General features: G+C 66.1%; 53 protein-coding genes (2 of these 53 running past the window's edge). 28 read left to right on the top strand and 25 right to left on the bottom strand.

Going from position 1 to position 57,261, the window contains the following annotated elements:
* From AC1DIO_RS04745 to AC1DIO_RS04710, 8 genes are all read right to left on the bottom strand, one after another.
* A protein-coding gene (locus AC1DIO_RS04745) for a branched-chain amino acid ABC transporter permease (protein ID WP_476853173.1) crosses the window boundary here: on the bottom strand, positions 1–246 show its 5' portion. The gene continues 633 nt to the left of window position 1, outside the view; 246 of the gene's 879 nt are visible here — the first part of the coding sequence; the start codon lies at positions 244–246; its stop codon lies off the left edge, out of view.
* Positions 239–1,087, bottom strand: a complete 849-nt coding sequence (locus tag AC1DIO_RS04740) for an ABC transporter ATP-binding protein (protein WP_476853172.1) — start codon at positions 1,085–1,087, stop codon at positions 239–241. The genes AC1DIO_RS04745 and AC1DIO_RS04740 overlap by 8 nt, the downstream gene beginning before the upstream one ends.
* The gene (locus AC1DIO_RS04735; protein WP_441488577.1) at positions 1,084–2,049 is read right to left on the bottom strand and encodes a branched-chain amino acid ABC transporter permease; all 966 of its coding nucleotides are present in this window, start codon (positions 2,047–2,049) and stop codon (positions 1,084–1,086) included. The genes AC1DIO_RS04740 and AC1DIO_RS04735 overlap by 4 nt, the downstream gene beginning before the upstream one ends.
* A complete protein-coding gene (locus AC1DIO_RS04730) occupies positions 2,018–2,764 on the bottom strand; it encodes an ABC transporter ATP-binding protein (protein WP_441488576.1) in 747 nt (248 codons plus the stop codon). Before AC1DIO_RS04730 ends, AC1DIO_RS04735 begins: the two co-directional genes overlap by 32 nt.
* Positions 2,761–3,900, bottom strand: coding sequence for an ABC transporter substrate-binding protein (locus tag AC1DIO_RS04725; RefSeq protein WP_441504670.1), 1,140 nt, complete (start codon positions 3,898–3,900; stop codon positions 2,761–2,763). The genes AC1DIO_RS04730 and AC1DIO_RS04725 overlap by 4 nt, the downstream gene beginning before the upstream one ends.
* A 107-nt stretch (positions 3,901–4,007) precedes the next feature.
* Positions 4,008–5,558 (bottom strand): hydantoinase B/oxoprolinase family protein, encoded by a 1,551-nt coding sequence (locus tag AC1DIO_RS04720; RefSeq protein ID WP_476853171.1) that lies wholly within the window; start codon positions 5,556–5,558, stop codon positions 4,008–4,010.
* A gap of 6 nt (positions 5,559–5,564) precedes the next feature.
* Positions 5,565–7,628: a hydantoinase/oxoprolinase family protein gene (locus AC1DIO_RS04715; RefSeq protein WP_441504668.1), complete on the bottom strand. Its 2,064-nt coding sequence runs from the start codon at positions 7,626–7,628 to the stop codon at positions 5,565–5,567.
* A gap of 4 nt (positions 7,629–7,632) precedes the next feature.
* On the bottom strand, positions 7,633–8,427 hold the full coding sequence (locus tag AC1DIO_RS04710) for an IclR family transcriptional regulator (protein WP_441504667.1): 795 nt from the start codon (positions 8,425–8,427) through the stop codon (positions 7,633–7,635).
* 493 nt (positions 8,428–8,920) lie between these two features.
* On the opposite strand from AC1DIO_RS04710, the gene AC1DIO_RS04705 reads away from it, so the two are divergent.
* From AC1DIO_RS04705 to hpaR, 9 genes are all read left to right on the top strand, one after another.
* Positions 8,921–9,790, top strand: coding sequence for a fumarylacetoacetate hydrolase family protein (locus AC1DIO_RS04705; protein ID WP_441504666.1), 870 nt, complete (start codon positions 8,921–8,923; stop codon positions 9,788–9,790).
* 3 nt (positions 9,791–9,793) lie between these two features.
* On the top strand, positions 9,794–10,597 hold the full coding sequence (gene hpaH / locus AC1DIO_RS04700; protein WP_441488570.1) for a 2-oxo-hept-4-ene-1,7-dioate hydratase: 804 nt from the start codon (positions 9,794–9,796) through the stop codon (positions 10,595–10,597).
* Positions 10,598–10,983: 386 nt separating this feature from the next.
* Positions 10,984–12,021, top strand: coding sequence for an amino acid ABC transporter substrate-binding protein (locus AC1DIO_RS04695; RefSeq protein WP_441488569.1), 1,038 nt, complete (start codon positions 10,984–10,986; stop codon positions 12,019–12,021).
* Between the two features lie 65 nt (positions 12,022–12,086).
* Complete coding sequence (locus AC1DIO_RS04690) at positions 12,087–13,271, top strand: amino acid ABC transporter permease (RefSeq protein WP_441488568.1); 1,185 nt, start codon at positions 12,087–12,089, stop codon at positions 13,269–13,271.
* Positions 13,268–14,380 carry an amino acid ABC transporter permease gene (locus AC1DIO_RS04685; protein WP_441488567.1) on the top strand — a complete coding sequence of 371 codons (1,113 nt, stop codon included), beginning with the start codon at positions 13,268–13,270 and terminating at the stop codon, positions 14,378–14,380. Before AC1DIO_RS04690 ends, AC1DIO_RS04685 begins: the two co-directional genes overlap by 4 nt.
* Positions 14,381–14,400: 20 nt before the next feature.
* Positions 14,401–15,138 (top strand): amino acid ABC transporter ATP-binding protein, encoded by a 738-nt coding sequence (locus AC1DIO_RS04680; RefSeq protein ID WP_441488566.1) that lies wholly within the window; start codon positions 14,401–14,403, stop codon positions 15,136–15,138.
* Between the two features lie 48 nt (positions 15,139–15,186).
* A complete protein-coding gene (locus AC1DIO_RS04675; protein WP_476853170.1) occupies positions 15,187–16,347 on the top strand; it encodes a pyridoxal-phosphate-dependent aminotransferase family protein in 1,161 nt (386 codons plus the stop codon).
* 20 nt (positions 16,348–16,367) lie between these two features.
* Positions 16,368–16,781: a 5-carboxymethyl-2-hydroxymuconate Delta-isomerase gene (locus AC1DIO_RS04670; RefSeq protein WP_441488564.1), complete on the top strand. Its 414-nt coding sequence runs from the start codon at positions 16,368–16,370 to the stop codon at positions 16,779–16,781.
* Positions 16,782–16,845: 64 nt separating this feature from the next.
* Complete coding sequence (gene hpaR, locus AC1DIO_RS04665; RefSeq protein WP_476853169.1) at positions 16,846–17,385, top strand: homoprotocatechuate degradation operon regulator HpaR; 540 nt, start codon at positions 16,846–16,848, stop codon at positions 17,383–17,385.
* Positions 17,386–17,426: 41 nt separating this feature from the next.
* Here hpaR and AC1DIO_RS04660 read toward each other — a convergent pair whose 3' ends face one another.
* The 3 genes from AC1DIO_RS04660 to pdxR all read right to left on the bottom strand — a co-directional run bounded on the left by AC1DIO_RS04660 (position 17,427) and on the right by pdxR (position 20,775).
* Positions 17,427–18,338: an aminoglycoside phosphotransferase family protein gene (locus AC1DIO_RS04660; protein ID WP_476853168.1), complete on the bottom strand. Its 912-nt coding sequence runs from the start codon at positions 18,336–18,338 to the stop codon at positions 17,427–17,429.
* Positions 18,339–18,428: 90 nt separating this feature from the next.
* Entirely contained in the window at positions 18,429–19,223 is a 795-nt protein-coding gene (locus AC1DIO_RS04655) for a 2-keto-4-pentenoate hydratase (RefSeq protein WP_441504664.1), read from the bottom strand.
* A gap of 70 nt (positions 19,224–19,293) precedes the next feature.
* Positions 19,294–20,775 (bottom strand): MocR-like pyridoxine biosynthesis transcription factor PdxR, encoded by a 1,482-nt coding sequence (gene pdxR / locus AC1DIO_RS04650; RefSeq protein ID WP_441504663.1) that lies wholly within the window; start codon positions 20,773–20,775, stop codon positions 19,294–19,296.
* A 222-nt stretch (positions 20,776–20,997) separates the two neighbouring features.
* Between pdxR and AC1DIO_RS04645 the strand changes: the two genes are divergently transcribed.
* From AC1DIO_RS04645 to AC1DIO_RS04620, 6 genes are all read left to right on the top strand, one after another.
* Positions 20,998–21,774: an ABC transporter ATP-binding protein gene (locus AC1DIO_RS04645; RefSeq protein WP_441504662.1), complete on the top strand. Its 777-nt coding sequence runs from the start codon at positions 20,998–21,000 to the stop codon at positions 21,772–21,774.
* The gene (locus AC1DIO_RS04640) at positions 21,771–22,583 is read left to right on the top strand and encodes a transporter substrate-binding domain-containing protein (RefSeq protein WP_476853167.1); all 813 of its coding nucleotides are present in this window, start codon (positions 21,771–21,773) and stop codon (positions 22,581–22,583) included. Before AC1DIO_RS04645 ends, AC1DIO_RS04640 begins: the two co-directional genes overlap by 4 nt.
* A gap of 88 nt (positions 22,584–22,671) precedes the next feature.
* Positions 22,672–23,370, top strand: a complete 699-nt coding sequence (locus tag AC1DIO_RS04635) for an ABC transporter permease (RefSeq protein ID WP_476853166.1) — start codon at positions 22,672–22,674, stop codon at positions 23,368–23,370.
* Between the two features lie 2 nt (positions 23,371–23,372).
* Positions 23,373–24,101, top strand: coding sequence for an ABC transporter permease (locus tag AC1DIO_RS04630; protein ID WP_441504659.1), 729 nt, complete (start codon positions 23,373–23,375; stop codon positions 24,099–24,101).
* Positions 24,091–24,894: an inositol monophosphatase family protein gene (locus AC1DIO_RS04625; RefSeq protein ID WP_441504658.1), complete on the top strand. Its 804-nt coding sequence runs from the start codon at positions 24,091–24,093 to the stop codon at positions 24,892–24,894. The genes AC1DIO_RS04630 and AC1DIO_RS04625 overlap by 11 nt, the downstream gene beginning before the upstream one ends.
* 96 nt (positions 24,895–24,990) lie before the next feature.
* Entirely contained in the window at positions 24,991–25,836 is an 846-nt protein-coding gene (locus tag AC1DIO_RS04620) for an inositol monophosphatase family protein (protein ID WP_441504657.1), read from the top strand.
* Positions 25,837–25,859: 23 nt separating this feature from the next.
* Here AC1DIO_RS04620 and AC1DIO_RS04615 read toward each other — a convergent pair whose 3' ends face one another.
* The 3 genes from AC1DIO_RS04615 to AC1DIO_RS04605 all read right to left on the bottom strand — a co-directional run bounded on the left by AC1DIO_RS04615 (position 25,860) and on the right by AC1DIO_RS04605 (position 30,714).
* Positions 25,860–26,648 carry a hypothetical protein gene (locus AC1DIO_RS04615; RefSeq protein ID WP_476853165.1) on the bottom strand — a complete coding sequence of 263 codons (789 nt, stop codon included), beginning with the start codon at positions 26,646–26,648 and terminating at the stop codon, positions 25,860–25,862.
* Between the two features lie 167 nt (positions 26,649–26,815).
* Positions 26,816–27,946, bottom strand: coding sequence for a linear amide C-N hydrolase (locus AC1DIO_RS04610; RefSeq protein WP_476853164.1), 1,131 nt, complete (start codon positions 27,944–27,946; stop codon positions 26,816–26,818).
* Between the two features lie 38 nt (positions 27,947–27,984).
* Entirely contained in the window at positions 27,985–30,714 is a 2,730-nt protein-coding gene (locus tag AC1DIO_RS04605) for an autotransporter family protein (RefSeq protein WP_441504654.1), read from the bottom strand.
* Between the two features lie 343 nt (positions 30,715–31,057).
* Between AC1DIO_RS04605 and AC1DIO_RS04600 the strand changes: the two genes are divergently transcribed.
* Positions 31,058–32,128: a helix-turn-helix domain-containing protein gene (locus AC1DIO_RS04600; RefSeq protein ID WP_441504653.1), complete on the top strand. Its 1,071-nt coding sequence runs from the start codon at positions 31,058–31,060 to the stop codon at positions 32,126–32,128.
* 4 nt (positions 32,129–32,132) lie between these two features.
* Here the strand turns inward: AC1DIO_RS04600 and AC1DIO_RS04595 are convergent, their stop codons facing one another.
* Both AC1DIO_RS04595 and AC1DIO_RS04590 read right to left on the bottom strand, forming a co-directional pair.
* On the bottom strand, positions 32,133–34,484 hold the full coding sequence (locus AC1DIO_RS04595; protein ID WP_476853163.1) for a xanthine dehydrogenase family protein molybdopterin-binding subunit: 2,352 nt from the start codon (positions 34,482–34,484) through the stop codon (positions 32,133–32,135).
* A 318-nt stretch (positions 34,485–34,802) separates the two neighbouring features.
* Positions 34,803–36,389 carry an ABC transporter substrate-binding protein gene (locus tag AC1DIO_RS04590; protein WP_476853162.1) on the bottom strand — a complete coding sequence of 529 codons (1,587 nt, stop codon included), beginning with the start codon at positions 36,387–36,389 and terminating at the stop codon, positions 34,803–34,805.
* Between the two features lie 169 nt (positions 36,390–36,558).
* Here AC1DIO_RS04590 and AC1DIO_RS04585 point away from each other — a divergent pair, with 169 nt between their 5' ends.
* The 3 genes from AC1DIO_RS04585 to AC1DIO_RS04575 are packed head-to-tail and all read left to right on the top strand — an operon-like array spanning position 36,559 to position 38,883.
* Positions 36,559–36,726 (top strand): hypothetical protein, encoded by a 168-nt coding sequence (locus AC1DIO_RS04585; protein ID WP_441504650.1) that lies wholly within the window; start codon positions 36,559–36,561, stop codon positions 36,724–36,726.
* Complete coding sequence (locus tag AC1DIO_RS04580; RefSeq protein ID WP_441504649.1) at positions 36,723–37,649, top strand: DUF1989 domain-containing protein; 927 nt, start codon at positions 36,723–36,725, stop codon at positions 37,647–37,649. Before AC1DIO_RS04585 ends, AC1DIO_RS04580 begins: the two co-directional genes overlap by 4 nt.
* Before the next feature lies 1 nt (position 37,650).
* On the top strand, positions 37,651–38,883 hold the full coding sequence (locus tag AC1DIO_RS04575) for an amidohydrolase family protein (protein ID WP_476853161.1): 1,233 nt from the start codon (positions 37,651–37,653) through the stop codon (positions 38,881–38,883).
* A gap of 89 nt (positions 38,884–38,972) precedes the next feature.
* On the opposite strand, the gene AC1DIO_RS04570 is transcribed toward AC1DIO_RS04575, so the two are convergent.
* Genes AC1DIO_RS04570 through AC1DIO_RS04540 form a run of 7 tightly spaced genes read right to left on the bottom strand, consistent with a single transcriptional unit; the run spans position 38,973 to position 47,383 of the window.
* The gene (locus AC1DIO_RS04570; protein ID WP_441504647.1) at positions 38,973–40,538 is read right to left on the bottom strand and encodes an amidohydrolase family protein; all 1,566 of its coding nucleotides are present in this window, start codon (positions 40,536–40,538) and stop codon (positions 38,973–38,975) included.
* A gap of 5 nt (positions 40,539–40,543) precedes the next feature.
* A complete protein-coding gene (locus tag AC1DIO_RS04565) occupies positions 40,544–41,659 on the bottom strand; it encodes an ABC transporter ATP-binding protein (RefSeq protein WP_441504646.1) in 1,116 nt (371 codons plus the stop codon).
* 3 nt (positions 41,660–41,662) lie between these two features.
* On the bottom strand, positions 41,663–43,132 hold the full coding sequence (locus AC1DIO_RS04560; RefSeq protein WP_476853160.1) for an amidohydrolase family protein: 1,470 nt from the start codon (positions 43,130–43,132) through the stop codon (positions 41,663–41,665).
* Positions 43,132–43,965: an ABC transporter permease gene (locus tag AC1DIO_RS04555; protein WP_476853159.1), complete on the bottom strand. Its 834-nt coding sequence runs from the start codon at positions 43,963–43,965 to the stop codon at positions 43,132–43,134. The genes AC1DIO_RS04560 and AC1DIO_RS04555 overlap by 1 nt, the downstream gene beginning before the upstream one ends.
* 1 nt (position 43,966) lies before the next feature.
* A complete protein-coding gene (locus tag AC1DIO_RS04550; RefSeq protein WP_441504643.1) occupies positions 43,967–45,223 on the bottom strand; it encodes an ABC transporter permease in 1,257 nt (418 codons plus the stop codon).
* Between the two features lie 5 nt (positions 45,224–45,228).
* A complete protein-coding gene (locus AC1DIO_RS04545) occupies positions 45,229–46,290 on the bottom strand; it encodes an ABC transporter substrate-binding protein (protein WP_441488544.1) in 1,062 nt (353 codons plus the stop codon).
* 31 nt (positions 46,291–46,321) lie between these two features.
* Positions 46,322–47,383, bottom strand: a complete 1,062-nt coding sequence (locus AC1DIO_RS04540) for an ABC transporter substrate-binding protein (protein WP_441504642.1) — start codon at positions 47,381–47,383, stop codon at positions 46,322–46,324.
* A gap of 205 nt (positions 47,384–47,588) precedes the next feature.
* Between AC1DIO_RS04540 and AC1DIO_RS04535 the strand changes: the two genes are divergently transcribed.
* Positions 47,589–48,281: a FadR/GntR family transcriptional regulator gene (locus AC1DIO_RS04535; RefSeq protein ID WP_441504641.1), complete on the top strand. Its 693-nt coding sequence runs from the start codon at positions 47,589–47,591 to the stop codon at positions 48,279–48,281.
* A 20-nt stretch (positions 48,282–48,301) separates the two neighbouring features.
* Positions 48,302–49,711: an amidohydrolase family protein gene (locus AC1DIO_RS04530; protein ID WP_476853158.1), complete on the top strand. Its 1,410-nt coding sequence runs from the start codon at positions 48,302–48,304 to the stop codon at positions 49,709–49,711.
* Between the two features lie 276 nt (positions 49,712–49,987).
* Here the strand turns inward: AC1DIO_RS04530 and AC1DIO_RS04525 are convergent, their stop codons facing one another.
* Positions 49,988–50,176 carry a hypothetical protein gene (locus tag AC1DIO_RS04525; RefSeq protein WP_441504639.1) on the bottom strand — a complete coding sequence of 63 codons (189 nt, stop codon included), beginning with the start codon at positions 50,174–50,176 and terminating at the stop codon, positions 49,988–49,990.
* Positions 50,177–50,302: 126 nt separating this feature from the next.
* Between AC1DIO_RS04525 and AC1DIO_RS04520 the strand changes: the two genes are divergently transcribed.
* The 6 genes from AC1DIO_RS04520 (at position 50,303) to AC1DIO_RS04495 (ending at position 55,992) form a co-directional block, all read left to right on the top strand.
* Positions 50,303–50,644, top strand: coding sequence for a hypothetical protein (locus AC1DIO_RS04520; protein ID WP_441504638.1), 342 nt, complete (start codon positions 50,303–50,305; stop codon positions 50,642–50,644).
* 243 nt (positions 50,645–50,887) lie between these two features.
* Positions 50,888–52,393, top strand: a complete 1,506-nt coding sequence (locus AC1DIO_RS04515; RefSeq protein ID WP_441504637.1) for a phosphorylase family protein — start codon at positions 50,888–50,890, stop codon at positions 52,391–52,393.
* A 449-nt stretch (positions 52,394–52,842) separates the two neighbouring features.
* Positions 52,843–53,490, top strand: coding sequence for a BON domain-containing protein (locus AC1DIO_RS04510; protein WP_441504636.1), 648 nt, complete (start codon positions 52,843–52,845; stop codon positions 53,488–53,490).
* A 437-nt stretch (positions 53,491–53,927) separates the two neighbouring features.
* The gene (locus AC1DIO_RS04505) at positions 53,928–54,467 is read left to right on the top strand and encodes an Hsp20/alpha crystallin family protein (RefSeq protein ID WP_441504635.1); all 540 of its coding nucleotides are present in this window, start codon (positions 53,928–53,930) and stop codon (positions 54,465–54,467) included.
* A 247-nt stretch (positions 54,468–54,714) separates the two neighbouring features.
* Positions 54,715–55,152: a universal stress protein gene (locus AC1DIO_RS04500; protein WP_441504634.1), complete on the top strand. Its 438-nt coding sequence runs from the start codon at positions 54,715–54,717 to the stop codon at positions 55,150–55,152.
* Positions 55,153–55,329: 177 nt separating this feature from the next.
* Positions 55,330–55,992 carry a phosphoribosyltransferase gene (locus tag AC1DIO_RS04495; protein ID WP_441504633.1) on the top strand — a complete coding sequence of 221 codons (663 nt, stop codon included), beginning with the start codon at positions 55,330–55,332 and terminating at the stop codon, positions 55,990–55,992.
* Positions 55,993–56,238: 246 nt separating this feature from the next.
* On the opposite strand, the gene AC1DIO_RS04490 is transcribed toward AC1DIO_RS04495, so the two are convergent.
* Entirely contained in the window at positions 56,239–56,565 is a 327-nt protein-coding gene (locus tag AC1DIO_RS04490; RefSeq protein WP_441504632.1) for a hypothetical protein, read from the bottom strand.
* A 168-nt stretch (positions 56,566–56,733) separates the two neighbouring features.
* Here AC1DIO_RS04490 and AC1DIO_RS04485 point away from each other — a divergent pair, with 168 nt between their 5' ends.
* On the top strand, positions 56,734–57,261 hold the start of the coding sequence (locus tag AC1DIO_RS04485; RefSeq protein ID WP_476769720.1) for a heavy metal translocating P-type ATPase. 1,488 nt of this gene lie beyond the right edge of the window; only the first 528 of its 2,016 coding nucleotides appear in the window; it begins with the start codon at positions 56,734–56,736; its stop codon lies beyond the right edge, outside the window.

Below are 57,261 nucleotides of genomic sequence, written 5' to 3'. Positions count from 1 at the left end.
GATCGCCACGCCGAGCACGGCGACGGCTGCGATCGCGATCAGGGCGGCGACCGGCAGCGGCACGCCGTTACGGGCGAACAGCACCTGGGTAATCATGCCGCCGAGCATCACGAAGGCGCCTTGCGCGAAATTCACGATGCCGCTGGCGTTGTAGATCACGCAGAAGCCGATGCCGATCAGGCCGTAGACGCAGCCGATGCCGAGCCCGCTGACGAGCACTTGCGGGATATAGGACAAGTCAGCCATGGGCCGCCTCCTGCGTGCCGGGCGTGTCGGTGGAAGACTTGTTCAGGGAAGACTTGTCCGAGGAGGACTTGTTCGAGAAAGACTTGCCGGTGCCGAGATAGGCCGCGATCACGGCCGGGTCGGCGCGGACCTCGGCCGGCGTGCCCTCTGCGATCTTGCGGCCGAAATCCACCACGACGACGCGGTCGGCGGTATTCATCACCAGCGTCATGTCGTGTTCGATCAGGAGCACGCTGGTGCCTTCGTCGGCGATGCGCCGGATGGTGCGCGAGAGCACGGCTGATTCCTCGGTATTCAGGCCGGCCGCCGGCTCGTCGAGCAGGATGAGCCGTGGCCCCGCCGCCATGGCGCGCGCCAGTTCAAGCATGCGCTGGCGGCCATAGGGCAGGCCCGATGCCGGTTCGTCGGCCATCCCTGCGAGACCGGCGAAGGCGAGGAGGTCGCGCGCCCGGGCTTCGACGGCTGCCTCCTCGCGGCGGGCAGAGGCCGGCCGCAGCAATGCCGAGAACAGGCCGGCCTTGCCCTGCAGGTGACACCCGACCTTGACGTTATCGAGCACGCTCAGATCCTCGAACAGCTTGACGAGCTGGAAGGTCCGCACCAGTCCCGCAGTGGCGATCTCCGCGGGCGGCCGGCCGGTGATGTCCTTGCCCTCGAAGACGATCCGGCCTGCGCTCGGCGGCAGGAAGCCGGAGATCAGGTTGAACAGCGTCGTCTTGCCGGYGCCATTGGGGCCGATCACGGCGGTGACGCCCTCGGCAGGGACCTCGAACGAGACATCGTCGACTGCGACGAGGCCGCCGAAGCGGCGCGTCACGCCGTCCAGGCGAAGCCGGCTCACGAGCGCCCCCGCGGGGCAAAGAGGCCGGCGAGGCCGCGCGGCGCATAGATCAGCAGCAGGATCAGCGCCGCGCCATAGGCGAGGTCCTGATAGTCCTTGAAGGCGCGAAAAGTCTCCGGCAGCAGGCTGACGATCAGCGCCCCGACCAAAGGTCCGGCGACCGTGCCGATGCCGCCGACATAGAGCATGGTGAAGGTGACGATGACCATGTGCAGCCCGAAGACCTCGGGGCTGACGAAGCCGACGACATGCACGAAGAGCGAGCCCGCGAGCGCGGCAAAACCGGCCGAGAGCAGGAAGGCCGCGAGTTTGTAGCGCGCGACGTCGATGCCGAGCGCCGTCGCCGCCTCCTCGCTGCCGGCGACAGCCGAGAGCGCTCGGCCGAAACGCGAGCGGCGGATGCGCGCTGCCGCAAAGGCGCAAGCCGCGACAACCAGCGAGAGCAGGATGAGCTGGCCGCGGTCGGAGGTGATCTCATAGGGACCGATCCCGAAGGGCGGGATGCCGGAGATGCCCATATAGCCCTGCGTCACCGACTGCCATTCGACGGTGATCTCGTAGGTGATCAGGCCGATGGCCAGCGTACCCATCGCGAGGTAATGGCCCTTCAGCCTGAGCGCGGGATAGCCGACGATCGCGGCGGCAATCACGGCCGCGACGATGCCGAGCACCATGGCGGGCAGGGGGCTCCAGCCATGGGTGGCGGTCAGCACGGCGGAGATATAGCCGCCGATCGCGGCGAAGGCGTTCTGCCCGAAGGAAACCTGCGCGGCGAAGCCCATGAACAGGTTCAGCCCGGTCACGAAGACCGCGTAGATCAGCGCAAAGGCGACGACCGTTGCGGCATAGCCGCCCACGATCATGGCATAGCCGACGACGAGCCCGGCGAAGAGCCAGGGCAGCAGGCCCACCAGCCTGAGCGGGCGCCGTTCAGGCGAAGTAATGCTGAGCGAGTTCGTCATGGGAGGTGATGTCACGCGGATCGAGTTCGGCGACGATGCGCCCGAGCGAAAGCAGGTAGACGCGGTTGGCAAGTTCGAGCGCGAGCGGCGCCTTCTGCTCGACCAGCACGATCGCCAGGCCTTCGCGGTTCAGGAGGCCGAGCGTCTCCAGGATTTCCTCGGTGACGCGCGGCGCGAGGCCGAGCGAGGGCTCGTCGAGCAGCAGCAGCTTCGGCCCGGCCATCAGCGCACGGCCAAGGGCGAGCATCTGCTGCTCGCCGCCGGACATGGAGCCTGCGGCCTGTCCGAGCCGTTCCTTCAGGCGCGGGAACAGGGTCAGCACGCGCTCGCGCCGGCGGTTGAATTCGGCCTTGTCCCGCAAGCGATAGGCGCCGAGTTCGAGATTGTCGGCAACGGACATCGGGGCGAAGAGACCGCGCCCCTCCGGCACCAGCACGATGCCGCGCGAAGCGACCGCGACTGCATCGTGCCGCGACAGCGCCTGGCCCCGGAAACGGACCTCGCCGCTATTGGCGGAGAGCCCCATGATCGCGCGCAGCAGCGTCGACTTGCCGGCCCCGTTGGGGCCGAGCACGGCGACGAGTTCGCCCTCGCCGATGTGCAGATCGACCCCGTGCAGCGCCTCGACATGGCCATAGCGCGCCGAGAGGCCGGTCGCGGCCAGGATCGGCGGAGCAGCGCTCGCTTCTATCTTGGTCGCGACCGCGAGGCTCATTGCACCACCTTGACCTTGCCGGCTTCGATGGTGGCCAGCACAAAGGGGTTCTCGGTGATGCCCTGATGCAGGTCCGGCCGGAAATTGTAGATGCCGGTCGTGCCCTGGAAGCCGGTCAACTCCTCATAGGCGGCGCGAACCTTCTCGCCCTCGAAGGACTTCGCCTTCTCGATCGCGGCGACCGTCAGCATGACGCCGTCCCAGCCGCGCGAGGCCCAGTTCGGGTCGCGATCCCTGTATTTTTCGCGCCAGGGCTCGAGGAAGGCCTTGATGCCGGTCTTGAGGGTGCCCTCGGGCAGCGCCTCATAGACCTGCGACGGCGAGGCGACGAAGAAGAACTTGTCGCCCAGCACCTCGGAGACCGGACCGAACACGGCCAGGTCCTCGAGGCTCGTCAGCAGCAGCATGTCGGCGCCGAGCTGCTTGATGTTCTTGGCCGCGGTCAGCGTCGTGCCGCCGAGCCCGATCTTCAGGATCGCTTCGGCGCCCGCCGAACGCGCCTTGCTGATCTGGACGCTGAGATCAGGGTCGTCCTGCTTGTACTGATCGACAGAGACGACCTCGAGGCCGTACTTGGCCGCGTTGCGCTCGGCCACGCCCTTCTGGAGATTGGCGTAGGGGGTCGGGTCATGCAGCACCGCGATCTTTCGGATCTGCGTCTTTTCCTTGAGGTATTCCAGGCGCTTGTCGACCTCGAAGCCGGCCGGCGGCAGGGTGGTGAAGGCCCAGGGCAGGTGCTCGGCCTGCTGCGGCAGGATCGAGCACAGCATCATCGGCACCTTGGCGCGCAAGAGCAGGCCGGCGGCCGCGAAATTGCCGGCCGAGACGCAGCCGCTGACGAAGACGTCGACCTTGTCCGAGCTCAGCATCTTCCGATAGACGGTCACCGCCTCCTGCGGCTCGGATCGGTTGTCCTCGACGACAACCTGGATCTTGCGGCCCATGACGCCGCCCTTGGCGTTCACCGCCGCGGCCGCCAGTTCAACGCCGTCGCGCCAGGCGCGATCGACCGTCGCGGCATAGCCGGTCAGACCTGCCGAGACGCCGATCTTGTAGGGCTCCTGCGCGCGGGCGGGCGCCGCGCCGACCATCGCGACGCTTGCGGCGATGCCGGCCGCAAATAGGGTCTGCTTCATCAACTGTCCTCCCGGTTTCCCTTGGCTTCGACTGGTCGCCCCGGTGCGGGGCTCCGCCTTTTTCTTGGTCTTGTGCAACGATCTGGTCTTGCGCCCGATGGCAGTTCTCAGGCCGCCGGCTTGCCGTAGCCKCCGCCGCCGGGCGTCTCCAGCAGCACGACGTCGCCGGCCTTCATCGTCAGCTTCTTCGCCTCGCTGACGGATGTGCCGTTGACGAGGAAGCGCCCGGGCGCCCCCGGCAGGCCGCCATCGATCCCGTCAGGCCCGCGTTCGAGCCGGCTCGGCACCGCGTTGAGCAGCCAAGCATGGTMGGTACGCATGTGAAACTGGATGATCTGGCCGTCCCCGCCCTGCATCCGGCCCTTGCCGCCGGACCCCGGCCGCAGTTCCTTGCGGTCGAAGACGATCGGCATCGCTGCTTCCAGGATCTCGATCGGCACAGCCGCGACCCCTGTCGGATAGCAGGTGGCGCTCGGCCCCGGCTTGCCGGCGCGCGCGCCCATGCCGCCGGAATAGTTGAACATCGACGAGGTGAAGGGTTCGCCGCTCGGACGCCGGCCCTGGATCTGAATGGTCCAGACCGCGCCTGATCCTTCCGCCAGGACCCGTTCCGGCATGACCTGATGCAGCGCCTTCAGGATCGGCATCGGGACGTACATGCCGACCACATGGCGCGCATTCACCGGCGCAGGATAGGCGCAGTTGATGATCGAGCCCACGGGAGCGCGGACTTCGATCGGCGCGAGCGAGCCGGTGTTGTTCGGCAGGTCCGGATTGAGGCAGGAGCGGATCGCGAAGGTCGAATAGGCGTGGGTGTAGTTCAGCACCACGTTGATGCCGGTCGTCGTCTGCGGTGAGGAACCGTCGAAGTCGACGATGATCGAACCGCTCTCGGCATCGACGGTGACGGCGCTCTTCAAGGTGATGATCTCGCCGCCGGGAACGTCGAAGACGGCCTCGCCATGATAGGTGCCGGGCTTCAGCTTGCGGATGGCGTTGCGCGTCGCCTCCTCGGAGCGATCGATGATCTCGTCGGACAGGGCCTCGATGTCCTCGATGCCGTAGCGCTCGCACAGCGTGATCAGGTGCTCGGCGGCGGCCTCGCCGGAAGAGACCTGCGCCGACAGGTCGCCGAAGACGGCGTCGGGCGTGCGCACATTGCGGCGGATGATGTCGTGCAGCATCTCGCTCGGCTTGCCGCGCTCGTAGAGCTTGAGCGGCGGGATCCAGAGGCCTTCCTCATGCACGTCGCGGGCACCGGCGCCGATGCCGTAGCCGCCGATATCGGTGTGGTGGATGGTCGAGCCGATATAGGCGAGCAGTTTGGTGCCGTTGAAGATGGGCGTCAGGATCGTGATGTCGAAGAAGTGCCCGGCCGAGAGCCAGGGGTCGTTGGTGATCAGCACGTCGCCGGGTTCGCACCGCCCTTCGAACAGGCGCACGAGATGGGCTCCCGCGATGGCGAGCGAGTTGATATGGCCGGGTGTGCCGGTATTGGCCTGCGCCACCATGCGTCCGCGCTGGTCGAAGAGCGCGCAGGCGAGGTCGCCGGCTTCGCGCACGATCGGGCTGAAGGCGATGCGCTGCAGCGCCTTGGCGCGTTCGTTGACGATACCGATCAGGTTCGACCAGAGGATTTCGAGTTCGACTCCGTCCATCGGATTTCAGCCTTTCGTGGCGACGATGCAGCCGAGCGCGTCGATCGTCGCGCTCCAGCCCGGGGGCAGCGCGGTCGTGGTCTCGCGCTCCTCGATGATGGCGGGGCCGGCGATGGTCTGGCCGGTGGCGAGGGCGGAGCGCTCGTAGACCGGCACCGACTGACCGTCTTCCCAGGCATGGACCGGACGATGACGCTTGGGTGCACCGGCTGTGTTCTGGGGCCGGGCCTGGCTGTCGAAATGCGGCAGGGGACCGCGTGCCACGACGCGCCAGGTCACGAGTTCGATCGGGACATGCGAGGGGTTGACGCCGTAGAGGGTGCGATAGGCCGCCTCGAACTGTGCCGTCAGCGCTGCGCTGTCACGGCTCTTGCGCGGGTCGGTCTCGAAGATGATCGTGACCTCGTGCTGCTGGCCGACATAGCGCATGTCCGCGCCGATGAGGATCGTGACGTCGGACGCCGCGCAACCGGATACGCCGAGCGCCGTCAGCCCCTCGCTCTCGAGCTCGCCGAGCACACGATCGACGCGGCCCCAGTCGAGATGGTCGACCCGCGTCAGGTCGCTGCGCACCAGATCGAGCCGGACCGGCGTGACGAGCGTGCCGAAGGCCGACAGCACGCTCGACTGCGGCGGTACGATCACGCTGGTGCTCTGCAGCAGGTCCGCGACGCCGCAGGCGTGCAACGGACCGGCCCCCCCGAAGGCGAAGAGCGGCAGGCCGCGATAATCGACGCCGCGATCGGTGGCGTGGGTCCGCGCCGCCGAGGCCATGGCCTCCGTGACGATGCGGTAGATGCCGCGCGCCGCCTGGACGGCGTTGAGGCCGAGCGCATCGCCGAGCCGCGCCATCGCGGCGTCGCAGGCTGCCTTGTCGAGCGACATGTCGCCGCCGAGGAAGTTCTCGGCATCGATCAGGCCGAGCACGAGATCTGCATCGGTGACGGTCGCGTTCTTGCCGCCGCGGCCGTAGCAGGCAGGTCCCGGATTGGAGCCCGCGCTTTCGGGCCCGACCTTGAGCAGGCCGAGATCGTCGACATGGGCGATGCTGCCGCCGCCGGCGCCGATCTCGATCAGGTCGATCGAAGGCACCGTGACGGGCAGGCCGCTGCCTTCCCGGAAGCGGTAGCGCCGGTCGACCTCGAACAGCCCGGTGATCAGCGGCGTACGGTTCTCGATCAGGCAGGCCTTGGCCGTGGTGCCGCCCATGTCGAACGACATCAGTCGATCGATACCGAGCAGCTCCGCATAGTGGCAGGCAGCAAGGGCGCCGGCTGCCGGACCGCTCTCGATCATGCGCACGGGATTTTTGCCCGCTGTCTCGGCGCCGACGACGCCGCCCGAGGACAGCATGATCAGCGGCGTGTTGGCGAAACCCTCGACGCGCAGCCGGTCGCTCAGCCGCTTGAGATAGGGCTGCGAGATCGGCATGGCGTAGGCATTCACCGTCGCCGTCGAGGCGCGCTGGTATTCGCGGATCTGCGGCGCGACCTCGGCCGAGGTGCAGATGAACACGTCGTTGAGTTCGCGAGAGAGGGCAGCCGCGACCGCGACCTCGTTTTCAGGATTGGCGAAACTGTTGAGGAAGCAGATCGCGATGGCGCGAGCACCGGAGGCGCGGATCTCGGCTGCGAGTTCGGTAATGTCCTCGGCTGCCGGAGCAAGCGCGAGGGTGCCGTCTGCCAGGACCCGCTCCTTGATGCCGAAGGTCAGCTCGCGCGTCACCAGCGGCTCGGGGAACTCGATCTGCGGATCGTACATGTCATAGCGGTGCTCGTTGCGGATCGAGAGCACGTCGCGGAAGCCCTCCGTGACGACGAGCGCCGTCGGCAGCCCCTTGCGCTCGATCAGCGCGTTGGTGACGACCGTGGTGGCGTGGACCACGACACCATCGATCGCGCCGGCCGCGATGCCGGCCTTGCCCAGCACGGAATCGACACCCCGGAAGAAGCCCTCCAGCAGGTCGTGGTGGGTGGTCAGTGTCTTGTCGACGCTGAGGCTGCCGCGGGAGTCGCGCAGGACGATGTCCGTGAAGGTGCCGCCGATATCGACGGCCAAGGAATAGGTCATGATCTCAGTCTTTCCAGGTCAATCCGCGCGAGATGCGTGCGGCTGCGCCGACGACTTCGCGGATCTGTTCGGGATCGGGTTCTGGCGCGATGAATTGCGTGGAGCCGACGATGGCGATCGAGCCGACCAGCGCCTTGCGGTGGTCGAAGACCGGGGCGGCCAGCGTGTTGACGCCGGTGATCACCTGGTCGGGCGCAGTGGCCCAGCCGCACTCGCGGACGCGTGCGATTTCCGCCAGAAGCGCCTCACCGGAGACGATCGTGCTCGGCGTCCACGCCTTCAACTCGCCGGCTGCAACGGTGCGACTGCGTTCCGGCGAGCCGAAGGCGAGCCAGATCTTGCCATGCGCGCTGGCGTGGAAGGCGAGCCGCGTGCCCGGCCGCATCGCGAATTCGATCATCGTGCGGCCCTGGATCAGCTCGAGGACGATCAATTCCTCATCGATCACGTCGCAAAGCGTCACGGCCTGGCCGGAGCGGTCGCGGAGCGTCATCAACTCCTCGCGTGCTGCCGAGACGATATCGAAGCGCTGTCGCAGCGCCTCGCCGAGGACCATCAGCTTGATGCCGGCATCGTAGCGGCCGGTATTCGGATCCTGCCGGACGAAGCCGTGGCGCTGAAGCGTCACCAGATGCCGGTAGATGGTGGCCTTGGAGGAGGAGAGCGCCTCGGCAATCTGCGCCAGTGCGACGGGGCGGCTCTGCAGGACCAGATACTCGACTGCCTGCAGGGCGAGGTCGAGCGTGCTTGTGCCGGCAGGCACAGCTTTGGCGGAGGCTTTGTCGGTATCGAGCGTCAAGGAGCGTCCCTCTGTGTTTCATTTCATATAATGAAACATCATTTTGTTATTTGATATGCTATGGTTTGATCGAGCGGGCTGTCAAGCGTCAGTCGGATCGCCGAGATGGCTGGAATGCTGACGGGACGTCGGCATGGGCGCCAACGGTCACGGCGGCCTTCCCCAGATGTGAAGGGCGGGCACCGGTGGTCCCACTGCTCGTCTATCGATCACGTAGCGATGGCGCGCCGATGCGGAACCGCAGGTTTCGCTGCGCGGTTTCCCGACATGTCCGCCGCGACCTCAGGACGTCAGGGCAGGGTAGGGGATAAGGCCGGATCGCCTCTTGATCGGGTCATGCTATCTAATTAACATGATAATCATAAATCCTGCGTGGCGGTGTGGTCCTGCGCCGTTGCTGAAGCCAGCCCGCCGCGTCGCCATCCCCCTGGCAATCAACTCTCGAAGACGTCGATCTCGGCCAAAGGCACGAGGCGACAGAAGGACCGGATTCATGCTTGCCCCCAGATTCGTCAGCTTCTCCGCTGAAAACCGCGCCGGATACGGCCTGGCCGTGGAAGGGGGCGTCATTGACCTGTCCAGCCGCTTCTCGGCTCGGTGGCCGAGCCTGAAGGAGGTGGTAGCCGAGGGCGCCTTTGCGAAGCTTGCCGACGCGGCGGCGGGGCTGTCTCCGGATCTGCCGTTCCAGGCGATCCGCTACGAGCTTCCGATTGCCGCGCCCGAAAAGATCATCTGCGTGGGCGTCAATTTTCCCGACCGCAACGCCGAATACAAGGATGGCCAGGCCGCCCCGGCCAATCCCTCCCTGTTCCCGCGCTTTCCCCGCTCCTTCACCGGTCATGACCAGCCGCTGATCCGCCCGCCCGAGAGCGTGCAGCTCGATTATGAGGGCGAGATCGTCATCGTCATCGGCAAAGCGGGGCGCCGCATCGCCGAGCGCGACGCGCTGAACCATGTCGCGGCCCTGTCGCTTTGCAATGAGGGGACGATCCGGGACTGGGTTCGGCACGCCAAGTTCAACGTCACGCAGGGCAAGAATTTCGACCGCTCGGGCTCCATCGGGCCATGGCTCGTTCCCTTCAGCGATGAGGCGCAGATCGCCGATATCGCGCTGACGACCCGCGTCAACGGCGAGCTGCGCCAGGAGGACCGGACCAGCCGGATGGTCTTCTCCTTCCGCCGGATCATCAGCTACATCTCGACCTTCACCACGCTCGTGCCGGGCGACATCCTCGTCACCGGCACGCCGACCGGGGCAGGGGCTCGCCTGGAGCCGCCGGTCTGGCTGAAGCCCGGTGACGTCGTCGAGGTCGAGGCCGAGGGGATCGGCCTTCTCCGCAACACCATTGCCGACGAGGCCTGATCGATGCTGAACGCCAATGAAATCGCCGCCGCGGCGCTGAGCCTCGACGAGGCCGAACGGACGCGCCGCCAGACGGGGCTGATGTCGCTCAGGCATCCTCAGATGACGATGGATGACGCTTATTCCATCCAGGGCGCCTGGGTGAAGCACAAGATCGCCGCCGGTCGAAAGGTGATCGGCTGGAAGATCGGCCTGACCTCCAAGGCGATGCAATACGCGCTGAATATCGACATCCCGGATTCAGGCGTGCTGTTCGACGACATGATGTTCGCCGATGGCGACAGCGTGCCGAAGGACCGCTTCATCCAGCCGCGGATCGAGGCCGAGATCGCCTTCGTGATGAAGGCGCCGCTGAAGGGCCCCAATATCGGGATCTTCGACGTGCTCAATGCCACCGACTACATCACTCCGGCGCTCGAGATCCTCGATACCCGCATTCTGCGCGTCGATCCGCAGAGCGGGAAGGCCCGCACTATCGTCGACACGATCGCCGACAATGCCGCCAATGCCGGCATCGTCGTCGGGGGCCGTGCCATGCGGCCGGACCAGGTCGATCTTCGCTGGGTCGGCGCCATCGTCTCGCGCAACGGCCAGGTCGAGGAGACAGGGCTCGGAGCTGGCGTGCTGAACCATCCCGCCCGTGGCGTCGCCTGGCTTGCGAACCGGCTCGCCGCCTATGGCGACCATATCGAGGCCGGCCAGATCGTCCTGGCGGGCTCCTTCATTCGCCCGGTGGAAGCGCGGCATGGCGACACCATCACCGGCGATTACGGCCCGCTGGGCAGCGTCAGCTGCTTCTTCGAATAGGCAGACGCCTGTCGCTCCCTCTGCCCTAAGGGCAAGGGGCGGCGTCCCCGGAGGGCGGCCACGGCCCCCGCGGCGCCGTGTCGCGCCGGCGCCGGCTTGCGGCGTTCGGCTCCAGTGGTGGAGTGCTGGCGGGGGCGCCGCACCGCATGCGTTCGGCAGGGGAGCCGTCGGCTCTCCATGCAGCCCCGGTCATGGCGACGGCAGCCCCGGCGCGTAGTCAAGCATCTGACAAACCAGATCAAATCGGAATGGGAATGCAATCTCTTCGGCTCCCCGCTCCGATATAATTAACTTGATAATTAACTTGTTATGTGAGATCGGGGCCCGGTTTTCGGAGCGGCCCCGATCGCGATGACCGCTCCGTAGGAATTGCTGGGAGAATTGGAATGCTCGGATATCTGCGCAACAAATGGACCCTCGCTGCCGGCTGCATGCTGGCTGCCGTGACAGTGGCTTCGGCCCAGAGCGGCGACACGCAGAAGACGATCAAGGCGCGCGGGCTGCTCAATTGCGGCGTGTCCAGCGGCGTGCAGACCGGCATGAGCACGCTCGACAGCGCAGCGAAATGGAATGGCTTCGAGGTCGATTTCTGCCGTGCCGTCGCCGCCGCCGTGCTGGGCGATGCCGAGAAGATCAAGTTCGTGCCGCTCGAGATCAAGACGGCGTTCGCCACGCTCCAGTCGGGCGGCATCGATCTGCTGGCGCGCACCGCCACGCATACCTTTGTTCGCGATATCGAGCTGAACGTCGCCTGGCCCGGCGCCTATCTCTATGACAGCCAGGGCTTCCTGGCGAAGAAGTCGCTCGGCGTCAAAAGCGCCAAGGAGCTCGATGGCGCGTCGATCTGCGTCTCCGCTGGTTCCAATTACGAGCTGAACCTCGCCGACTATTTCCGCAAGAACGGCCTGAAGTTCACCCCGGTCGCCGCCAATTCGCGCGACCAGAACGAGAAGAACCTCGAAACCGGGCGTTGCGACGTCTATGCGAATGTTCTGAGCGCCCTGGCCGGAGCCGTGTCGAAGCTCGGCAAGCCGGATGACTGGGTCGTGCTGCCCGAGTTGATCTCGATGGAGCCGATCGGCCCGGTCGTGCGCAAGGACGATAGCCGCTTCCGGGATATCGTCGGCTGGACGCTCAATGCGCTGATCGCCGCCGAGGAGCTGGAGATCACCCAGGCCAATGTCGAGAAGCTGAAGGCGAGTTCGACCTCGCCGGAGGTCCAGCGCCTGCTCGGCGTGACCGGTGATTTCGGCGTCAAGCTCGGGCTCGGCAATGACTGGGCGCTCAACGCGATCAAGGCCGTCGGCAATTACGGCGAGATGTTCGAGCGCAATCTCGGCAACAAGAGCCCGATCAAGCTCGAGCGCGGCCTCAACAACCTTTGGAACAACAAGGGCCTGATGTCGTCGCCGCTGCTCCGCTGAGCGAAAGGCGCGAGGCCGGCGCCAGCCGCCGGCCTCGATCTCCCCACACGCAGACAAGCCGGACAATGACCACCACACCTGCCGTTCGATCATCTCAGCGTACTGCGCTGCCGGGACGCCGCCGCGTCATGGGCTGGGTCTTCCAGGCGCTGCTCGTGGTCGCGCTGGCCTGGGTGGCCCATGTCGCCATCGGCAACCTCTACGACAATCTCGCGGCCCGCGGCCTCAAGCTCGGGTTCGACTTCCTGTGGCAGGAGGCGGGCTTCGAGATCGCGTTCCACCTGATCCCGTATACGTCGAGCGACAATTACTGGCGGGTCTTCCTCGTTGGCATCACCAACACGCTGCTGGTGACGGCGATCGCCATCGTGCTCTCGACGATCCTGGGCTTCGCCATCGGCATCGCGCAGCTCTCCGGCAACTGGGCCGTGTCGCGCGCCGCTCGCATCTATGTCGAGCTCGTCCGCAACCTGCCGCAGCTCCTCCATATCCTGATCTGGTACAATGTCGCGCTCCGGGCCTTTCCCGCTCCGCGCGTCGCCGTCGGTATCGGCGACATGGTCTATCTCTCGAACCGCGGCGTCTTCCTGCCGGCGCTGACAAGCGATCGCCCGGGGCTCCTGGTCATCGCCATCCTCATTGCAGTCGTTGCGGCGCTCGCCCTGTTCCGCAGCCTGACCTCCTATGCCGAGCGCACGGGGCGTTCGGTGAACGCCTGGTTGCCGTCGCTGGCGGTGCTCGTGCTCCTGCCGGTCCTCACTGTCGCGCTGACAGGCACGCAGGTCTCGGTCTCCGTGCCGCAGCTCAAAGGGTTCAATTTCATCGGCGGCTGGGCCCTGGTGCCGGAGCTGACGGCACTCGTCTTCGCCATGGCGATCTACAACGCTGCCTTCATCGGCGAGCTGGTACGCGCCAGCATCGAGTCCGTGAGCAAGGGCCAGCGCGAAGCCGCGGCCGCGCTCGGCTTCGGCTGGTGGTGGACCTTGCGCTTCATCGTGATCCCGCAGGCGGTGCGCGTCCTGCTGCCGCCCCTGTCGAACCAGTATCTCAATATCCTCAAGGGCTCCTCGCTCGCGGTGGCGATCGGCTATCCCGATCTCGTCGGCGTCTTCACCGGCATCAGCATCAACCAGACCGGCCGCGCCATCGAGATCGTCGGCATGACCATGGCCGTCTATCTCGCGATCAGCCTGCTGATCGGCGCGCTGATCAACCTGTTCAACCACATGACCAGGATCGTCGAACGGTGACCGAAGCCGCCCTCATCTCCGATACGCCGCGCCGCCCGGCCGCCCATGCCGGTGCGCCGGCCCGGATCGCGCTCTGGCTGCGCCGGCGCATCTTCGCCTCCTGGCGCGACGCGTTGCTGTCGCTCGCGGTCGCCCTCATCCTCGGGGCGATCGCCTGGACCATCCTGCCCTGGGCGCTGTTCAAGGCGACCTGGACCGCTGCAAGCCGGGCCGATTGCGTGCCGGGCGGTGCCTGCTGGGGCTTCGTTGCAGCCAAGGCCTCGCAGTTCATCTACGGCTTCTACCCTCCGCTGGAACGTTGGCGCCCGGATACCGTCTTTGCCCTGCTGATCGCCGGGCTGACCTGGCTGATGGTGCCCCGCATTCCGGGGAAGGGCTATGCCGGCCTGTTCATGATGGTGGTCCTGCCGGTCGTCACCTTCGTCCTGCTGCATGGCGGGGTCGCCGGGTTGCCGGTGGTGCCCAGCGACAAATGGGGCGGGCTCCTGCTCACGCTGATCCTTGCCGTCTCCGGCATCAGCTTCTCCTTGCCCTTCGGCGCGCTCTTCGCGCTCGGGCGGCGCAGCCAGATGCCGCTGGTCCGCTGGTTCTGCATCGGCTTCATCGAATTCTGCCGCGGCGTGCCCTTCATCACGGTGCTGTTCATGGCCATCGTGATGCTGCCCTTCTTCCTGCCTTCCGGCATGAAGCCTGATCCGCTCGCGCTCGCCGTGGTCGGCATCATCTTCTACGAGGCTGCCTACATGGCCGAGGTGGTGCGCGGAGGCCTGCAGGCGCTGCCGAAGGGGCAGTACGAGGCGGCCATGGCGCTCGGCTTCGGCTACTGGCGCACGATGCTCTACATCATCCTGCCCCAGGCGATCCGGAAGGTCGTGCCCGGCATCGTCAACACCACCATCTCGCTGCTCAAGAACACGACGCTGGTGATGGTCGTCGGATTGTTCGACCTGCTCAACATCGTCTCCGCCGGCGTCGCGGACCCGCTCTGGGTCGGCTCGCAGGCCGAGGGTTACTTCGTCGTCGGGCTGGTCTTCTGGCTCATGAGCTTTGGGCTGTCCTGCTACAGCCGCGCCATCGAGGGCGGCTTCGCACGGGCCGACCGGGCCTGACCGCATCGGGTATTGCAATCATGGAAAATCCCATCATCCGGCTCGAGAACGTCGATAAATGGTTCTCGCAGTTCCACGTCCTGCGCGGCATCGACCTTGCGGTGAAGCAGGGCGAACGCATCGTGGTCTGCGGCCCGTCGGGCTCGGGCAAGTCGACGATGATCCGCTGCATCAACGGCCTCGAGCACTATGAGGGTGGCAGGATCACGGTCGGCGGCGAGACCGTGTCTCAGGGCGACGACAATATCGAGAAGATCCGGCAGCGCGTCGGCATGGTCTTCCAGTCGTTCAACCTGTTCCCGCATCTGTCGATCCTCGACAACCTGACGCTCGGCCCGATCAAGCTCAGGCGCCTGCCGCGCGCCGCGGCGGAAGCCCAGGCCATGGAGCTGCTCGAACGCGTCCATATCGGCCAGCAGGCCCGCAAGTTCCCGAACCAGCTCTCGGGCGGCCAGCAGCAGCGCGTCGCTATCGCCCGGGCGCTCGCCATGGAACCGGACGTCATGCTCTTCGACGAGCCGACTTCCGCACTCGATCCCGAGATGGTCAAGGAGGTCCTGGACGTGATGATCGAGCTCGCCGGCACCGGCATGACGATGATCTGCGTCACCCATGAAATGGGTTTTGCGCGCGCCGTGGCTGACCGGGTCGTCTTCATGGATAACGGCGCCATCGCCGAAGTCGGGACGCCGGACGCCTTCTTCTCTGCGCCGCGAACCGAGCGCGCCCGCCAGTTCATCCAGCAGGTCATTCACTAACCGGCCGGCCCAGCCGCAGCCATCATTCCAGTCCGGAGCCTGAACCCCGTGAGCACGACGCCTTCCGCCGCTTATCCCTATCGCCTGCGCATCCCCGGGCCGATCTCGATCCCCGAGCGCGTGCGCAGTGCCACCGCGCTGCCGATCGTCAACCATCGCGGCGCGCAGATGCGTGTCGTGCTGGGCGAGATCCAGCGCCTGATCAAGCCGCTCTTCGGCACGCAGGCGCCGGTGCTGGTCTTCGGCAGCTCCGGAACCGGCGTGATGGAGGCGAGCCTCGTCAATATTCTCGCTCCCGGCGAGAAAGTGCTGGCGCTGGTCCACGGCCAGTTCAGCGAGCGCTATGCCCAGATCGCGCGGGCACTGGGCGCGCAGGTCGACGTCATCGAGAGCGAATGGGGGCATGCGCCGACCCCGGCGCGGGTCGCCGCCGAGCTCGACAAGGCCGAGTACCGCGCCGTGATCGCTGTCCATAACGAGAGCTCGACCGGTGCGGTGACCGATCTTGCCGGCATCGGCGCGCTCCTGCGCGAGCGCGAGACGCTGTTCCTCGTCGACTCGATCAGCGGGCTCGGCGGCATGGAGCTGCGCCAGGACGAGTGKGGCGTCGACATCGTCGTCACCGGCTCGCAGAAGGCGCTGATGTGCCCGCCCGGCCTCGGCCTCGCCAGCGTCAGCGACAAGGCCCGCAAGGTCATCGAGCGCACCGACCGCTGCCCGCGCTTCTACTGGGACATGCGCAAGGCGCTGGCCGTCGTCGACAACCAGGAGACCGCCTTCACCTGCCCGGTCTCGTTGCTCTTTGGCCTGCACGAGGCGCTGAAGATGATTCACGAGGAGGGGCTGCCGCAGGTCTTCGCGCGGCACGAGCGGCTCTCGGGCGCGCTCCGCGCCGGCTGTGTCGCGCTTGGCCTGCCGGCTTTCGGTGATCCTGCCGTGGCCTCCCAGACCGTTGTCGTCGCGTCGGTGCCCGAGCCCCTGACGGGCGGGGCGATCGTCAAGCACCTCAACGAGACCTACAACACGATGATCGCCGGTGCGCGCAACCGGCTGAGCGGCAGGGTCATCCGCATCGGCACGATGGGCCAGATCAGCGAAGCCGATATCCTGACCGACCTGCATTTTCTCGAACGCACGCTTGTTGCGCTCGGTCACCCCGTCCCCTCAGTCGGTGCCGGCATCACTGCCGCCGCTGCCGCCCTCCGCTAATCCAGCAACGGATCGTATCCATGCCTCATATCTGGGTCGAGTATTCGACCAATCTCGAAGCCAGCGTCGACGTGCCCGCGCTGCTGAAGACCGTGCAGGATGCCCTGATCGGCGACGGCAGCATCTTCCCCTTCGCCGGGGCGCGCACGCGCGGCGTGCCCGTCGCGAACTATCTCATCGTCGACGGTCACCCCGATAACGCGTTCGTGCATGTCCTGCTGCGGATCGCGGCCGGGCGCTCCGAGGCCGACCGCAAGACGGCGGGCAGCCGGGTGTTCGAGGCGGTGAAGGCGCTGCTCGCCCCGGTCAGCGCGTCGCGGCCCCTCGGCATTTCCGTGCAGATGGAAGAGGCCGATGAGACGGTCAATTTCAAGACGAGCAATTACCGCGAGTATTTGAAGCAGCGCGGTATTCCAGAGAAGATGTCGGCCTGAAAAGGGCGACTCGGCAGGCCGGAAAATGGGGCTGGCCAGGCCATTCCTGGCAGCGGGGGGATTGATGAGCGACCGGACGCCAGCCGAGGGCCTGGACCTGCCTGCCGAAACCGGGCAGCCGGCAGCGCGCGTGCGCCTGCGCCATTTCTCCAAATCCCTGCCGATGTCCCTGCTGCGGGCCCGGGAAGCGGTGATGCGCCATTTCCGTGCCAGCCTTCGGCATTTCGGCATKACGGAGCAGCAGTGGCGCGTTCTGCGCGCCCTGACGGCCGTGAACACGATCGAGGTGACGGCGCTGGCGGAGGACACGTTCCTGCTCGCGCCCAGTCTTTCGCGCATCCTGAAGGACCTCGACGAACGCGGCCTCATCCTGCGGCGCACCTCGCAGGCCGATCTGCGCCGGGGGCTCGTCTCGATCTCGCCGCTGGGTCTTGAGCTGATCGAGCGGGCCGGCGTCGAGTCCGAGGCGATCTATCGCGAGATCACGGGACGTTACGGCAGCGAGCGTCTTGCCGAATTGCAAAGCCTGCTTCGGCAGCTCGAAGATTGCCTGGATGGCCTGGACAGCGGCGGATCCCATGGATCAAACCGCCGGCCGGGATAAGCCCGGAGAGGCGCGCTCCCGGCGGGGATGTTCGGGTTCACCTATTTGCCGTCGAACTGCCGGTGGTCCGCCAATACGCGCTCGATCACCTGCCATGATTTGTCCGCATCGCGCTGGTTGCGATCGTGGCCGGCAACCGTGATCAGCGCCTTCCACAGGGCCCAGCCGCGGGCGCGGGCCCAGGTGTCGTCGTCGAGGGAAAGCGCGGCACGGAACATGTCGCGGCTCGCTCCGGTAAACTCCGTCCACGCGATCGCGAGGTCGCAGGCAGGGTCGCCGACCCCCGAACTCCCGAAGTCGATCACGGCAAAGAGCTTGCCATTCCTGATGAGCAGGTTGCCAAGGGCAATATCGCCATGGACCCAGACAGGCGGGCCGCGCCACTGCGAACCGAGCGCGGCGGCCCATACGCTCTCGGCCGCAGCGATGTCGGTGCGGCACCCAAGCGCTGCAAGCGCAGCCCGGGCTTCTGCATCATAGACCGCCAGCCTGCCACCCCGATGAAAATTATGTTGCCCCGCCGCCGGCCCGCCAGTCGCGTCGATGCGCTGAAGGGCGCCGAGAAACCCGGCAAGCGAGCGGGCGAACTGCGTGAGATCGGCAATCGGGTTGGTCGCGGCTGGCTCGCCGTCAAGCCAGCGATAGACGGACCATGGCCACGGGTAGGCCTCCGCTGGAGCGCCCAGGGCAAGTGGCGCGGGGATCGGCAATGGGAGGTGAGGCGCCAGCTTTGGCAGCCAGCGGCGCTCCTTTTCGACCTGAGGCGCATAGGCAGCCGCACTCGGCAGGCGGACCGACATCTGATCGCCCAGACGAAAGGTACGATTGTCCCAGCCGCCCGGCTCGATTGGCTCGATGGGCAGGTCAGCCCATGCGGGGAATTGTGCGGCGATCAATCGTCGAACAAGTCCGGCATCGATCGGGACACAGAGATMATGGTCCTGCTGCGCCATGGCTCTTGCTTACAGTCTGCACCGGGGGCTTTCCAGTCAGCCACGACGGTACAAACGCCTGCAAGGAGAGGGGGCGGGAGCAAACCTGTTTCAGCCAGGTTTGCCGGCTTCGACAGTGAGTTCGACGGCTCCGATGCCGTCCAACGCGAAAGTGTAGGTTTCCGTCTCGGTCGGAAAGCGGGTGGTGACCAGGCTGCCGGTCATGACCACATCGCCGGCACGTAGCGTCCGGCCCTTGGCCGCCAGCGCATTCGCCAGCCAGGCCAGGGGCGAGAAGGGGTGGCCGAGCACGTCCCGTCCGTGGCCGCGGTCGATCTCGACGCCATTGCGGTGGACCACGCCGGTGACCGCATCCAGCGCGGGCCATGCGCTGCGGAATTCGGAGAGGACGATGCCGCCGTTCCAGGAATTGTCGGCGACGAGCGAGAGCACGTCGAGCTCGGCATAGTCGGCGGCGCGGTCGTCGACGATCTCGATTGCGGCGCAGACGCCGCCGACATGGGCAGCGACGGTTTCGGGCGTGAAGGCGGGGCCGCCGACGGGAAGATCGTTCGCTAGGCGCACGGCGATCTCGAATTCGAGACCGATCCGCCCATAGCCGGAGATTGCGACCTTCGCGCCGGAATGGTGCAGCCGGTCGGCCAGGACGACCCCGGCGATCGGCTGGTCGATGCCGCACATCGTCTGCATGCGCTGCGAGGTCAGGCCGATCTTGTAGCCGATCCCGTCACCGAACCGGGTTTGCAGCAGCGAGACATAGCGGTCCTGCACCCTGTAGGCGTCCTCGAGCGAAGCGATGCCGCTCGCCGCCGCGAACGGGCGGAAGCGCACCTGTTCCTCGTGCTCGCGCATCAAGCGCTGCGCCAATCCATTCTCATCGATCATCTCGTTCTCCCCCAGGCCGGTGCTTCTTCGAGCCCCGGCGTCAAATTTCAAATTCTTCGCCACGGCCACGCTAGGTCGCCGCCACGATCTCGGCAAAGCGCCGCACCGCCGGCGGAATGCGCTCGGGCGCGGTATTGCCGAAGCCGAAGATGAACCCCGTCGCCTCCTGGCTCTGCAGCCGGTAGCGGGACAGGGCCGGCACATCGATGCCGCGCTGCCGGGCGGCATCGGTGACCGCGCGGTCGTCGAGCGGGCCGCGCGCATGGGCGGTCAGATGCAACCCCGCCGTCACCTCGGGAATGACCAGCCGATCGCTGAGCGCCTCACGCAGGGCTCCGACGAGGATGGCCGCCCGCTCGCGATACAGAAGCCGCATCCGCCTGACATGCCGGGCCAGCACGCCCCGGCCCATGATATCGGCCACCATCTGCTGCAGCGGCGGCGGCAGATAGCAGGAGAAGACCAGCTTGGCCCGGTAGAACAGCTCGACCAGATCGGGGGGCAGGACCAGATAGGTCAGGCCGAGCGACGGGGAGAAGATCCGGTTGATGTTGCCGATGAAGATGACGCGCTGGTCGGTATCGAGCGACAGCAGGGAAGCCAGGGGCTGGCGGTTGATGCCGATCGGGCTGCTGTAATCATACTCGATCACCCAGGCGTCCCGTGCGCGGGCCCAGGCCAGCAGCGAAAGCCGGCGCGCCATCGGCATCGTCGAGCCGTAGGGAAACTGATTGGTCGGCGAGGCGATCACCATCCGGGCGGTCTCAGTCTCCGCGCTGAAGCGATCGACGCAGAGCCCGTCATGATCGACCGCATGCGGCAGGACGCGGGCACCATTCGCCACGAGCGCGGCGACCCGGGTCGGATAGCCCGGATCCTCGACGATGACGCCGTCGCCTGGGTCGAGCAGCAGCTGGGCGAGAAGGATGAAGGCCTGTGTCGTGCTGGCGACGACCGCGATCTGCTCGGCCGCGCAGGGCACGCCCTCGTATTCGCCGAGATATTTGGCGATCTGCTGACGCAGGGCCGGGAGCCCGAGGCGCTCGCTGAAGCTGAACTGGGGCCAGGGCTCAGAGCCCCAGTATTCGGCGGTGCTGCGGCGGATGTCGCTGAACGGCAATTCGTCGAGCGCCGGGAGCAGGGGGCTGAGATCGTAGCCGAGCTCACGCTCGCTCGGGAGCGGCAGGCCCATCAGCGCGCTGCCACGCCTTGCCAGGATGCGCGGCTGCCGCGGCGGCCCGGCTGGGGCCGGGGCGTCCAGGCGGCGGTGCAGATCCTCCGGCAGGTCGGTCTCGATATAGGTCCCAGCGCCGGTGCGGCCATGCGCATAGCCCTCGTTCTTCAGGCGGGCATAGGCGAGCACGATCGTCGAGCGGGAGACATCGAGTTCGTCCGAGAGCTTTCGCTGCGGTGGCAGCCGTGCTCCGCGGGGGATGGCGCCGGCCACGACCATCGCACGGAGCTGCCCCGCGATCTGGTCGTAGAGCGGTTCCGGCCCGTCCCGCTCCAGCGCCAGCGCATTCCAGAACGGATAGTTGAAGGCCGAATTCATGTCCTGTTGCACCCTTCGCGAGGCCGAAAGCGTGCGCGTCGCCACCTCACCCTTCACCGGGTCGGATTGAGCCGCCCGCAGGCGGCAGGGTCAAGCGGCTCGGCGCAATTGGTCTGTACCATTTGGAAAAATTGGTACTTGAGGCGGCCAGGAGCCGCCGATACCGTCCCTGCCAATCGAGGTCGGACAGAGCCGATCCAGCAATGCAAAGGGGAGGATCACGTGTCTCGACCGGAGGCGAAGACCGTCCTCACCGCGGACGTCATCCACAAGAGCTATGGCGACTTTCCCGTTCTCAAGGGTGTCAGCCTCGCGGCCCGCGAACGGGACGTGATCTGCATGATCGGCGCCAGCGGTTCGGGCAAAAGCACCTTCCTGCGCTGCATCAATCTGCTGGAGACCCCGGAATCCGGCACGATCTCCTTCGAGGGCGAGGAGATCAAGCTCCAGCGCAGCGGAGACCGCCCGCCGGTGCTGAACGCCAGGCAGATCAGCCGAATCCGCAGCCGGATGGGCATGGTGTTCCAGAGCTTCAACCTGTGGAGCCACCTGACCGTGCTCGAGAACGTTACGATCGCGCCGATCAAGGTGCTGGGCGTTGCGAAGGCCGAGGCGATCGAACGTGCCGAGGCGCTGCTGGCGAAGGTCGGGCTGTTCGACAAGCGCTATCATTACCCCGCTCATATTTCCGGCGGCCAGCAGCAGCGCTGCGCCATCGCCCGCGCCCTGGCGATGGAGCCCAAGCTGCTGCTCTTCGACGAGCCGACCTCGGCGCTCGACCCCGAGCTCGTCGGCGAGGTGCTGCGCGTCATGCGCGTTCTCGCGGAGGAGGGGCGGACCATGATCGTCGTGACCCATGAAATGGCGTTCGCCCGCGAGGTCTCGAACGAGGTGCTCTTCCTTCACGAGGGCAAGATCGAGGAGCGCAACAGCCCCGATCAGATCTTCGGCAACCCGATGTCGGAACGGTGCAGGCGCTTTCTGCAGCGCGTTCTTTGAGGAGAAGAACCATKAGAAAGACCGCTCTCGCCCTCCTGTCGGGCGCAGCGCTGCTGCTGGCCGGCACCGCCTTCGCCCGCGAGGTGAAGATCGGCACCGACTGCACCAATCCACCCTTCAACTACCGCACCGCCAGCGGCGAACTGGCGGGTTTTGACGTCGATATCGCCCGTGAGATCGGCAAGCGTGAAGGGTTCGACCTCAAATTCGTCTGCCAGTCGCTCGATGGTGCGCTCCCGGCCCTGACGGCGCGCAAATTCGATCTCATCCTCGCGAGCCTTTCGATCACCGAAGCGCGCCAGAAGAGCATCGATTTCAGCATCCCCTACCGCTCGTCGACCGGCCGGTTCGTTGGCCCGAAATCGTCCACGCTCGCGCCCGTCACCGCCGAGGGGCAGCCCAATCCCAAGGCCCTCGACGGCAAGGTCGTCGGGCTGATCCGCTCCAGCACCTATGACCGCTATTTCACCGAACTGTTCCCCGGCGTGCAGATCTCGCGCTACGAGAACTACGAGACCCTGCTCCTCGACCTCGTCTCCGGCCGCGTCGACCTGATCATGGCCGGGCCGATCAAGATGGAGGGCTTCTTCGAGGACGCCCAGGGCAAGAACTTCAAGTATATCGGCCCTGAACTCGAGAACATCAAATATTTCGGCCCCGGCGTCGGCGTCGGACTGCGCAAAAACGAGCCTGAACTGCTCGACAAGGTCAACAATGCGCTGAAGGGCATGTTCGCCGACGGGACCTTCAAGGCGATCAACCAGAAGTACTGGAAGTTCACGGTGCTCCCCAGCGTCTGGACTCAGTGACGCTCTCCGGGCGGCGCTAGCCGCCGCCCGGCATCGCCCGCGCGGCTGACAAGGCCCAGCGCGACCTCCGCCCCGACAGGACCGATTCATGACGGCAGACCTCTTCCAGGGCTGGGGAACGCAGCTCTTCTGGGGCACGATGGTCACGCTCCAGGTCGCGTTCCTGTCGCTGCTGGCGGGCCTCGCGATCGGCTTGGCGGTTGCGCTCGCCAAGCTCTCCTCGTCGCGGTTCCTGCGCGCGGCGGGTGATTTCTACACGACCTGCGTCCGCGGGACGCCCGAACTGCTCATCATCCTGCTGGTCTATTTCGGCAGCACGGTTGCGCTCTCGGCGATGCTGCGCTGGATCGCGGGACCGGAGGTCTATGTCGAGATCCCGGCGATGGCGGCCGGCGTGTTCGCGCTCAGCCTCGTCTTCGGCGCCTATGCGGCCGAAATCTTCCGGGGCGCTTTTCTCGCCATCCCGCCGGGTCAGATCGAGGCGGCGAAGGCCTTCGGCATGTCGCCGCTGACGCTGTTCATCCATATCMGCATGCCGCTGATGTGGCGCTACGCCCTGCCGAGCCTCGGCAATATCTGGATCTCGCTGATCAAGAACACCTCGCTGATCTCGGTCGTCGGCCTCGAGGAGTTGATGCGCGTCAGCTATCTCGCCACCTCGGTGACGCGCAGCCCGTTCCATTTCTACCTGCTCGCGGCGGTCATCTATCTCACGCTGACCATCATCAATTCCCTCATCATCGAATGTCTCGAGACCCGCGCGAACCGCGGCGTGCGGAGGGTCTGATCATGGACATCTCGCTCATGATCGAGAGCATCCCGCGCCTGCTCGAAGGCGCGGTCGTCACCCTGCAGCTTCTGCTGCTGACCGAGATCATCGGCTTCGTGCTCGCTCTGCCGCTCGGCATTCTCTACGCGAATGGCAGCAGGGGGGTACGGGCGCCGATCTATTGCTTCGTCTATTTCTTTCGCGGCACGCCGCTGCTCGTCCAGATCTTCATCGTCTATTACGGGCTCGCGCAGTTCGAGTTCGTGCGCGAAAGCTTTCTCTGGCCGTATCTGCGCAAGCCCTTCATCTGCGCCCTGCTGGCCTGTGCCCTGCATTCCGCCGCCTATACCGCGAATATCCTGCGCGGCGCGATCCAGGCCGTGCCGGCCGGCGAGATCGAGGCGGCGCGCGCCTGCGGCATGTCGGCCTTCCAGGTCCAGCGGCTGATCGTGCTGCCGATCGCGCTGCGGCTGATGCTGCCGGCCTATAGCAACCAGGCTATCGGCATGTTGAAGGGCACCTCGCTTGCCAGCACGATCACGCTGATGGAGCTGACCGGCGTGGCCAATACCATCGTGGCCGATACGTTCTCGCCCTATGAGATCTTCATCATGGCTGCGCTGATCTATCTCTCGATCACGCTCGTCATCACGCGTTGCTTCAAATTCGCCGAATACAGCCTCAGCAAGCACCAGCGCCCGCTCAAGAGCCGCGCAGCGATCCCCGGACAGGTCAGACATGCCGACTAGCGACATCAGGAATTTCATTGCCTTCGCCCAGGAGCTGGTCGAGGCGAGCGGCGAGATCATCCGCGAGGCGGCAAGGCACAACAACGCCTTCATCCCCAAGGGCGACGACAGCCCCGTCACCGAGATCGACCGGCGCGCCGAGACCGAGATCCGCCGCCGCATCGAAGCGGCCTATCCCGGCCATGGCATCCTCGGCGAGGAGTTCGGTTCGCAGGGAATGGACGAGGATTTTGTCTGGGTCATCGACCCGATCGACGGAACCAAGGCCTTCGTCGCCGGCATCCCGGTCTTCGGCACGCTCGTCGCTCTGACCCATCGTGGCGTCCCGATCCTCGGTGTCATCGACCAGCCGATGACACGGGAACGCTGGGTCGGCGCGGAGGGCTTTCCGACGACGCTGAACGGCGCGCGCGTCACGACCTCGGGCCGGCGCCTCCTGTCGGAAGCGGTGATGTCGACGAGCAATATCGAACTCTATGACGAGGACAGCCTGCCGACCTTCAAGGCCCTGCGCTCCTCCGTCCATTGGTGCGTCTATGGCGGCAGTTGCTATTCCTATGGACGGCTGGCCTCCGGGGCGATCGACATCGCCATCGACCGCTTCGAGAATCCGCATGACTACCTCGCCCATGTCGCCGTGATCACCCATGCCGGCGGCGTCATGACGGATTGGGACGGCGCGCCGCTGACGATCCGCTCGGGCGGGCATTGTCTGGCCGCGGCAAACTCCGCCCTGCACGCAGCCGCGTTGGGCCGGATCGCACCCTCGCACCGAACCCTGCCGGCCGCCTGACACAGCGAGCGATGCCGCATTCCAAACCTGTGTTCGGCCAGGGCTCACGCAGCCGCACCGGGCGCAGCACTCACAATCCCCAGTCGAGACTTCGCCATGCATGACCGCACGCGTTCCAGGAGCCATATCGTCGAGTGCATGAAGGAGGCTGCCCGGATCGGCGGCGCATCGCTCGCCGGGAATTTCGCCCGCCTCGCCGCCCTGCCGATCCTGGAGAAGGGGCCGTCGGATTTCGTCTCTGCCGCGGATATCGAATCCGAACGGCTGATCATCGCGCATCTCGGGGACACGCTGCCCGATATCGCGGTGCTCGGCGAAGAGAGCGGCGCATCCCCAGGCGCCAGTGACGGTCGCAGGATCGTCATCGATCCCCTCGACGGCACCAACAACTTCCTGCACGGCATCCCGCAGTTTTCCGTGTCGCTCGCCCTGATGGAGGGCGACGAGGTGACAGCGGGCGTCACCTATCATCCGCTCAGCCACGACATGTTCTGGGCCGCGAAAGGAGAGGGCGCCTTTCTCGGCGACCAGCGCCTCACGGGCTCGAAGCGCAACTCGCTCGCCCATGCCGTCGTCGGCACCTGTTTCCCCTATCATGGCAAGGGCGACACGGAAAAAGCCGCGCGTGAAATGGCAGCCATCATGCCGCAGGTTTCAGGGATCAGGAGTCCGGGCTCCGCCGCCCTCGAGATCGCCTACGTCGCAGAAGGGCGCTTCGACGGGTTCTGGACCTCGGGCGCCAAGCTCGATCTCTGGGACCTCGCTGCGGGCGTGATCATCGCCCGCGAAGCCGGCTGCATCGCGACGGAAATCGATGGCGAGGGCGACCCGCTGCACTGCCGCAGCCTTGTCGTCGCCCCGCGCCAGTTTCACAGCCTCTTCATCGACATCTTCCGGACCGCCTCTGCCACGAACGCTATTTGCGAGGCCCGCCCGCGATAGCGTGCTTGGCGGTCCTTGGGGCCTCAGAACTCGATCGACGCACCGATGATCGGCCCGTGCTGAGTGACCTTCCACTGGAAGCCGCCATCCCGGTAGTCCTGGTGCAGGACGCGGTAGCCGGTGCGAACCATGGTCTTGTAGCCCGCCAGCGTGGTGCGGTAGCCGAGAAGCGCCTGTCCGTTGAGGCTCAGCCGCGAGCCGACGCCGAAGCCGCCGGCATCGCCTTCCATGAAGAGGTTCCAGCGGTCGGTCAGGTCGAGATTCAGCCTCGCCCCCACGAAGGGGTCGAGCCAGCTCTCGCTGTCGGAAACATGCAGCCCGGCGACCCGGATGCGGCCCGTCAGGCGCGTCCAGCGGGCGCCCGCCGTCGGTTCCAGTGCAAAGACGCGGGGTGCGCCGAACACGGTATTGCCGCCGAGTTCGGACTGATAGACGCGGTAGAACACGCCGGCGCTGACCAGATAGGACTTCATGCCGGTGCCGATGTTGAGGGAGGCAATCTTTTCGTCGCTGGAGACATCGACATACTCGCCATTGACATAGGCGCCGAAGGCGCCGCGGCGGATCTCGAGATTGCCCATCAGCCCGAGGTCGAGATTCTTCAGGGTGTCGCGGAACGGGACGTCGACATGCCGGTGTATCCCGAGCACGGCCGCATCCCCGTTGAGCGAGGCCGCCCAGAGATAGGGGCTGAGGGTGACCGACCAGTCGCTCTGGGCGAGGGGGGCGCCTGCCTGCGCGATGCGGACAKGGGTGAGATCGGCTGCCGCAGCAGGCGCCGCCGCCGCAAGCAGGGCGGCCGCGCCGATCATGGCTCTGGTCCGGCGGGAGCGATGCCGCTTGCCGGATGTCGCTGACGTCATGGTGCTGTGGCCCCCCGGCCCTGGCGATATCGATGAGATGCGGATGAAGGCTGTGCGCCGCGGCAAGGCGGCCGGACGGCCATGGCCGCCGGCGTCTGGCTGGACGCGATCACTGATCAGGGTTTGGCGAAAGGCAGGGCGGGAGGCGTCATCGCCGGCACCAGCGCCGCGCTGACGATCGTCTTGGCGTCGAGGTCGAAGCTCTTCAGGTCGATGCCGCGCAGGACCGGATCCTCATAGGTCTTGACGTAGTAGACCCGGTTCACGAGGTCGGCCACCGTCGACCATTGCGTGTATTCCAGCGGCTCCCTGGGCTTGTCTCCCTGGCCCTTGTCTTGCAGCCTGATCCAGCCCTTCGGAATATCGAAATTATTGACGATATGCTCTGCCAGCCGGACGCTTTCCGGGCCGCTCGGCTTGCGTTCGACGGACATCGTATAGCCGAGCGCCCGCAGGAAACGCGATGGCGGCGTCGKATCTCCGGGAATGCCGAGCATGCCCGAGCCCTGGCCGAGCGGCGCGAAGGACTGCTCGCCGACCTTCAGCGGCGGCGCGTTGACGGGCGACAGCTTCACATAATTCCTGAGATTGGTGAGGTGCCAGTCGAAGGATGGCGCGTTGGTCATCACGCCGAGCGGGTTGTCATAGACCTTGAGCTTGCCATCGACCGGCTCGATCACCAGCGAGGCCCCGGAGGCATCGTGCAAGGTGTAATGCACTGGCGGCGCGATCTTCATCGCCTCCTGCACGACATGGATGACGGCGACGTCGCCGATCGCCGCCTTGACCTCTGCGACCGTCGCGAAACTGGTCAGAGCCCAGGTGAGCAGGTCCCATGGCGCGAGGGATTTGGCCGGGTCGGTCTTCGCCGGGTCGGCGTAGCCGGCATAATCCGGGAAATAGAGAATGCCGCCGGAGAGGCCCTTCTCGTTCATGCCGTCGACCAGGGCGGAGACGCCGAGCGCATTGAGCCCGACGGCCGCATATTTGCCGGTCCAGCTCATCGCCGGTTTTCCGCCCGGCCCGGTCGAAGCCAGCTTGTAGTTGCGCGGGATCACCATCGCGCGCGACTCGAGCTCGAACCCGAACTCCATGGTGCGGCCATAGACGGCGCCGTCATCGGTCGTCCGGATCAGGAAGCTCGTGCAGGCGAGCACGGACTGGGGTGTCGCCAGCATCGCCGCGACCAGTGTGGCGGCTGCGGCGCGCTTGGCGTGGTGCCATGGGGACGATGCACGAAGAAGCATGGGTCCTCCTCTCGGGTTCGTTTAGTTCAGGGGAGGGCTCACCAGCTCATGCGGAAGCCGGCGCGTCCGCTGAGTTCGTGGCTGTCGGCGAACTGGGCGAGGCTCGTCCTGACGGAGGCTTCGCCATAGAGCGAGTAGCGGCCCCAATCATATTTCGCGCCGAGGCCGACCCCGCCCCAGAGCCGCTCCTCGGCGCTGCTGAAGCGCGTGCCGGCGACGCTGGCCGTGGTGTCGTCGAGGAACTCGTAGGAGAGGTTGGCGATGCCGTAGAGCGTGGTGCTGACGAGCTGTCCGGCGCTGTCGCGCCAGATGCTGCGATAGTCCGCCGCGAGCCCGAGGCGGCCCTTCAGGCTGTCGCCATCCCCGAGCGAGACGCGGGCGCCGAACGGATCGGTAAAGCTGTCGCCAGTGACCCTGGAATAGATCAGTTGCGCCTGCGGCGTCAGCGACCAGGCGCCGTTCAGCGCGATCCGCTGGCCGAGCTCCAGGCCGAAGGCATAGCCGAACCCGCCCGTGCCGTCGGCGAGCCGGCGCCCGAGCGTGGTCGAGCTGAGATCGCTGTCGAACCAGCTCGCCTGGGCCTGGGCATCGGCATAGAGCCCGCTCTCGCCATACCAGGTCAGCGTGCCGCCAAAGCCGGTGCCGCTGGTCGCAATCTTGCCGCGGCCGAAGACCGAGGCGATATCGGCCGTGGCCCCGCCGTGATGCGCGGTCAGGCCGCCGACCAGCGTGCCGGCGCCGTTCGCCAGAAGCTGTCCCTCGAGCCCGGCCTGGAGCCGCCAGCTGTCGATCTCGTAGGAGGTGCCGCTGGTCGAGAGCCTGGGCGTGATCCGGCTATGGGCGCCCTCGATCCGGGCCCAGATCGCCTGGCTCTCGGGCGTACCCGCCGGGGCCGTGCCGTCGCCATGCATGCGGTCGCCGACGCGCTGGCGCAGCGTCGGCAGGCCGTTCAGGCTTTGCAGCACCTGGCCATAGGCCTCGTAGACCGGCACGCCGGGCTGCAGGATCGGCACGGTGCGCGCCGGGCTGCCGACTGGCGCCGCCGCGGCTGCCGGCGGGACATAGGCCGAGCGCAGATACCAATCGCCGTCGTTGGGCGTGCTGACGCCGTTGTGCTGCAGCGTATAGGCGTAGGCGCCTGCAATCAGGGCGGGCTGCCCCTGGAAGGCATAGTCGCCATTGGCGAGGGTGAAGCTGCCATTCGAGGCGCCGCCGACATCGACGATCTTGATGCCCTCGACGGTCGGTGCGCCAGTCCCGCCCTGGTTCAGCACGTTGACCAGCGTCGATCCGGCGCTGCTGCCGGTGATGACCAGCCGGTCGGAAGGCGAGGCATCGCCGCCGAGCACCGTCTCGATCTCGAGCCTGCCGCCATTGCCGCGATAATTGCCATTGATGGTCAGCGTGCCGATCGAGTTACCGGGCGCGATCGTGCCGCCGGCTGCGTTCATCGTGGTGCCGACCGTGCCGATGCCCTGCAGCCGGCCGCCCTGCACCGCCAGCGTGCCGCCGAGGATGCCATTCACCGAGAGCGCGCCTGCCTGGATCGTGGTGGCGCCGCCGAAGCCCGAGCTGTCGCCCGTGAGGTTTGCGTGGCCAGCGGCGAGAACCAGCGCTCCCGTTCCCTCGAAGCGGCCGGCGAACGTGTCGGCGGCGGCGGTCAGGGTCAGAGTCTGCGCCCCGGTCGCGACCACGCCGCTGCCCGAAAGCGTCCTGATCGAGGCGCCGGCCGCGGTTCCGGAGATGTCGAACACGCCGTTGTTGCGCACGCCGCTGGACGCGGCGATGCTGCCCGCACCGGTGAGGGCGAGCCTGCCCGACTGGATCGTCGTCGCGCCCGTAAAGCTGTTGGCTCCGGTCAGCGTCAGCGAGCCGGCCCCGAGCTTGGTGAGTGGCCCGCCACCGAGCGCCTGGCCGACGGCAAAATTGTTGCTGGCATCGGCGATGTCGAAGCCGCCGCCATTGGCGCCCCAGTTGATGGTGCGCCCGGTGCTGTTGAAGCCGGTGCCGGTGATCTGCAGCACGCCACCATTGATGGACAGTGCTCCCGCGACACTGCCGAGATTGGCGTCCGAGGACATCGACAGCGTGCCGCCGTTGAGGACCGTCCCGCCAGAATAGGTGTTGGCTGCGATGAGATAGACCGTGCCGGCGCCGGTCACGACGAGGCCGCCCGTGCCGGAGATCGGGTTGTTCAGGTAGAAGGCATTGCCGCTCTGCACCGGGTTCAGCGTCAGGGTCTGCGCGCCGAGATTGAGGGCGGCCGCCCCGGATTTGGAAAGCTGGCTGATGCTGCCGCTCTGGCTGTCGATCCGCCATTCCTGGCTGCCTGTCAGCGTAATCCTCTCGCTGAGCGTGATCGCCTGATTGACCTGGCTGACCACGCCCAGCCCGTCGATACCGCCGATACTGACGAGACCGTTCGTCGACACTGGGGTATTGACGAAGCCAAACCCGGTATAGGGAGCCAGGAACACGATCTGTCCGACACTGCGTGCGCTGCCCCAGGTGTAGGTGGATCCGGTTCCCGCCAGGTCGAAGATCGCCCGGTCGTTGGGGCCTGGTATGCCGACGCCCCACTGGGTGCCTCCAAACTGACCCCACAGGGCGTCGCTGGACGCAACGTAGTGATAATCCGCTGCCGAAGCCGCCGAGGCCGCCGTCAGCGCGAGAATGATCGCCGTTGCGCTGGCACTCCGCTTGAGCCCCGGCAATGCGGAATGTCCAGACATGATTCCCGATGGCTGGATGGTCAATTCGATAGGCATAGGCCACTCCGAAGCCGGGGGCCTCATCCCCCGGAGCGCTGTGATGTCGGGGGCGTTGCTGTCAGGTGCCGAAGGCGGCGCACGCAGCCGCAAGGCTGCGCAACATGCCCCCCAGCAGTGCCGCCGCGCTGCCAGGATCGCATATTCGCGAGCGCCCGCCTGTAGCGCTGCGTCTCATTTGTGATGACGCTGCGTCTCAATCGTCCGGACGTCGTCTCGTCCTGGGACGGCCTATGCCCCTGCGTCGGCGGCATTGGTTCCACCAGGCAAATCACCCTAGGAGTGATCGGGCAGGTTCCGAACGTGCGGGGCAAGTTCCGATCTTGGCGGGGGAGAGCGAGCGATGCGGCAGGCCCGGGGGGCGACTGCTCCGGTGGCGGCGGAAGAGCTCGTCCTGTCGACCGACATGGTCGAGCCTGACCTGCGCAGCGATCTCTGGCGCGAGATCTCCCGCCCGTTCTTCGAGACGACGGCGCATCCCGACGATCGCGGAGCTGTGCTTGAGGGCTCGATCCGCTCGCGGGCGCTGGGCGCACTGCTGATCGGTCCGACCAGCTTCAACCAGCAGCAATACAGCCGGGACCGGCGCACCATCCTGCAGGGCGGGCTGGATCAGTACTTCGTCCAGCTCTTCGTCGCCGGCACACTCGAGGCCGATTGCGAGGGGGAGGCGATATCGGTCGGCCCTGGCGATATCTGCGTCTTCGACCTCGCCCGGACCTTCAGGAGCAGGGTCCGGACCGGCTCCACGCTGTCGCTGGTCCTGCCGCGGGAGCGGGTCGACCGGGTGGCGGGGGGGCGCAACCTGCATGGCCTGGTGCTCAGGACCGGAGATCCGATCACGCGCCTCCTGAGCGACTTCATCGTCAGCCTGTCCCATGTCTCGCCCGTGATGAGCGACGACGACCTGCGGGCGATCGAGGAATCGGCGATCTTCCTCATCGCCTCGGGCCTCGCTCGTCACGCGCCGGGGATCGCTCTTCAGGACCCCGTGCTGGGAAACGTCCTGCGTCAGCGCATCCTGGCGTTCATCGAGGCCAATCTGTCGGATCCCGGCCTCAACCCGGCCGTGCTGACTTCCCGCTTCCGGGTCTCGCGCGCGCATCTCTACCGGATGTTTGCCGGCGATGGCGGTGTCGCCACGATCATCCGCGAGAAGCGGCTCGACGCCTCGTTCCGCGAGTTGGCCAGTCCCGCCGCGCCATCACGCTCGATCACGCAGATCGCGCATGAACAGGGCTTCTCCAACAGCGCCCAGTTTCACCGCGCCTTCCGCGCGCGCTTCGGAATGGCCCCGGGTGAAGCCCGTGACGCGGCAGCCGCACGCCCCTTCGCCGATCAGCGCCTCCAGCATGTGCAGGTTCATTTCGACCAATATGCGCAGCAGCTCGGGGCGGGCCCCCTGCCGAAATGATCTCTCACTTCCCCCCGTGAATCATCCGCCAGATCGCCTGTGGCGTCGCCGGCATGTCGACATGCCGCACGCCATAGGGCGAGAGCGCATCGACGAGCGCGTTCATCACCGAGGGCAGCGAGCCCGCGCAGCCGGCCTCGCCGCAGCCTTTCGCGCCGACGGGATTGGTCGCGGTCGGGCTGCCCTGACTGGCGAATGAGAAGAAGGGCAGGTCGGCAGCGCGCGGCATCGCGTAGTCCATATAGGACCCCGTCATGAGCTGGCCGGCCTCGTCATAGGCGGTCATCTCGTAGAGCGCCTGGCCGATGCCCTGCGCGACGCCGCCATGCAGCTGCCCCGCGACGATCAACGGGTTCACGATCGTGCCGAAATCATTGACCATGACATAGCTGACCACCGCGACCTCCCCGGTCTCAGGATCGATCTCGACCTCGGCGACATGACAGCCATTGGGATAGGCCGATGGCGCCGACTTGAAGACATGATCGACATCCAGGCTCCGGGGCAGCTCCTTGGGCAGGTCGGGGGTCATGCGCACCCGTTCCGCGAGCTCCATGATACCGATCGCGCGGTCGGTCCCGGCGATCGTGAACCGGCCACGGCCAAACTCGAGATCGGCGACGCCGGCTTCCAGAAAATGGGCGGCCAGGAGCTTGCCCTTCTCGATGACGCGATCGCCCGCTTCCATGATGGCCGACCCGCTCGCCATGATCGATTTGGAGCCGCCGGTGCCGCCGCCCGCGATCAGCCGGTCGCTGTCGCCCTGGACGAGTCGGATCTTGTCGAAGGGCACGCCGAGCTTGCTCGTCAGCACCTGGGCGAAGGGCGTCCAGTGGCCCTGTCCGTAATCGAGCGTGCCGGTGACGATGGTCACGCTGCCATCGGCTTCGAAATGGAGGCCGGCCATTTCATTGCTTGGCGGCGCGGTGACCTCGAGATAGCAGCCGATGCCGCGGCCGCGGAGCTTGCCGGCCTTCCGGCTCTGGCGCTGCCGCGCCCCGTAGCCCTTCCAGTCGGCCGCCTTGAGCGCTTCTGCGAACAGGGCCGGGAAATCGCCGCTGTCATACAGCGTCCCGACCGGCGTCGCCCAGGGCAGTTGCTGCGGAGCGACGAGGTTGCGCCGCCGCAGGACGGTCTTGTCGATCCCCATTTCCACGGCGGCCGCATCGATCAGCCGCTCCATGAAGTAATTGCCTTCGGGGCGCCCGGCGCCGCGATAGGCGCCGATCGGTGCCGTGTTGGTGACGACGCATTTGGTCTGCACCTCGACGAGCGGCGTGCGGTACATGCCGATGCTGTTCTTGCCGATATTCGTCGTCGCCATCATCGGCCCGACAGGCGAGAGATAGCCGCCCATATTGCCGATGCCGCTGAAGCGCGTCGCCAGGAACCGGCCGCGCGCGTCGAGCGCCAGCTCGGCCTCGAAGACCATGTCGCGGCCATGATAGTCCGAGACAAAACTCTCGGAGCGCTGATCGGTCCATTTCACCGGCTTCTTCAGCAGGCGGGCCGCGTGCAGCAGCACGACATATTCGGGGAAGACCGAGGATTTCATCCCGAAGGAGCCGCCGACATGGCCGGTKAGCAGCCGCATCCGTTCCGCCGGCACGCCCATTGCCGCGGCCAGGTTGTTGCGCATCCCGAACGCGCCCTGGCTCGGCGCATGCAGCGTGTAGCGGCCGGTCTTGCGGTCATAGGTTCCGACCGCCGCACGCGGCTCGATCGGGTTCACCACGATGCGGCTGTTGACGATGCGCAGCTTCGTGACATGGGCGGCGCTGGCAAAAGCGGCCGCGACCTTGCTGGCATCGCCGAAATGATAGTCGAGGACCACATTGCCGGGGACGTCGTCATAGAGTTGCGGCGCGTCCGGCTTGAGGGCATCCTCGTTGGCCGTGACCGCGGGCAGGATCTCGATATCGAGCAGCACGGCCTCGGCCGCATCGCGCGCCTGGATGGCCGTGCGAGCCACGACCATCGCGATGGGATCGCCGACAAAGCGGACCTTGTCGGTCGCCAGGGCGTTGCGGGCGGGCTTCCTGATCGGGCTGCCGTCCCGATTGGGATGCTCGACAACGCATTTCAGCAAGCCGTAGCCTTGGCCCGCGAGATCCTCCCCCCGATAGATCGCGACGACGCCCTTCATGGCTTCGGCCTGCGAGATATCGATGCCGCGCAGGACGCCATGCGCGTGCGGGCTGCGGACGAAGGCCGCGTAGAGCTGCCCCTCCAGCGAGACGTCATCGGTATAGCGGCCCTCGCCGCGCACGAGCACGGGGTCCTCGTTGCGCGGGACGGGCTGGCCGACCTCGAATGGCATCGTCGAAAGCTCCGCTGAGGGCGTGTGCTTATTCATCAGGAGGCACCGTGAGTAACGTGCGAGCCGACCGGCAGGCAACGTCGCTAGACTGACCCAAAATGGCGGCGCCTGTCCTGCAGATGTCGCATAGGCGCTATCCGCAGGCGGCGCATTCCGAAAAGTCAGCCGCCCGGAGGGAGGTTCTGGTTCTGGGCGCCATCCGAAGGGGTGGCGCTGAACCCTGGGAGGGGCACGGCCGCTCTATCTGGCTCGGCGTAGGCCTGGAACAAGAGATGCGCCGCGATCGGGATCGCGGCGCATCATGGCGAAGCAGCGTGCGGGCGGATAGGCCACGGGGCTGACCGGGGCCGGGTTCTACTTCACGACGGTGAGCCACATCCGCGGCTTGTTGTCCGAGTTCTGCACCAGGGACGTGATCCGCGACCGGGCGGCCCAGGCCATGGGTTGCTGATGCATTGGCAGGAACATGTGCTGATCCTTGGCGATTTTCATCGCCGCGGTCAGCATGGCGGTGCGCTTGGCGGCGTCGTTCTCGACGGCGGCCTGGGCGTTCAGGGCGTCGATCCTGTCATCGCCCCATTCGCCCCAGTTGAAGACGCCGGCCGCGGCGTCCTTCTTGTGGATCACCTGTGTCAACAGCGAGGACGAATCCAGGGTGGGCTCATTGGCCCAGCCGAAGGCGACGACGTCGAACTCGCCGCGAACCCGCTTCGGCGTCTGCTGGCTGCGCGGGGCGATGCTGAGATTGGGCCGCAGGCCGATGCGGGACCACATCGAGGCGACGGCCTGGCAGAATTCCTCCTCGTTGATGAGTGCGTCACTGGCGCAGTTCATCAGAAAGGAGAAGCCGTTGGGATACCCGGCCTCGGTCAGAAGCCGGCGTGCTTCGGCGGCGTCGAAGGGCAGGCGCTGGTCGAGCTCGGGCGTGAAGCCCGGGATCGATGGCGCGACAAGGGCGCCGGTGGTGCGAGACAGGCCACGCATGGCGCGCGACTGGATCGCGGCGACGTCGATGCCGCGATACATGGCTTCGCGGACGCGGATGTCGCGCAGCGGATTCTTGTCCTGCACATCGCTTTCCACGAGCCGCTGTCGCCAGTTGAACCCGAAGAATGTCGAGCGCACCTCGTTCGCCTGCAGGACCTTGATATCCGGCGAGGCCGCGAGACGGCTCAGGTCCTGGAGCGGAGCGGAGTTTGTGAAATCGATCTCGCCCGACAGCATGGCCGCGACGCGGGTCGCCGCCGACGTAATCGGCACGAATTCGATGCGCTCCAGATTATGGACGGGCTTGTCCCACCAGCCAGTGTTCCTGACGAAGACTGTCTGGGTGTCCCGTCGCCGCGAGACGACCTTGAACGGGCCGGTGCCGTTCGTGTTGTTTGTGGCGAAACCCTCGACGCCCTTGCCGGCATCGGTGGGCAGAAGGCTGTTATTCGCGACCAGCCACGCCTTGTTGAAGATGTGGACATTGGTCAGGTCGTTCAGAAGCAGCGGATTGGGGCTGTCGAGCTCGATCTCGATGACGGAGTCGTTGACCTTTCGGGCGCTCTTGTAGCCGTGCAGCTCTCCCCGCATGGGCGAGGTCGGATGCGTGATCCGCTCCAGCGATGCGATAACGTCGTCAGCGCTGAAGGGGGCGCCGTCGTGGAAGGTGACGCCGGGGCGCAAAGTGAAGCGCCAGAGCGTCGGCGAGGCGACGGTCCAGGCGGTGGCGAGGGCGGGTTCGATTTCCTGCTTGCCGCTGTAGCGAACCAGCCCCTCATAGACATGGTTTAGCACCGACAGGGCGTAAGTATCTCCGTAGGAGTAGGGGTCCAGCGAGCCGATCTMGCGGGGCGACCCCCATTTGAGAGTCTGCGCTTCGGCGCCTCCCATTCCGGCATGTCCGACGCCCGCCGCGAAAGCGGCTGCCATCACCATCGAAAGCAAACGGCCCATCCATCCCTCCACCATTGTCGTGCGGGATCGCACTGTCGACAATAAATGCATACGATATTGTTCTGTTTTTGCATGCAATAGCCTTTATGGATTGTGGCGTGTTTTTAGGGGTGACTGTATGCAATCCTGTGCTAGCGTCACGGTGGCGAGGCAAAAACGGTAGGCACAAATGACAACCCGTCGCGTGGTTCTTCAGCTCAATCAGCAGCAGATCGAGTTACTCGGGCGCGCGATCGCAGCGACCGGGGAGCGCGATGTGCAGGCGCTCGTACAACTCGCGCTGCGCGAGGCTGCGGCGAAGCAGGCGACGACGAATGGCGGGAGCGCACGGCAATGAGGACGGAAGTCGCCAGGATCCGGCTCGAGCCCGGTACCGGGAAGGCCATCGAAGTCAGGGCGGGCCAGATTCTGCGTATCCAGCAGATCGAGGGGCAGCAATGCGTCGACTTCAACTGCTTCAATCTTCATGATTACAAGGAATTCATGCATTGCGGGCGCACGCGCACGGTGCACGGCTTCAATCCCAGCAAGGGCACGTTCCTCTGGTCGGCGCCGCCGCGCGAGCGGGCGATGCTCTATATTTTTGAAGATACCTACGGCCGGAACGATGTGCTCTTCCCGCGTTGCAGCGCCTATCTCTATGAGAGCGCCTATGGCTTCGCACGGCACACCAACTGCCACGACATCCAGGCCGAAGCGCAACGCGAATACGGGCTGACGCCGGACGACGTGCATGACAGCTTCAACCTGTTCATGTGCACGGAGATCACCGAAAACGGATCGGCAACGATCACGCGACAGGCTTCGCGGGCCGGCGACTATGTCGATCTCCTGGCTCTGATGGATGTTCTGGCTGTGCCGAATGTCTGCGGCGCCGATATCATGCGCACGAGCAATTTCGCGCTGAAGCCGGTCGAGGTGATCATTCTCGAATCGACGGAGGAGGATCTCGCGCGGGTTCCGCGCACGCCGATCCTGTCCAGCCAGCGCACGCCGCGCGACTTCAGGAATCCGACGATCAAGGCCGACCGGGAACTGAGCCGCGATCCGGCCTACAAGCCGGAATTCACCAATGTCCCGTTGCAGCAGGTCCGGATCGAGATCGATCTGACGGAGGAGGATGTCGCACGCCTCGAAGTACTGCGCCATGCTGTGCACGGCGACGACGACGGGGCGGCGCTGCGCGACATCGTCTTCTCCTGGTGGGAGGCGCGCTTCCTGGCTGCGAAGAGCGGCGCTCCTGCTGTCGACGGAGCATAGGATGCAGGTCGCACCAACGGGTTCTCTGCTCATCAGGCAGGTCCGCCTCTGGCGAGGCCGGGGCCTCCCTCTCTCGCCGCCCCAGGATATCCTGATCCGGAACGGCACGATTGCTGCGACGGGCGACGAACTTGCAGCGCCCGAAGGGAGCGCCGTGGAGGATGGCTGCGGCAGGATCGTCATCCCCGGACTCGTCGAAGCCCACACGCATCTGGGCTATTCCTTGCTTGGGCTGCCCTGGTTCCGAAACGAGGTCGGCCCGGCCCTGGCCGACAAGATCCAGGCGGAGAAGGATGAACTGCGCCGGCGAGGGATCGACCCGGAATTGCAGTCGACGCGCCAGCTTGTCCGGTCGGCGGAATTGGGGTCGACCCTGCTTCGCGGCCATGTCGCGATCGACACCGATGTCGGCCTGTCGCCGCTGGAGGGCGTGCTCAGATCACGGGACGCATGCCGCGGGACGATCGAGGTGCAGACCGTTGCCTTTCCGCAGGCGGGCCTGCTCTCGCGGCCCGGCACCCTCGAGCTGATGGAGGAGGCCCTCCGCATCGGCGCGGATATCGTCGGCGGCCTCGACCCCAGCCAGATCGACCGTGATCCGCGCGGCAGCCTGGACATGACATTCGGCCTTGCCGAGCGTTCAGCCAAGCCGATCGATATCCATCTGCACGAACCTGGAGAGCTCGGAGCCTTCAGTGTTGAACTGATCCTCGAGCGCACGCGGGCGCTCGGCCTTCAGGGGCGCGTGATGATCAGCCACGCCTTCTGCCTGGGCGATATCGGACCGGCTCATGCCGGTCGTCTCGGCGAGATGCTGGCGCGCKAGCAGGTCGCGATCATGACGACGGCGCCCCTTGCCAGGGCGTGCCCGAGCCTTGCTCTGCTGGCTTCGCTCGGCGTCATCGTCTGTTCCGGTTCGGACGGCGTCCGCGACACATGGGGCCCCTTCAATAATGCCGACATGCTGGAACGCGCGATGCTGGTCGCTCAGCGCAACGGCTTTCGCCGCGACGACGATCTCGAGCTGGCGCTTGACAGCTGCACCTTCGGCGGGGCGCTGGCCCTGGGCGTCGCAGATTACGGACTGCATGACGGAGCACGGGCCGATCTCGTTCTCCTGACGGGCGAGACGCTCGCCGACGCAATCGTCTCGCGCGCGCCGAACCGGACGGTTGTCAGGCAGGGCAGGGTGATCGCGCGCCACAGCGAGATCACGGCCGCTGCTGCTGCGTAGAGCGGTTTCGGCCTCGTCACGAGCGCGGCGGCGCATCTCCCTGCTGGCGCCGCCGTCCTCGGCGAGCGCCTGCCCGGAGATCGCGGATACTAGCGCCGCGCGTTGAAGCTGCGGTAGGCATCTGCCGCGGATGGAAGCGGCCAGTCGGCGTAGAAGGCGCGCAGATGCGGGTCGAGCGCCTTGACGAAGGCGCGCCGTGCCGTCTCGGCCTCGCTCGGGGGGCGCTGCATGGCCGCTTCGATCTCGCTGAGCAGCTTTTCCTTGTCGATCGTGGCGATGCGCCCGTCGCGCAGCACGTGGCGCCCGTCGATCAGCACATCGCGGATCATCCCCGTTCTGGCGCGCTGCACCAGCGCCGAGACGATCTCGGCGTCGGGATCGAGATAGGGCTGCGCCAGCTGTTCCCAGTCGATCACGACGATATCGGCCGCACGCCCGGGCTCGAGCCGGCCGACCAGGCCGGCAAAGCCCGTCGTCGCCGCGCCGTGCTCGCTGGCCATCCGGAAGATGCGCGCCTCGGAAAGCGGTTCGTAGGCATGGCCTGGCGTGCGCTGCAGGTTCCAGGCGAGGCGCATCTCCTGCAGCATGTCGCGGTCGTCATTGATGCCGGCCTGGTCGATGCCGAGCGCGACCGGAATGCCGGCCCGGTCGAACTCCTTGACGGGCGCGATGCCGCTGCGCAGCCGCAGCCCGGAGCTTGCATTGTGGCAGACGCAGGTGCCGCTCTCGGCGAGCAGCGCGATATCGGCGTCGCTGCACCAGATGCCGTGGCCGATCGTCATGCGCGGGCCCAGCAGCCCGAGATCGGCGAGGTGGCGGACGGCGGAGCCGTCGGTGTCCATCTCGGCGAACCGGCGCTGATACGGCGTCTCCAGCAGATGCATATGCAGCCCCACATCATGGCGCTGGGCGAGGTCGCGCTGCGCGATCAGGCTCTCGCGCGTGCACCATTGCAGGTTGGACGGCGCCAGCTGGACCCGGCTCATGCCATCGGCGGGTTGGCCCCAGCGTTCCGCCAGGGCTTCGAAATGCTCCGTCAATGTCTCGACCAAGGTCTGGGCCGTTGCCAGGATCGCCGCGAGCTGTTCGCGGAGCGGCGACGGCAGGCTTGCGAGAAAAGTCTCGTCGGCCCCGTAGACGATCCTGTTCCGGTCGCGCCACATGAAGGAGAAGGACGCCCGCATCCCGATCTCGGCATAGGCCCGCATGATCGCGTCCGGCGCATCGAGCCAGCGCGCGCGCGGGCCGACCGGTCCGCCATGCAGATGCTGGACGGTGGTCACGCCCGACTCGATCATCTCGATCGCGGAGTAGAGCGTGTCGAGATAGGGGTCGAGCCCGCGCCAGCCGAGAAAGCGCGGCAGCCAGAGTTCCAGCGGCAGGAACGGCGTGCCGTGCTGGAGCGGCGTCAGCCCGGTATGGTGATGGGCGTTGACCAGCCCGGGCATGACGAGATCGGTCGGCCGTCCGATGCATGCGGCGCCGGGATGGCGGGCGATCAGCTCAGAGGCCGGCCCGATCTCGGCGATGCGGCCAGCTTCGATGAGCAGGGCGCCGTCGGTGATGATCCGGGCGCGGTCGTCGCCGTCGACGCCGCACAGGACATGGCGGCCCCGTACGATCGTGCTCTGCGTGCTCGCAGGGTTCTCGTTCAAGCGGTTCAGCCCTTGCGAAAGGCGCGGCACTCGTCCGCTCGCCAGCCGATTTCGATCCGGGCGCCGCGCGCGAGCTCCTGGGGCAAGCGCATCGGATCGGCCTTCGCGATCAGCTCCTGCCCGCCGAGCTGGAAGACGACGCGGGTCGCCTCGCCGAGATAGACCAGCCGTTCGACCTCGAGCACATATTTGTTCTCGGTCTCTCCCGGCGTCAGGGCGATCCGTTCCGGGCGCAGGCACAGCACCGCCTCGTCCCCAATCGCGAGCGCATCGATGGACTGCGCCACCACCTCGACCCCGTCGGCGAGGCGCACGGTGACCGTCGCATCGCTGCGGCCCACGACGACGCCGTCGAGACTGTTGTTCTCGCCGACGAAGCCCGCGACGAAGGCATTGGCCGGGCTCTCGTAGAGTTCCTCCGGCGTCGCGAGCTGCTGGATCCTGCCCTGGTCGAACACGGCGATCCGGTCCGACATGGTCAGGGCCTCTTCCTGATCATGCGTCACATAGACCATGGTGACGCCGAGCCGTTCGTGGATCTGCTTCAGTTCGTACTGCATGCGCTCGCGCAACTGCTTGTCGAGCGCGCCCAGCGGTTCGTCGAGCAGGATCAGCTCGGGCTCGAAGACGAGCGCGCGGGCCAGCGCGACACGCTGCTGCTGGCCGCCGGAAAGCTGCGCCGGCATGCGCTTGCCGAACGCCCCGAGCTTGACCATGTCGAGCGCAGTCGCCACCCGCCGCGCGATTTCCGGTTCGGATAGCTTTCGCGCCCGCAGGGGGTAGGCGACATTGTCGGCCACCGTCATGTGCGGAAACAGCGCATAGTTCTGGAAGACCATGCCGATCCCGCGCTTGTAGGGCGGCAGTGCGGTGATGTCGCGGCCCTGCAAGGTGATGCTGCCATTGGTCGGCGTCTCGAAGCCGGCCAGCATCATCAGGCTCGTCGTCTTGCCCGAGCCTGAGGGGCCGAGCAGCGTGAGGAATTCGCCCCGGGCAATGTCGAGGGACAGGTCCTTCACGACGAGGACCTGGCCGTCATAGCTCTTCTGGACATGCGAGAAGCTGACGAGCGGCGCGCTGGGGACAGGCGCGTCGCGATGTGCGGTTGCGGTGAGGGTCATGGCCTACTCCGTCCAGGCGCGCAGGGAGGGCGGGAAGCGCTCAGCCGCGCTGCGGCCGAGGATGTCATGTGCGGCGTGACCGTCCCAGACGGCCCGGCTCGAACGGGCGGCCGCGTCGATGATCTCGTCCTCGTCGGCGACCAGCAGCCGCTTGCCCTCGACGAGCAGGCGGCCAGCAACGATCACGCTGTCGATCATCTCCGGGGTCGCCAGATGCACGATCGCCCTGACCGGGTCGGGATTGGGGCCGAAGGTGAGCGAGCGCGGGTCGATGACGACGAGATCGGCCTTGGCGCCGGGCGCGATCCGCCCGAGATCGGGGCGTCCCAGCGCCTGCGCGCCGGCAAGGTTGCTCGCGGAGAAGACGCTTTCTGCCGGCGCCTCCTCATGATTGTTGTCGGCGAATTTGTTCATCAGCGACGCCATCCGCATCTCCGAGAACATGTCGAGCGGATAAGTATCGGTGCCGAGCGCGACATTGATGCCGGCCCGGCGATAGCGGGAGAAACTCTCGAGAGCGAGCCCGCGCCGGGAAAAGGCGACCGGGGAATGCGCGACATTGACCTTGGCCGCGCCGAGGATCGCGATGTCGTCCTCGAGCGGATAGCCGACCGCACGGTGCGAGGCGATATAGACGCAATGCGCCAGGATGGTTGCTTCGTCGAGCAGGCCTTCCTCGGCCAGGCACTGGACCGGGGTCTTGCCCGTCGCACCCATCGTCTCGAAGAACTCGCGGTGCTGCTCGACGAAATGCAGGGTGAAGGGCACGCCGAGCCCGCGCGCCACCTGCTTCGCCTCGCGCCTCAGCGCCGGAGTCGAGACATAATATTCGTCGAGCGCGATCACGCCGGACAGCCGGCCGTCGAGAGCGCCGCGATGCGTCTCGATGAAACGGGCGCTGGCTTCCAGCGATTTCAGGCCTGCGGCATCATCGAGTTCGCGCACGACCCGTCCGTCATCCTCGAGCCAGTAGCGACCACCGGCGACGATCGGTGCCCAGACGAGCCTGATGCCGAATTCCTGCGCCACCTCCAGCATCAGCTCGCCGTCGCGCGGCCCGGCCGGGGCAAAGGCGAGGACGGTGGTGACGCCCTGCCGAAGCAGCGTGGCGAAGCCATAGCGCAGCGAGGCGCGCGCATCCTGCGGAGCGAGGAAGCCGGGGCGGCCGGAGCGGCTCGCCGGCAGGAAATGCAGGAAGCTCGAGCGGATGAAGTCGCGCCGGCCGCTGTCGATCAGCTGTCGCGGGCCTTCATGCGCGCCGATATGGGCATGCGTGCTGATCTGGCCAKGAATGACGATCCTCCCGCGCGCATCGATGCGCCGCTTCGCCTCTCCGGCAAAGCCCGGTCCKACGGCGACGATCTCGTCTCCGGAGATGGCGATGGTGCCGCCCTCGAGATAGCGGTGCTCCTGTCCGTCGAAGGCGATGACGGTTCCACCTTCGATCAGCAGGTCTACGGTAGCGGCGGGCATCAGGCGGTCTCCAAGGGGTTTCGCAAGCGTTGCGAGCGGGCGCGCAGCCACTCCATGACCAGCATCAGCAGCACCGAGACGACGAGGAGCACCACGGCCGCTGCCGTGATCGTCGGCGAGATATTCTCGCTGACGCCGCTGAAGATCTGGCGCGGCAGGGTCCGCTGCTGCGGGCTGGTGAGGAACAGGGCGATCACGAGCTCGTCGAATGAGGTGACGAAGGCGAAGACGGCGCCTGAGGCGACGCCCGGCGCGATGATCGGCAGCGTCACGGTGCGCAAGGTCCGCAGCGGCGAGGCGCCCAGGCTGGCCGCGGCTCGCGGCAGATTGGGGTMGAAGCTCTGCAGCGTCGCCGACACGGTGATCACGACAAAGGGCAGCGCCAGCGCGATATGGGCCAGGATGAGCCCGAGATAGGTGCCGACGAGATTGATCGACGCGAAGAAATAGAAGGCCGAGACCGCGATGATCACCACCGGAACTGCGATCGGCGTCACCAGCAGGGCGACCAGGATCGGCTTGAACCGGAAGCGGGCGCCGTGCAGGCCGAGCGCCGCCGTGGTTCCCAGCGTCGTCGCCGCGACCGTGGTGACGAGGGCGACGAAGACGCTGTTGGCGAGCGCGCCGGTCCAGAGCGGGTTGGTGAAGAACTCGCGATACCATTGCAGGGAAAGCCCCGGCAGCGGGAAGACGAGCAATTGTCCCGCGGTCAGCGACAGCGGCACGACGACGAAGATCGGCGCGATCAGGAAGACGAAGACCAGGGTCGTGAAGATCCGGGACCCGATCAGGACGGCCCGCTCGGTGGCGGGGATGTGAGTTGCAGCGGCCATGTCAGCGCACCCTGAGCCGGTCGAAGCCGACGAGCTTGCCGAGCGCGAGATAGATCGCCGCGACGACGAGCAGGAGGAGGGCGCCCAACGCCGAGGCCAGGCCCCAGTTGACCGCCGAATTGGTGAAATAGGCGATGAAATAGCCGATCATCTGGTCGCCAGGCCCACCGACGAGCGCCGGGGTGACGTAGAAGCCGACGGAGAGCACGAAGACGAGCGTTCCGCCCGCTGCCAGTCCAGGCAGCGTCAGGGGCAGGTAGACCGTGCGGAAGACCCGCAGCGGCGGCGCGCCGAGAGAAGCGGCTGCACGCAGGTGATTGCCGGAAATACCCTTCATCACGCTGTAGATCGGCAGGATCGCATAGGGCAGCAGCACATGGACCATGGCGATGAAGACGCCGGCCCGGTTGAAGATCAGCGCCAGCGGCTGGTCGATCAGGCCGAGCGCGATCAGGCTCTTGTTCACCAGCCCCTCGTTCTGCAGCAGGATGACCCAGGCGGTGCTGCGGACCAGCAGCGAGGTCCAGAACGGCACGAGCACCAGCATCAGCATCCAGCTTGCGGCGCGTGGGCCGGCCCTGCTCATCACGGCGGCGACGGGATAGCCGATCAGCAGGCACAGCGCCGTGACGCCGAGGCTGACCGTCAGCGTGCGGCCGTAGAGATCGATGAAGATGCGCTGCTCCGGCGCGACGCGGCGGATCTCGCCGTCCGGCGCCTTTTCGAGGTCGAGCGCGGTCAGCAGGTAGAAGCTCGTCAGGCGGCCCGATTGCTGGTGCAGCACGCCCCAGATCGCCGGATCCCGCCACTTCTCGTCGATGGCGAGGAAGGCTGCCTTCGTCGCGGTGTCATCCACGGCCGGCAGGCGCCGCGCCGTGCGGGTCAGCAGACCCCGGAAGCCGGGCAGCGCGTAATTCAGCCGGCGGCCGATCAGCCCGAGCGCCGGGGTGTCGCGGATTGCCCGCAGGTCCGCGGCCAGCGCCGCGAAGGCCGCTTCGTCCGGCTCGCCCTGGCCCGACCAGGCCTGCATCACCGCCGCGGTCTGCGGCAGGTAGCCGGGCACCTCGGGATTGTCGACGCTGCGGAACATGAACAGCGCCAGCGGCACCACGAAGAAGAAGGCGGTGAACAGCACGCTCGGCGCGAGCAGCGCCAGCATCCGCCAGAGATGGCGTCGCTCCGCCGCGCCGACCTGGGCGGCGAGACTGGCCGTCCGTGGCGTCGGCGCTGCTGCCAACTCATGAGATGTCGCGGCCATGCTCATCACTGGGCCACGAAGGTTGCGAAGCGCTGGCGGATGGCGTCGCCATTGTCGAGCCAGAAATTGATATAGGTCGGGCCCGCCTGCATCATGCCGTTGCGCGCCTTGGGATCGGGCAGGGCGGCGCGCCTGGCCTCGCTGAGCAGCGCATTCGCGTCGGAATTGGCCGGCGGGTTGCCGAGTTGCTCCATGTAGCGGGCCTGGGCGGGCGGCGACAGCTGATAGGCGATCAGCCTGGCCGCCGCATCCTTGCGAGGCGAGCCCTTCAGGACGCCGAAATAGATCAGCGCGTTGGTGTAGCCGGCATCCCAGACGATGCGCAGCTTGCGGTTGTTCGAGGCATTGGCGGCGTTGACACGGCCGAGCCAGCCATAGCCCATGCTGACCTCGCCGGTGAGCAGGAGCTGCATCGACTCGTCGCCGCTCTTCCACCATTTCACATGCGGCTTGATCTCGGCCAGCTTGCGGAAGGCCCGGTCGAGGCCCCCCGGCCCGGTCAACACCTTGACCACGTCGGAGGGCGCGACGCCGTCAGCCATCAGCGCGATTTCGACGGTCTGGTCGGGCTGATACATCAGCGCGCGCTTGCCGGGAAATTTCGCGACGTTCCAGAAATCGGCCCAGCTACGGGGCGCCGCATCGCCGCTGAGCTTGTCGGAATCGTAGACCAGCGTGCCGGGGGAGGCGAGATAGGGGGCACCGCAGGCACCGAAGCCGCCGACCGCTTCGAAGGCCTTCGCATCGACATAGTTCGACCAGTCGATCTTCTCCAGCAGCCCCTCTTCGCAGCCGGCCGCTTCGTTGATCGGGTTCAGGCTGATGGCATCCCAGACGAGGTTGCCGGTCTCGACCTGCGTCCTGATGCGGGCAAGTTCCTGGTTGAACGTGTCGATATTGATCTTGATGCCCGTCTCGGCGGTGAAGGGCTCGAACACGGTCTTGCGCTGGAGCTCGCCGGGCTGGCCGCCCTGGTTCGCGACCGTAAGCGACTGGGCCGTGGCGGGCTGGACGGCAAGTCCGGCAAACGCCAGCCCGATGGCGAGAATGGCCTTCGAGGTCTTCATGTCACGGCTCCCTGTGCCGGGGACGGCTGGATTACTGGGCGGCGAAGGTGATGAAGCGCTGCAGCAGCGCGTCGCCATTGTTGAGCCAGAAGTCGAGATAGAGCTGGCCGCTTTGCAGCGAGGCGAGGTGCAGGTGATTGGCCGGCAGCGTGGCGCGCTCGGCCTCGCTCATGAAGGCATAGGCTTTCGCATTGGCCGGCGCGTAGTCGATGGTCCGTGCGAAGGCCGCCTGCGGTTCTGGCGAGGAGGCGAGAGCCAGGAAATCCAGCGCGATGTCCTTTTTCCTGGTGCCCTTCATGATCGCGATCATCTGGCTGCCTGAGACATGGCCGGCGCCGAATTCGATCTTGAGCGCGCGATTGTTGGTGCGGTTGGCGATCGCGACCCGCCCGTTCCAGGCGAAGGTCATGACGACCTCGCCGGTAAGGATGTTCTGCATCGACTCGTCGCCGCTCTTCCACCATTTGATATGGGGCTTGAGCTCGGCAAGCTTCCTGAAGGCGCGGTCGACGCCGCCCGGCGCCGCGAGCACCGTCATGACCTCGGCCGGTGGCACGCCATCGGCCATCAGCGCGACCTCGAGCGTTTGCTCGGCGCGGTAGAGCAGGCCGCGCTTGCCGGGGAATTTCTTGACGTCCCAGAAATCCGCCCAGGTCCTGGGGGCCTCCCCGCCTTCATAGCGCTTGGTGTCGTAGACCAGGGAGCCGGACACGAAATTGTTCGGTAATCCGCATTGGCCGAAGCCGCCGACTGCGGCGAAGTCCTTGGGATCGACATAGCGCGCCCAGTCGATGCGCTCGATCAGGCCTTCTTCGCAGGCTGTCGCCTCGTTGATCGCGGTCAGGCTGACCACATCCCAGACAAGATTGCCCGTTTCGACCTGCGAACGGAGCTTGGCGAGTTCCTGGTTGAAGGAATCGTCGACGACGACGTGACCGGTCTTCGCCGTGAAGGGCTTGTAATAGGCGTCGCGATAACCCGCGCCGGCAGCACCGCCATTATTCGCCACCGTGATTGAACCCGCGGCCGCCGCCATGGGCAGAAGGCATGCGAAGAGCGCCAGCCCGGCAGCCAGTCCGTTCCGTACCGCCATGTCGAAGATCTCCATCCCGATCGATTGGTTGCTATATTGGTTGCGTTTTTTATCGCATTGTGTCCCGTCTGGTTGATAATCCACACGTCACGATAGGCGCTGTCAATGGGGTATGTGCTCGTTATTTCTTGACATGTGGCGCAAAGCTTAGGCATCTGCTTTTCAACCAGACAAATGATTGGTTGCAATTATGACTCGCCAGCGGATGACCGATGAGATTAGATCGACGCTCGAGGAGAGCATCGAGTTGATTTTCGAGGGGACCATTCAGGACAGCGACCGCCGCCTGCCGACCGAGCGTGAACTTGCGGCGCGTCTTGGCGTGACCCGGCATGCCGTCCGGCACGCGCTGGAGCGTCTCGAGGCCCGCGGCTCACTTTGGCGCCATGTCGGCCGGGGCACCTTTCGCGGCCGGCGCACGGAGATCGAGGCGGCGACGGAAGGCACTGTGGCCAATTGCAGTCCGCGCAATATCCACGACGCGCGCAGGATGCTCGAGCCGTCGCTCGCCTCGCTCGCTGCCGTGAACGCTTCAGCCGCTCAGATCGCCGAGATCGAGGCCGCCTGCCGCCGCTGTGCGGCTGCGCGCAACATGGATGCCTACGAGGTCTTCGACGAGGGGTTTCACCGCGCGATCGCCGCTGCCTGCGGCAATCCGCTGGCGATCGAGCTGTTCGAGACCGTCAACCGGGCTCGCAAGGAGATCGTCTGGGGCGCCATGCGCCGCGCGGTGCTGCGGCCGGAGCGGCGCGCCCATTTCAGCGCCGAACACCGGCGGATCGCGGAGGCTATCGCCCGGCGCGATGCCCACGAGGCCTGGCAGGCCGTGATGACGCATATGGACACGATTTCCCAAGCCTATGACGCACTGCGCCCGGGCGAGCCTTTCATCCTCTGAACCCGATACAGGAGCCGTCAGTGCAGCAGGAAAGCGTCGACCTCGGAGTCCGCGGTCGCATTGTCACCATGGACAGGAACCGGGCCGTCATCGAGGACGGCATGGTCGTCTCGCGCGGCGGGCGTATTCTGGCAGTCGGCCCGCGCCAGGAGATCGCCTCGCGCTACCGTTGCGAGCAGGTTCTCGGCGACGAGCACGCCATCATCATGCCGGGCTTCATCGACGCCCACACCCATTGCACGCAATGTTTCGTGCGCTCGCTGACCAGCGGCGAATTGCCGATGATTCCGCGTCTTTACAGCCCGGCGCAGCGCTCGCTGAACGCCGAACAGGCCGGTACGACCGTGCGCCTGCTCGCAGCGCAGCTCCTGCGTTCCGGCATCACCACGATGTGCGAGGGCACGCTGAACCCCGCCCACGAGCCGGCAATCGTCGCCGCGATCGAGGAGACCGGCATACGCTGCGTCATGGCGCGCGGCGCCGCCGACCAGGACTTCCACCATGCCGCGCTCTACAGCCAGATCGCCGACCGCTCCTGGTACAAGGCCCGGGAGGGAGAGGCCGAGCGCGAGCTCGCCGCCACCGAGGAGTTCCTGAGACGCCATCCGCCGCGCGGCGACGGCCTGATCCGCGGCTCCGTCAACGTGTCGGCCCTGATGAATTTCTCCGAGGCCTATTTCCGCGGCGGGGCGGAGCTGGCGCGGCGGCACGATACGACGATCCAGGTCCATATCGGGCGCGACCGCGAGGAGGTCGAGTTCTGCCTGTCGGTCTTCGGCCGCAGACCCGTCGAGCGCCTGGCGGATCTCGGTGTCATCGACGAGCATCTCGTTGCCGTCCATGCGGTGCTTGCCAGCGAAAAGGAGATCGAGCTGCTGGCGCGCGGCCATGCCGGCCTGGCGCATTCCCCGGTCGAATGCGTCGCCAATCTCAACGCGATCCCGAACCTGCCGCGCTTCCGTGCGGCCGGCATCCGGGTCGCTCTCGGCTGCGACAACCAGGCCAACGACATCTTCGTCAACATGCGCGCTGCCTGGCTCATCCATGGCGTGAAATGGGGCATCGCCGGCTATGACGCGGATTTTCTCGCCGCCGGCGACATCATCGACATGGCGACGATCGAGGCCGCCTCGGTGCTCAGAATCGACGACATTGCCGGATCGCTCGAGCCCGGCAAGGCCGCCGACATCGTCGTACTGGATGGAAGCGGTCCGCATCTGATGTCGATGCAGCATCTCTCGAGCGAATTGCTGCGCTATGCCAGCCGGGCCGAGGTCACGAGCACGATCGTTGCGGGCAAGGTGCTCTATTCCAACGGTGCTTTCACGACGATCGATATCGACAGGCTTCGCGGCGAGGCACTGGCCGGCCGCGACCATGTCCGCGAGATCGTTGCCGGTMGTCGCTACAAGCCATTGCCGCAATGGTAGCTGCTGGCCGCAAAGTCAGACCCTGAAGCGGACCGGCGGGGGAGGTTGCAATCGCCGCCGCCGGCATCGGGGCGCCTGCTCGCCTTGAAGTCCTTCAGCCAGAGCATCGCGAAGCGAGCGGCGGGTTTATGACGCCAGCTGCTCGTCGCATGGATTTCCGGCGCCAGGTGATCTGCGTGCCGCATTGGGAGAAGCAGCCCCTGGCCGTGGCTGAAAATGCACTGGGAGCGGCGTGGCAACGAACCGCCCTTCAGCACAAGCCCTTGGAACGCCGTCCTATCCCATCGCCTCGCGCTGCTTCAGCAATGTGTTGAGCCGGTCCTGTTGTTCCTCGATCCGGTTCGCGATGGCCTCTTCCGCGCCCGATCCCGAGGTCGCGGTGGCTTGCTCCATCAGATCGGCGATATTCCGTCGGGCGATCGCAATCTGATCGTCGAGATCCTGCTTGGACGCGTTCTCAGGCATTGGCTGAACCTCCGGCCCTCTGCATGCCTCGATGTCAGGTTCCGGGCCGCTGGAACCCTGCTCGCGGCGCTGACGTTAGCTGATTGTGGTCCTCCGTGTGAGGCGAAATCGCGCTGGAGGAATCCGATGAGTTCAAACCCCATGCGAGCGTTCCTCTTCGGGACGGCACTGACTGCCTTGCTGTGCGCGGCTCATGCACAGGCCCAGCCGGCACCATCCCCCTCGATGGCCGGGCCGGAACACAAGGAGGGCACCGGGACTGGCTCGGGATCGTCGGGAATGGCGCCGCAGCAGGGCACTGGCAGCGGCGCGACACAGTATGCGCCGGGCGCCAATCGCCCCGAGCCGAACAGGCCGCCCTCTGCTGCCGACAGCCAGCAGAACCGCGACTACGGCCGGGACATGAGCCCTGACGGGCAGCCTATGCACCAAAGCAACCCTGTCGGGGGCGCCACGAAGCCCAATTGATTGCCGCGCCAGCGCAACGCGTCGACTCTCGGGCGGTCCGGGACGCTGGCCTGAAGGAGGGGCATCCTCGTGCCGTCCGGTCGGCAGGGCTTGTGGTTCGTCCCTTGCAGGTGGGGAATGCGCCCGATGGGCGGCGACCCTGTTCCTGCCGGTCGGGCGCGTCGATGCCGCGCGGAGAGCGACTTGAGGCGTCCTTCCCGGATCGCGTAGAGTTGGCATGTCCGTTGCTGCTCGCGGTGGTGAATGTCGAACCCGGTCAATCTCCTGAGTGCGAAGGCCGCCCTCGACGACAATTATGTACTGGTCCTGACGACGAACTCCGTCGAGCGAACGGCGGTCGAGCGACTGTTCCAGGAACGCACGGTCGCCAGAGTTGAACATCCCCATAACGGAGCGACGCTCGGCCGGATCGGAAATCGTTTCTGTCTTCACCTGACCGGCGAAGCTGGTGCCCAGGGGGACAAATCGATCGGGCGCCTGGCGCGGTACGTCACAGGCTCGTTCCTTCCGAAGCCGGTTCTCGTGGTGATCGTCGGTTTTGCCTGGGGAAACCCGGCGAAGGTGGCCCCTGGCGAGGTCGTCATCTCCAGGGAAGTCTGGGCGATCAATCGCGTGAGAATGACGGAGCAGGGCGAGGAAAGGCTTCGCACGCCCCGCGAAAGTCCGCTCGGCGACCTGAGTGATCACGTCGAGCGGCTCCTGGAGAGGGGGCTGACCGGGGTTCGAGCGGGGATTCTCGCCTCCTGCGAAACCTATTTTAGCCAGGATGAAGCCCGGGACCGGGTCCTCGCGCAGTATCCGGAGGTGTTGGGCGGCGAGATGGAAGCCTATGACTTCGTCGCCGACCTCGGAGTGCCCTGGTTCCTCATCAAGGGGATTTCCGATGATGCCGGCAACGGGGTCAAGCGAGACCGGCAGCGCTCCGCAGCTGCGGCTGCGGCCGGCCTGCTGCTTCCTCTGATCGTTGATCTTGAGGCGCAGGGAGCCATCCCGCCGCCTGCCGAGAGCCGGGACGCAGAGCGCCTGACCGATGCGGTGATCGGTCAAGCCATACGAATTTCCCCGCCCAGCCAGGACCGCGACGCGATTACCGATCACATCAACGACACCATCGGCCCCCGAATTGTCAGGAGGCTGTCGCGCTATACCTCCGATGCGGACGCCGATGGCGGCCTTCCGGAATGCCTGGGAGTGCTCATCATGGAAATTGCGCAGAACGCGATTGTCCATGGCGGAGCCTCCCATGTGACCTGCGCCTTCACCGAAACATCCGTAACGGTGAGCGACGATGGGCGGGCGTTCGACCTGACGATGCTGGCGGGCAAGCGCGGGGGAGCCATTGCGTGGGAACACTACCGGAAGCGCTATCCCGGCAGCGACCTGATCGATTTCAGTCAGAAATTCGGTGGGCGCAGAGGTAACAATTACAGATTCGAAATGAAGAAGCTTTCCAAGGCGATACGCTATGCTCGTGAAAACTGCATGTTGGTTCGTTCCGGGAGCTACGGAAACCATCTGGGCAGTCGATTTGCGTTCAATGCCGATTGTGAATGGCTCTATTATGATGCGACTGAGCTCTATATGCGGTCCAAGAGCATAGTTGTTACGCAGGAGCTGTGTGATCTGCTCGAGGAGGGCAGGGGGCTGTTCATTGCCTGCCGCAATCAGGATCAGGTTCAGGATTTCGAGGGGGAGCTGAGCCAGTACGCTGGTCCAAATCTCAGGGTCTTTGTCTCGAGCCGCGTCTGAGCCGGGCCCCGTTCATCGGCGCACGACGCCTTGTCCCGGTGCTTATCGAAGAGCCGCTCCGCGCCGAGGGCTCGTTCCTGGTTCCTCTCCGATGCGCGGAGGTCGGTTTTCGGTCAGCGCGGTCTCGCACCGCGACGCGGTCGGGCCAAACCAGAGGCTCTCTGCGTGGCCTTCCGCTTAGGCAGCCGTTGGGATTTGCAAGGCCCGCGCGATCGATCGCGGCGAGGACACTGCCCCCGGGGGCATGTTGATCTGAGGCATCAGGCCTGACCGGCGCGCGCGGGGGACGTCTCTGAAGGCGCCCGACGAACGCAGCGGGCATGGAGGAACGATGGGCGCTGCGAGCCCGTGGCTGGCCTCTTGATCCAGGTCAATGTTGCCCTTCGAGAACTGGCCAGAATGGGGTCAGCCTCGGACGACACGCATTTCCAAACAATCAGGAGGTGGCGATGAATGATCTGTTGCTTCGTGAATATGTGCTCAACGAGCTCGAATTCGAGCCGAGCGTGAGCGCGGCCCATATCGGCGTCGCGGTCGAGAACGGCACGGTCACTCTCTCGGGACATGTTGGCAGCTATGCCGAAAAGCTGGCGGCTGAGCATATCGTGCAGAGGGTGAAGGGTGTGCGCGCGATCGCTCAGGAAATCGAGGTAAGGCTCCCAAGCGACAAGAAGACCAACGATGACGAGATCGCGCAGCGCGCGGTCGACCTCATCAGTTGGGACACKACAATCCCGGACGAGAAGGTCAAGATCAAGGTCCAGGATGGCTGGATCACGCTGACGGGCAGTGTCGACTGGTATTTCCAGCGCGATGCCGCAGAGGCCGCCTTGCGCAAGCTCTCCGGCGTCGCAGGCGTCATCAATCTGATCGCCGTCAAGCCACGTGTGGAAGCCAGCGACGTCAAGAACAGGATCGAGAGCGCGCTGAAGCGCAGCGCGGAGCTCGAGGCGGGGCAGATCCGCGTCATGGTATCGGGCGGGCGGGTAACGCTGGAAGGAAAGGTCAAGGCCTGGCACGAGCGAGGCGTCGCTGAGCGGGCGGCCTGGGCTGCACCCGGCGTCACGGCGGTCGAGGATCACCTGGCCATTGCGTGACCTGATGTCGAGCGGCGTCGCATCAATCTGAACGGCCGACATCTATGATCAGGCGACGTTGCGCTGCAGTCCCATGCAGGCAGCGGTCAAGCTGACGGGGGGCGATGGGAGAGGCCGGGCAACGTGCTGGCACCCGCGCGTCGTGCTGGACTAAACCTGCCCATCGGGGCCGCCATGGCGGTATTTTTTGGACAGGCGTGCTGCCCTTTCCGCTGCGTCAAGGATATCGCGGGCGCCTCGCGCTTTGATACAGTGCCTGCCTCGCTCGGACGGACCGGCGCAGGGCTAGGACCGTCCAAGCGGTCCGCCGCGGAGAAGCAAGCGGTCCTGGGGGATGCGACGGGTGGTGCCGCTGCCTGGCCCGTCTGGCAAGACTGCTTGGCTGAGCACATGGCGGCGGTATCTGCGATCCACCGAACGTTCCAAAGGAGATCGTCATGGCTGATCCCGCAACCAAGTTGCCGATCAAGGGCGACAAAGCAACCATGCCCGCGCAGCAGACCGGCTGGACGCCGTTCGAGAATCTCAGGCGCGAAATCGATCGACTGTTCGACGACTTCCACCCGTTCGGCTGGCGCCTTCCGGTGACGCGTTCGCCCTTCGACCTCGCGCTTCACCGCCTGTCGGGTGCCGGCTGGCCCGTCGCGCCGGCCATCGACCTCGCCGAGAAGGAGAAACAGTACGAGATCACGGCCGAGTTGCCCGGCCTTGACGAGAAGGATGTCGAAATCGGCCTCTCCGGCCGAACCTTGACGATCAAAGGGGAAAAGAAGGAGGAGAAGGAGGAGGAAAAGCAGAAGGAGTATTATATGTCCGAGCGCCGCTACGGCTCCTTCCAACGCGCTTTCCAGCTGCCTGAAGGCGTCGATGCCGACAAGATCGATGCGACGTTCAGCAAGGGCATCCTGACGGTCAGGCTGCCGAAGACGGTCGGAGCGCAGAGGGCCGAAAAGAAGATCTCGATCAAGGCGGCCTGATACCCGGCGTCGCCGCGGTTGCCCTGTCAGTGGACATCGCCATACGGCCGGGGCGGTCGAGGTCGTGTACCGATCGGGTCCTCGGCCTCGACGCGCAGACACTGCGGCGCGCTAAGCTTCGCACGTCCGGAACGGCCGCGCTTGCGCTGGCGGGCGTCTCCCTGTCGAGCGCGAAGTCTCGCGGCGATGCGTTCCTGGCGTCGGGCATGATCCTGGCGCAGCTGATCCAAGAACATTGGGAGGAACCATGTACAGCCATCTTCTGGTCCCGATCGACGGCTCTGCGCTCTCTCGGACTGCCATGCTGAGCGCCATGGAGTTTGCCCGCGACGCGAGCGCGAAGGTCACCGTGCTCACCGTCGTAGAGCCATTTCACATCTTCACGGTGTCGAGCGAGCAACTCGAGACGACACGCGAGGGGTACAGGCAGCATGCCAAGGCTGAGACAGCCGCCGTTCTGGCGGTTGCAGAGAGCGAGGCGAAGCATTTCGGTATACCCTGCGATGTGGTCCAGATCGAGAGTGACGATCCCTATCGCGAGATCATCAGGACGGCCGCACAGCGTGGCTGCGATCTGATCGCAATGGCATCTCACGGACGGCGCGGCGTCGCCGCCCTTGTTCTCGGAAGCGTGACGACGAAGGTGCTGACCCATTCGAAGATCCCGGTTCTGGTCTTCAGGTGAGGCATCTCCCGGTCGGTGGCTGTTGCGGCCAATGTCCGGTGTGGCGCGATGCACCGGCATGGGGTGCGGGCTTCTGTGCCTCGGGCGAGAAGGCAGCCGGGCGCACCGACGATGACATACGGATTGGCCTCCCAGACCGAATGGTGCGTGACGCGTTCGATTGAAGGGTGAGATCCGATGCGCTTCTCGAGCCGAACGGATGCCGGGCGCAGGCTCGCTTCGCCGCTCCTGCATTATCGCGGGCAGCATCCTGTCGTGCTGGCGCTGCCGCGCGGGGGCGTGCCGGTCGCAGCCGAGATCGCGCAGGCCCTGGCCGCGCCGCTCGACCTCGTTCTCGTTCGCAAGATCGGCCTTCCCTGGCAGCCGGAACTCGCCGTTGGTGCCGTAGTGGATGGCGGGGAGCCGATCATGGTGCGCAACGAGGCGATCATCAGGCGTGCGGCCATCGGGGAGGACGAGTTCCAGCGCATCTACGCTCGCGAACTCGCCGAGATCGACCGCAGGAGGGCTCGCTATCTCGGCGCGCGCGCCCGTGCGCTGCTCACCGGCCGGAGCGTGATCGTCGTCGACGACGGCATTGCGACCGGAGCAACAATGAGGGCCGCGCTGAGGGCCATACGCCAGCGCAGGCCTGGAAGGCTCGTTCTGGCCGTCCCCGTCGCCCCTGCGGAGGTCGTCGCGGAGCTGCGCCCCGAGGTCGATGACCTCGTTTGTCTCGACAGTCCGGAGCCCTTCGTCGCCATCAGCAGTTTTTACGGGGAGTTCGGGCAAGTCTCCGATGAAGAGGTCGTTTCGATCCTGGCGCGCTTTCCGGCCGGCGAACGGCAGGCGGGCCGCTGATCCGCCATCTCGGTCCGTTTGCCTGATCAAGGCTGCGTGCTGCTGGTTGATCCAGCGATGAACCCGCAGCAGGTGTTTTAAAGCATCGGCCCGAAAAGTGGATTGCGGTTTTCGGGAGAGCCGATGCAAACACAAAGGGTTAGATCATCGGACCGGATACGGTTTCCGGTCCGATGATCTGATGAACTGATCCTTCAAACCGGCGTCGTCCCGATCGACCGGCCGCGCCATCACGGCCACCTTGGGTTAGCTGATGCCTGCCGGACAGCGGCGCCATATCTCGGCGCCGGCAGAACCGATCGTCACCCGCACCTGGGTCTCGCCTTGAAGCACCATATCGACGGGCGCGCCGGCATCCGCCTCTCCGGGAGGCAAGGTGAAGCTGAACCTGTGCCGCGTGTAGGTCCCCGACAGCGTCAGGCCCTTGGTGGTGGTGACCGAGGGGCCCTCGATGGCGAAGCGCTGCCCATGTCCGGAACACCAGGCGCCGTCGATCGCATCGGCGCGGGCTGGGTTCACCGCCCCGACCGTTACGGCTGCGGCGGCCGCGAGAGCCAAGCAACCCCTATGCATCGGCGCTACCTCCGTGATGACTCGGTGGTGAAGAGGGGCGTTGCATCCCAGCCGTCCGCCACCATGAGGGAAGGCCATGCCAAAGTGAAGCTTGGATTGTAATTGGAATAATTCTAAACTAGATGGATGGCGCAATCCTCACATCGACCCGATCGGGATGATTCCACCATGACGACCATCACCGGTTCCGCGCCGCTTTGTCCTGCCAGCGCGCAGCCTTGCACCTGCTTTCGCCCGTTCGAGCGCTCCTGCTCGGCTAGCGCGGCCGAGCAGGCCAGGCGCGCTCCAGGCTGGTTTGGCGGCCGCGTGCCGCGCGCGCTGATGCTGTTCGGTCACGACCTCGAGACCATCGAGGTTCTGCGGATCGCGGTTGTCGCCGTCTCGGCCGTGCTGATCTGGTTTCAGGTCGTCCGACCCGTGGCAGGCTGGGATCTCGTTGGCGTCGGCGGCTTGCTGTTCGGAGCCTGGCCGATCGTCCGCGAGGCGATCGAGAACATCAAAGAGCGGCGAATGACCATGGAGCTCTCCATGTCGATCGCCATTGTGGCGGCCGCCGCGATCTCTGAATTCTTCACCGCGCTGGTCGTCACCTTCTTCGTGCTCGTGGCCGAGGAGCTGGAGCATCTGACGGTGGACCGTGGGCGGGCCGCGATCGCCGACCTGATCGACGTGATGCCGCATGAGGCGACCGTGCGC

The sequence above is a fragment of the Allobosea sp. 05T439 genome, from assembly GCF_056396005.1.
The sequence above is the reverse complement of the archived record's forward strand: the minus strand, read 5'-3'. Positions and strand labels throughout refer to the sequence as shown.

What these genes read in the sequence shown, in the direction of transcription:
- AC1DIO_RS04735 (WP_441488577.1), bottom strand. Translation starts at nt 2,049, where the DNA reads ATGACGAACTCGCTCAGCATTACTTCGCCTGAACGGCGCCCGCTCAGG.
- AC1DIO_RS04730 (WP_441488576.1), bottom strand. Translation starts at nt 2,764, where the DNA reads ATGAGCCTCGCGGTCGCGACCAAGATAGAAGCGAGCGCTGCTCCGCCG.
- AC1DIO_RS04725 (WP_441504670.1), bottom strand. Translation starts at nt 3,900, where the DNA reads ATGAAGCAGACCCTATTTGCGGCCGGCATCGCCGCAAGCGTCGCGATG.
- AC1DIO_RS04715 (WP_441504668.1), bottom strand. Translation starts at nt 7,628, where the DNA reads ATGACCTATTCCTTGGCCGTCGATATCGGCGGCACCTTCACGGACATC.
- AC1DIO_RS04705 (WP_441504666.1), top strand. Translation starts at nt 8,921, where the DNA reads ATGCTTGCCCCCAGATTCGTCAGCTTCTCCGCTGAAAACCGCGCCGGA.
- hpaH (WP_441488570.1), top strand. Translation starts at nt 9,794, where the DNA reads ATGCTGAACGCCAATGAAATCGCCGCCGCGGCGCTGAGCCTCGACGAG.
- AC1DIO_RS04695 (WP_441488569.1), top strand. Translation starts at nt 10,984, where the DNA reads ATGCTCGGATATCTGCGCAACAAATGGACCCTCGCTGCCGGCTGCATG.
- AC1DIO_RS04690 (WP_441488568.1), top strand. Translation starts at nt 12,087, where the DNA reads ATGACCACCACACCTGCCGTTCGATCATCTCAGCGTACTGCGCTGCCG.
- AC1DIO_RS04680 (WP_441488566.1), top strand. Translation starts at nt 14,401, where the DNA reads ATGGAAAATCCCATCATCCGGCTCGAGAACGTCGATAAATGGTTCTCG.
- AC1DIO_RS04670 (WP_441488564.1), top strand. Translation starts at nt 16,368, where the DNA reads ATGCCTCATATCTGGGTCGAGTATTCGACCAATCTCGAAGCCAGCGTC.
- AC1DIO_RS04655 (WP_441504664.1), bottom strand. Translation starts at nt 19,223, where the DNA reads ATGATCGATGAGAATGGATTGGCGCAGCGCTTGATGCGCGAGCACGAG.
- pdxR (WP_441504663.1), bottom strand. Translation starts at nt 20,775, where the DNA reads ATGAATTCGGCCTTCAACTATCCGTTCTGGAATGCGCTGGCGCTGGAG.
- AC1DIO_RS04630 (WP_441504659.1), top strand. Translation starts at nt 23,373, where the DNA reads ATGGACATCTCGCTCATGATCGAGAGCATCCCGCGCCTGCTCGAAGGC.
- AC1DIO_RS04625 (WP_441504658.1), top strand. Translation starts at nt 24,091, where the DNA reads ATGCCGACTAGCGACATCAGGAATTTCATTGCCTTCGCCCAGGAGCTG.
- AC1DIO_RS04620 (WP_441504657.1), top strand. Translation starts at nt 24,991, where the DNA reads ATGCATGACCGCACGCGTTCCAGGAGCCATATCGTCGAGTGCATGAAG.
- AC1DIO_RS04605 (WP_441504654.1), bottom strand. Translation starts at nt 30,714, where the DNA reads ATGCCTATCGAATTGACCATCCAGCCATCGGGAATCATGTCTGGACAT.
- AC1DIO_RS04600 (WP_441504653.1), top strand. Translation starts at nt 31,058, where the DNA reads ATGCGGCAGGCCCGGGGGGCGACTGCTCCGGTGGCGGCGGAAGAGCTC.
- AC1DIO_RS04585 (WP_441504650.1), top strand. Translation starts at nt 36,559, where the DNA reads ATGACAACCCGTCGCGTGGTTCTTCAGCTCAATCAGCAGCAGATCGAG.
- AC1DIO_RS04580 (WP_441504649.1), top strand. Translation starts at nt 36,723, where the DNA reads ATGAGGACGGAAGTCGCCAGGATCCGGCTCGAGCCCGGTACCGGGAAG.
- AC1DIO_RS04565 (WP_441504646.1), bottom strand. Translation starts at nt 41,659, where the DNA reads ATGACCCTCACCGCAACCGCACATCGCGACGCGCCTGTCCCCAGCGCG.
- AC1DIO_RS04550 (WP_441504643.1), bottom strand. Translation starts at nt 45,223, where the DNA reads ATGGCCGCGACATCTCATGAGTTGGCAGCAGCGCCGACGCCACGGACG.
- AC1DIO_RS04545 (WP_441488544.1), bottom strand. Translation starts at nt 46,290, where the DNA reads ATGAAGACCTCGAAGGCCATTCTCGCCATCGGGCTGGCGTTTGCCGGA.
- AC1DIO_RS04540 (WP_441504642.1), bottom strand. Translation starts at nt 47,383, where the DNA reads ATGGCGGTACGGAACGGACTGGCTGCCGGGCTGGCGCTCTTCGCATGC.
- AC1DIO_RS04535 (WP_441504641.1), top strand. Translation starts at nt 47,589, where the DNA reads ATGACCGATGAGATTAGATCGACGCTCGAGGAGAGCATCGAGTTGATT.
- AC1DIO_RS04525 (WP_441504639.1), bottom strand. Translation starts at nt 50,176, where the DNA reads ATGCCTGAGAACGCGTCCAAGCAGGATCTCGACGATCAGATTGCGATC.
- AC1DIO_RS04520 (WP_441504638.1), top strand. Translation starts at nt 50,303, where the DNA reads ATGAGTTCAAACCCCATGCGAGCGTTCCTCTTCGGGACGGCACTGACT.
- AC1DIO_RS04515 (WP_441504637.1), top strand. Translation starts at nt 50,888, where the DNA reads ATGTCGAACCCGGTCAATCTCCTGAGTGCGAAGGCCGCCCTCGACGAC.
- AC1DIO_RS04505 (WP_441504635.1), top strand. Translation starts at nt 53,928, where the DNA reads ATGGCTGATCCCGCAACCAAGTTGCCGATCAAGGGCGACAAAGCAACC.
- AC1DIO_RS04500 (WP_441504634.1), top strand. Translation starts at nt 54,715, where the DNA reads ATGTACAGCCATCTTCTGGTCCCGATCGACGGCTCTGCGCTCTCTCGG.
- AC1DIO_RS04495 (WP_441504633.1), top strand. Translation starts at nt 55,330, where the DNA reads ATGCGCTTCTCGAGCCGAACGGATGCCGGGCGCAGGCTCGCTTCGCCG.
- AC1DIO_RS04490 (WP_441504632.1), bottom strand. Translation starts at nt 56,565, where the DNA reads ATGCATAGGGGTTGCTTGGCTCTCGCGGCCGCCGCAGCCGTAACGGTC.